The 53,937-nt window shown below is 60.8% G+C and carries 67 protein-coding genes, 1 tRNA gene and 1 pseudogene (2 of these 69 cut by a window edge); 35 read left to right on the plus strand and 34 right to left on the minus strand.

The genetic code is table 11. The features are described 5' to 3' along the window. From ACFSOZ_RS30510 to ACFSOZ_RS30520, 3 genes are all read right to left on the minus strand, one after another. A protein-coding gene (locus ACFSOZ_RS30510) for a MarC family protein (RefSeq protein ID WP_023670949.1) crosses the window boundary here: on the minus strand, window positions 1-86 show its beginning. It extends 544 nt beyond the left edge of the window; the window shows 86 of its 630 coding nt (coding positions 1-86); the start codon lies at window positions 84-86; the stop codon falls past the left edge of the window. A gap of 185 nt (window positions 87-271) precedes the next feature. Next, entirely contained in the window at window positions 272-649 is a 378-nt protein-coding gene (locus ACFSOZ_RS30515; RefSeq protein WP_379104233.1) for a VOC family protein, read from the minus strand. Window positions 650-681: 32 nt separating this feature from the next. After that, window positions 682-1,218 carry a hypothetical protein gene (locus tag ACFSOZ_RS30520; RefSeq protein WP_379104235.1) on the minus strand — a complete coding sequence of 179 codons (537 nt, stop codon included), beginning with the start codon at window positions 1,216-1,218 and terminating at the stop codon, window positions 682-684. Window positions 1,219-1,303: 85 nt separating this feature from the next. Between ACFSOZ_RS30520 and ACFSOZ_RS30525 the strand changes: the two genes are divergently transcribed. Then, window positions 1,304-2,155, plus strand: coding sequence for a helix-turn-helix transcriptional regulator (locus tag ACFSOZ_RS30525; RefSeq protein ID WP_379104237.1), 852 nt, complete (start codon window positions 1,304-1,306; stop codon window positions 2,153-2,155). A 334-nt stretch (window positions 2,156-2,489) separates the two neighbouring features. Continuing rightward, the gene (gyrA, locus tag ACFSOZ_RS30530; RefSeq protein WP_379104239.1) at window positions 2,490-5,288 is read left to right on the plus strand and encodes a DNA gyrase subunit A; all 2,799 of its coding nucleotides are present in this window, start codon (window positions 2,490-2,492) and stop codon (window positions 5,286-5,288) included. Between the two features lie 66 nt (window positions 5,289-5,354). Here gyrA and ACFSOZ_RS30535 read toward each other — a convergent pair whose 3' ends face one another. Beyond that, complete coding sequence (locus ACFSOZ_RS30535) at window positions 5,355-5,507, minus strand: hypothetical protein (protein WP_379104241.1); 153 nt, start codon at window positions 5,505-5,507, stop codon at window positions 5,355-5,357. 194 nt (window positions 5,508-5,701) lie between these two features. Between ACFSOZ_RS30535 and coaD the strand changes: the two genes are divergently transcribed. The 7 genes from coaD (at window position 5,702) to tgt (ending at window position 10,281) form a co-directional block, all read left to right on the plus strand. After that, a complete protein-coding gene (gene coaD, locus ACFSOZ_RS30540) occupies window positions 5,702-6,202 on the plus strand; it encodes a pantetheine-phosphate adenylyltransferase (RefSeq protein WP_379104243.1) in 501 nt (166 codons plus the stop codon). A 112-nt stretch (window positions 6,203-6,314) separates the two neighbouring features. Then, the gene (locus tag ACFSOZ_RS30545) at window positions 6,315-6,809 is read left to right on the plus strand and encodes a peptidylprolyl isomerase (protein ID WP_379104561.1); all 495 of its coding nucleotides are present in this window, start codon (window positions 6,315-6,317) and stop codon (window positions 6,807-6,809) included. Between the two features lie 27 nt (window positions 6,810-6,836). Further along, the gene (locus tag ACFSOZ_RS30550; RefSeq protein ID WP_195174493.1) at window positions 6,837-7,349 is read left to right on the plus strand and encodes a peptidylprolyl isomerase; all 513 of its coding nucleotides are present in this window, start codon (window positions 6,837-6,839) and stop codon (window positions 7,347-7,349) included. A 12-nt stretch (window positions 7,350-7,361) separates the two neighbouring features. Continuing rightward, on the plus strand, window positions 7,362-7,811 hold the full coding sequence (locus ACFSOZ_RS30555) for a DMT family transporter (RefSeq protein WP_379104245.1): 450 nt from the start codon (window positions 7,362-7,364) through the stop codon (window positions 7,809-7,811). After that, complete coding sequence (gene queA, locus ACFSOZ_RS30560; RefSeq protein WP_379104247.1) at window positions 7,811-8,899, plus strand: tRNA preQ1(34) S-adenosylmethionine ribosyltransferase-isomerase QueA; 1,089 nt, start codon at window positions 7,811-7,813, stop codon at window positions 8,897-8,899. The genes ACFSOZ_RS30555 and queA overlap by 1 nt, the downstream gene beginning before the upstream one ends. Beyond that, a complete protein-coding gene (locus ACFSOZ_RS30565; RefSeq protein ID WP_379104249.1) occupies window positions 8,889-9,158 on the plus strand; it encodes a hypothetical protein in 270 nt (89 codons plus the stop codon). Before queA ends, ACFSOZ_RS30565 begins: the two co-directional genes overlap by 11 nt. Next, window positions 9,151-10,281, plus strand: a complete 1,131-nt coding sequence (gene tgt / locus ACFSOZ_RS30570; protein ID WP_379104251.1) for a tRNA guanosine(34) transglycosylase Tgt — start codon at window positions 9,151-9,153, stop codon at window positions 10,279-10,281. Before ACFSOZ_RS30565 ends, tgt begins: the two co-directional genes overlap by 8 nt. Before the next feature lie 3 nt (window positions 10,282-10,284). Here tgt and ACFSOZ_RS30575 read toward each other — a convergent pair whose 3' ends face one another. After that, entirely contained in the window at window positions 10,285-10,704 is a 420-nt protein-coding gene (locus ACFSOZ_RS30575; RefSeq protein ID WP_379104253.1) for a DUF4864 domain-containing protein, read from the minus strand. Between the two features lie 273 nt (window positions 10,705-10,977). Between ACFSOZ_RS30575 and ACFSOZ_RS30580 the strand changes: the two genes are divergently transcribed. The 17 genes and pseudogenes from ACFSOZ_RS30580 to ACFSOZ_RS30660 all read left to right on the plus strand — a co-directional run bounded on the left by ACFSOZ_RS30580 (window position 10,978) and on the right by ACFSOZ_RS30660 (window position 28,189). Further along, entirely contained in the window at window positions 10,978-11,214 is a 237-nt protein-coding gene (locus ACFSOZ_RS30580; protein WP_010909609.1) for an Lrp/AsnC family transcriptional regulator, read from the plus strand. Between the two features lie 294 nt (window positions 11,215-11,508). After that, entirely contained in the window at window positions 11,509-12,921 is a 1,413-nt protein-coding gene (locus ACFSOZ_RS30585) for a circularly permuted type 2 ATP-grasp protein (protein WP_167392123.1), read from the plus strand. Between the two features lie 21 nt (window positions 12,922-12,942). Beyond that, on the plus strand, window positions 12,943-13,884 hold the full coding sequence (locus tag ACFSOZ_RS30590; RefSeq protein WP_379104255.1) for an alpha-E domain-containing protein: 942 nt from the start codon (window positions 12,943-12,945) through the stop codon (window positions 13,882-13,884). Window positions 13,885-13,969: 85 nt separating this feature from the next. Continuing rightward, window positions 13,970-14,764: a transglutaminase family protein gene (locus ACFSOZ_RS30595; RefSeq protein WP_379104257.1), complete on the plus strand. Its 795-nt coding sequence runs from the start codon at window positions 13,970-13,972 to the stop codon at window positions 14,762-14,764. A 130-nt stretch (window positions 14,765-14,894) separates the two neighbouring features. Then, the gene (locus ACFSOZ_RS30600) at window positions 14,895-15,626 is read left to right on the plus strand and encodes a proteasome-type protease (protein ID WP_111546470.1); all 732 of its coding nucleotides are present in this window, start codon (window positions 14,895-14,897) and stop codon (window positions 15,624-15,626) included. A gap of 110 nt (window positions 15,627-15,736) precedes the next feature. Continuing rightward, window positions 15,737-17,149, plus strand: coding sequence for a pyridoxal phosphate-dependent decarboxylase family protein (locus ACFSOZ_RS30605; protein ID WP_379104563.1), 1,413 nt, complete (start codon window positions 15,737-15,739; stop codon window positions 17,147-17,149). Window positions 17,150-17,275: 126 nt separating this feature from the next. Then, the gene (locus tag ACFSOZ_RS30610; RefSeq protein WP_379104259.1) at window positions 17,276-18,043 is read left to right on the plus strand and encodes a DeoR/GlpR family DNA-binding transcription regulator; all 768 of its coding nucleotides are present in this window, start codon (window positions 17,276-17,278) and stop codon (window positions 18,041-18,043) included. Window positions 18,044-18,168: 125 nt separating this feature from the next. Then, on the plus strand, window positions 18,169-19,695 hold the full coding sequence (glpD, locus tag ACFSOZ_RS30615) for a glycerol-3-phosphate dehydrogenase (RefSeq protein WP_379104261.1): 1,527 nt from the start codon (window positions 18,169-18,171) through the stop codon (window positions 19,693-19,695). A gap of 40 nt (window positions 19,696-19,735) precedes the next feature. Beyond that, window positions 19,736-20,815 carry an ABC transporter ATP-binding protein gene (locus ACFSOZ_RS30620; protein WP_379104263.1) on the plus strand — a complete coding sequence of 360 codons (1,080 nt, stop codon included), beginning with the start codon at window positions 19,736-19,738 and terminating at the stop codon, window positions 20,813-20,815. 9 nt (window positions 20,816-20,824) lie between these two features. Next, window positions 20,825-21,892 (plus strand): ABC transporter ATP-binding protein, encoded by a 1,068-nt coding sequence (locus ACFSOZ_RS30625; RefSeq protein ID WP_379104265.1) that lies wholly within the window; start codon window positions 20,825-20,827, stop codon window positions 21,890-21,892. Then, the gene (locus ACFSOZ_RS30630) at window positions 21,893-22,759 is read left to right on the plus strand and encodes a carbohydrate ABC transporter permease (protein ID WP_379104267.1); all 867 of its coding nucleotides are present in this window, start codon (window positions 21,893-21,895) and stop codon (window positions 22,757-22,759) included. 1 nt (window position 22,760) lies between these two features. Then, window positions 22,761-23,684: a carbohydrate ABC transporter permease gene (locus ACFSOZ_RS30635; protein ID WP_379104269.1), complete on the plus strand. Its 924-nt coding sequence runs from the start codon at window positions 22,761-22,763 to the stop codon at window positions 23,682-23,684. Continuing rightward, window positions 23,684-24,019: a hypothetical protein gene (locus ACFSOZ_RS30640; protein WP_379104271.1), complete on the plus strand. Its 336-nt coding sequence runs from the start codon at window positions 23,684-23,686 to the stop codon at window positions 24,017-24,019. Before ACFSOZ_RS30635 ends, ACFSOZ_RS30640 begins: the two co-directional genes overlap by 1 nt. Beyond that, the gene (locus ACFSOZ_RS30645) at window positions 24,016-24,297 is read left to right on the plus strand and encodes a DUF2160 domain-containing protein (RefSeq protein ID WP_379104273.1); all 282 of its coding nucleotides are present in this window, start codon (window positions 24,016-24,018) and stop codon (window positions 24,295-24,297) included. The genes ACFSOZ_RS30640 and ACFSOZ_RS30645 overlap by 4 nt, the downstream gene beginning before the upstream one ends. Window positions 24,298-24,374: 77 nt before the next feature. Beyond that, window positions 24,375-26,099 carry an ABC transporter substrate-binding protein gene (locus ACFSOZ_RS30650; protein WP_379104275.1) on the plus strand — a complete coding sequence of 575 codons (1,725 nt, stop codon included), beginning with the start codon at window positions 24,375-24,377 and terminating at the stop codon, window positions 26,097-26,099. 93 nt (window positions 26,100-26,192) lie between these two features. After that, window positions 26,193-27,686, plus strand: coding sequence for a glycerol kinase GlpK (glpK, locus tag ACFSOZ_RS30655; protein ID WP_379104277.1), 1,494 nt, complete (start codon window positions 26,193-26,195; stop codon window positions 27,684-27,686). Between the two features lie 27 nt (window positions 27,687-27,713). Beyond that, window positions 27,714-28,189 (plus strand): annotated as a pseudogene (locus ACFSOZ_RS30660) (DUF6882 domain-containing protein). Between the two features lie 92 nt (window positions 28,190-28,281). Here ACFSOZ_RS30660 and ACFSOZ_RS30665 read toward each other — a convergent pair. Further along, a complete protein-coding gene (locus ACFSOZ_RS30665) occupies window positions 28,282-28,767 on the minus strand; it encodes a BA14K family protein (protein ID WP_379104279.1) in 486 nt (161 codons plus the stop codon). A gap of 302 nt (window positions 28,768-29,069) precedes the next feature. On the opposite strand from ACFSOZ_RS30665, the gene ACFSOZ_RS30670 reads away from it, so the two are divergent. Next, window positions 29,070-29,145 (plus strand) — tRNA-Lys (locus tag ACFSOZ_RS30670). A 178-nt stretch (window positions 29,146-29,323) separates the two neighbouring features. Further along, the gene (locus ACFSOZ_RS30675; protein WP_379104281.1) at window positions 29,324-29,713 is read left to right on the plus strand and encodes a Rap1a/Tai family immunity protein; all 390 of its coding nucleotides are present in this window, start codon (window positions 29,324-29,326) and stop codon (window positions 29,711-29,713) included. A 334-nt stretch (window positions 29,714-30,047) separates the two neighbouring features. Here ACFSOZ_RS30675 and ACFSOZ_RS30680 read toward each other — a convergent pair whose 3' ends face one another. From ACFSOZ_RS30680 to ACFSOZ_RS30690, 3 genes are read right to left on the minus strand one after another with little or no spacing between them, the layout of a single operon-like run. Continuing rightward, complete coding sequence (locus tag ACFSOZ_RS30680) at window positions 30,048-30,281, minus strand: hypothetical protein (RefSeq protein ID WP_379104283.1); 234 nt, start codon at window positions 30,279-30,281, stop codon at window positions 30,048-30,050. After that, entirely contained in the window at window positions 30,278-30,739 is a 462-nt protein-coding gene (locus ACFSOZ_RS30685; protein WP_379104285.1) for a hypothetical protein, read from the minus strand. Before ACFSOZ_RS30685 ends, ACFSOZ_RS30680 begins: the two co-directional genes overlap by 4 nt. Beyond that, entirely contained in the window at window positions 30,736-31,191 is a 456-nt protein-coding gene (locus tag ACFSOZ_RS30690; RefSeq protein ID WP_379104287.1) for a hypothetical protein, read from the minus strand. Before ACFSOZ_RS30690 ends, ACFSOZ_RS30685 begins: the two co-directional genes overlap by 4 nt. 356 nt (window positions 31,192-31,547) lie before the next feature. Here ACFSOZ_RS30690 and ACFSOZ_RS30695 point away from each other — a divergent pair, with 356 nt between their 5' ends. Further along, window positions 31,548-31,775 carry a helix-turn-helix domain-containing protein gene (locus ACFSOZ_RS30695; protein WP_379104289.1) on the plus strand — a complete coding sequence of 76 codons (228 nt, stop codon included), beginning with the start codon at window positions 31,548-31,550 and terminating at the stop codon, window positions 31,773-31,775. Between the two features lie 736 nt (window positions 31,776-32,511). Here ACFSOZ_RS30695 and ACFSOZ_RS30700 read toward each other — a convergent pair. Further along, window positions 32,512-32,772: an HNH endonuclease gene (locus tag ACFSOZ_RS30700; RefSeq protein ID WP_379104291.1), complete on the minus strand. Its 261-nt coding sequence runs from the start codon at window positions 32,770-32,772 to the stop codon at window positions 32,512-32,514. A 341-nt stretch (window positions 32,773-33,113) separates the two neighbouring features. Here ACFSOZ_RS30700 and ACFSOZ_RS30705 point away from each other — a divergent pair, with 341 nt between their 5' ends. Beyond that, window positions 33,114-33,437, plus strand: a complete 324-nt coding sequence (locus ACFSOZ_RS30705) for a hypothetical protein (RefSeq protein WP_379104293.1) — start codon at window positions 33,114-33,116, stop codon at window positions 33,435-33,437. A gap of 27 nt (window positions 33,438-33,464) precedes the next feature. Beyond that, window positions 33,465-33,710 (plus strand): hypothetical protein, encoded by a 246-nt coding sequence (locus ACFSOZ_RS30710; RefSeq protein ID WP_379104295.1) that lies wholly within the window; start codon window positions 33,465-33,467, stop codon window positions 33,708-33,710. Window positions 33,711-34,030: 320 nt separating this feature from the next. Here the strand turns inward: ACFSOZ_RS30710 and ACFSOZ_RS30715 are convergent, their stop codons facing one another. Further along, window positions 34,031-34,225 carry a hypothetical protein gene (locus ACFSOZ_RS30715; RefSeq protein ID WP_379104298.1) on the minus strand — a complete coding sequence of 65 codons (195 nt, stop codon included), beginning with the start codon at window positions 34,223-34,225 and terminating at the stop codon, window positions 34,031-34,033. Between the two features lie 488 nt (window positions 34,226-34,713). On the opposite strand from ACFSOZ_RS30715, the gene ACFSOZ_RS30720 reads away from it, so the two are divergent. Next, complete coding sequence (locus ACFSOZ_RS30720; protein WP_379104300.1) at window positions 34,714-34,932, plus strand: hypothetical protein; 219 nt, start codon at window positions 34,714-34,716, stop codon at window positions 34,930-34,932. 138 nt (window positions 34,933-35,070) lie between these two features. Here the strand turns inward: ACFSOZ_RS30720 and ACFSOZ_RS30725 are convergent, their stop codons facing one another. Continuing rightward, window positions 35,071-35,670: a c-type cytochrome gene (locus ACFSOZ_RS30725; protein WP_379104302.1), complete on the minus strand. Its 600-nt coding sequence runs from the start codon at window positions 35,668-35,670 to the stop codon at window positions 35,071-35,073. Window positions 35,671-35,832: 162 nt separating this feature from the next. Between ACFSOZ_RS30725 and ACFSOZ_RS30730 the strand changes: the two genes are divergently transcribed. Then, window positions 35,833-36,018 carry a hypothetical protein gene (locus tag ACFSOZ_RS30730; protein ID WP_379104304.1) on the plus strand — a complete coding sequence of 62 codons (186 nt, stop codon included), beginning with the start codon at window positions 35,833-35,835 and terminating at the stop codon, window positions 36,016-36,018. A gap of 21 nt (window positions 36,019-36,039) precedes the next feature. Next, entirely contained in the window at window positions 36,040-36,237 is a 198-nt protein-coding gene (locus ACFSOZ_RS30735) for a hypothetical protein (protein WP_379104305.1), read from the plus strand. On the opposite strand, the gene ACFSOZ_RS30740 is transcribed toward ACFSOZ_RS30735, so the two are convergent. The 14 genes from ACFSOZ_RS30740 to ACFSOZ_RS30805 all read right to left on the minus strand — a co-directional run bounded on the left by ACFSOZ_RS30740 (window position 36,234) and on the right by ACFSOZ_RS30805 (window position 45,416). Then, window positions 36,234-36,437: a hypothetical protein gene (locus tag ACFSOZ_RS30740; RefSeq protein WP_379104307.1), complete on the minus strand. Its 204-nt coding sequence runs from the start codon at window positions 36,435-36,437 to the stop codon at window positions 36,234-36,236. The genes ACFSOZ_RS30735 and ACFSOZ_RS30740 overlap by 4 nt on opposite strands. A 279-nt stretch (window positions 36,438-36,716) precedes the next feature. After that, the gene (locus ACFSOZ_RS30745) at window positions 36,717-37,493 is read right to left on the minus strand and encodes a hypothetical protein (RefSeq protein WP_379104309.1); all 777 of its coding nucleotides are present in this window, start codon (window positions 37,491-37,493) and stop codon (window positions 36,717-36,719) included. Window positions 37,494-37,683: 190 nt separating this feature from the next. Further along, window positions 37,684-37,980, minus strand: a complete 297-nt coding sequence (locus ACFSOZ_RS30750) for a hypothetical protein (protein WP_379099947.1) — start codon at window positions 37,978-37,980, stop codon at window positions 37,684-37,686. Between the two features lie 104 nt (window positions 37,981-38,084). Beyond that, complete coding sequence (locus tag ACFSOZ_RS30755; RefSeq protein ID WP_379099950.1) at window positions 38,085-38,378, minus strand: hypothetical protein; 294 nt, start codon at window positions 38,376-38,378, stop codon at window positions 38,085-38,087. Window positions 38,379-38,457: 79 nt separating this feature from the next. Further along, window positions 38,458-39,096 (minus strand): ATP-dependent Clp protease proteolytic subunit, encoded by a 639-nt coding sequence (locus tag ACFSOZ_RS30760; protein ID WP_379104312.1) that lies wholly within the window; start codon window positions 39,094-39,096, stop codon window positions 38,458-38,460. Beyond that, complete coding sequence (locus ACFSOZ_RS30765) at window positions 39,093-39,350, minus strand: hypothetical protein (protein ID WP_379104314.1); 258 nt, start codon at window positions 39,348-39,350, stop codon at window positions 39,093-39,095. The genes ACFSOZ_RS30760 and ACFSOZ_RS30765 overlap by 4 nt, the downstream gene beginning before the upstream one ends. 304 nt (window positions 39,351-39,654) lie before the next feature. Then, complete coding sequence (locus ACFSOZ_RS30770) at window positions 39,655-40,176, minus strand: hypothetical protein (protein WP_379104316.1); 522 nt, start codon at window positions 40,174-40,176, stop codon at window positions 39,655-39,657. Next, entirely contained in the window at window positions 40,145-40,489 is a 345-nt protein-coding gene (locus ACFSOZ_RS30775; RefSeq protein WP_379104318.1) for a hypothetical protein, read from the minus strand. The genes ACFSOZ_RS30770 and ACFSOZ_RS30775 overlap by 32 nt, the downstream gene beginning before the upstream one ends. 538 nt (window positions 40,490-41,027) lie before the next feature. Beyond that, complete coding sequence (locus ACFSOZ_RS30780) at window positions 41,028-42,260, minus strand: AAA family ATPase (protein ID WP_379104320.1); 1,233 nt, start codon at window positions 42,258-42,260, stop codon at window positions 41,028-41,030. Next, a complete protein-coding gene (locus tag ACFSOZ_RS30785; protein WP_379104322.1) occupies window positions 42,257-42,763 on the minus strand; it encodes a hypothetical protein in 507 nt (168 codons plus the stop codon). The genes ACFSOZ_RS30780 and ACFSOZ_RS30785 overlap by 4 nt, the downstream gene beginning before the upstream one ends. After that, the gene (locus ACFSOZ_RS30790) at window positions 42,760-42,957 is read right to left on the minus strand and encodes a hypothetical protein (RefSeq protein WP_379104325.1); all 198 of its coding nucleotides are present in this window, start codon (window positions 42,955-42,957) and stop codon (window positions 42,760-42,762) included. The genes ACFSOZ_RS30785 and ACFSOZ_RS30790 overlap by 4 nt, the downstream gene beginning before the upstream one ends. A 1-nt stretch (window position 42,958) precedes the next feature. Further along, window positions 42,959-43,147 carry a hypothetical protein gene (locus ACFSOZ_RS30795; protein WP_379104327.1) on the minus strand — a complete coding sequence of 63 codons (189 nt, stop codon included), beginning with the start codon at window positions 43,145-43,147 and terminating at the stop codon, window positions 42,959-42,961. Between the two features lie 395 nt (window positions 43,148-43,542). Further along, a complete protein-coding gene (locus ACFSOZ_RS30800) occupies window positions 43,543-44,067 on the minus strand; it encodes a hypothetical protein (protein ID WP_379104329.1) in 525 nt (174 codons plus the stop codon). Window positions 44,068-44,183: 116 nt separating this feature from the next. Next, a complete protein-coding gene (locus tag ACFSOZ_RS30805) occupies window positions 44,184-45,416 on the minus strand; it encodes a tyrosine-type recombinase/integrase (RefSeq protein WP_379104331.1) in 1,233 nt (410 codons plus the stop codon). Between the two features lie 575 nt (window positions 45,417-45,991). On the opposite strand from ACFSOZ_RS30805, the gene ACFSOZ_RS30810 reads away from it, so the two are divergent. Next, a complete protein-coding gene (locus ACFSOZ_RS30810; protein ID WP_379104333.1) occupies window positions 45,992-46,402 on the plus strand; it encodes a hypothetical protein in 411 nt (136 codons plus the stop codon). Window positions 46,403-47,111: 709 nt separating this feature from the next. On the opposite strand, the gene ACFSOZ_RS30815 is transcribed toward ACFSOZ_RS30810, so the two are convergent. From ACFSOZ_RS30815 to ACFSOZ_RS30850, 8 genes are all read right to left on the minus strand, one after another. Then, window positions 47,112-47,540, minus strand: a complete 429-nt coding sequence (locus tag ACFSOZ_RS30815; RefSeq protein WP_379104334.1) for an FkbM family methyltransferase — start codon at window positions 47,538-47,540, stop codon at window positions 47,112-47,114. 21 nt (window positions 47,541-47,561) lie between these two features. Then, window positions 47,562-48,322 (minus strand): IS5 family transposase gene (locus ACFSOZ_RS30820; protein ID WP_379104336.1). Its coding sequence is split into 2 segments (ribosomal slippage): window positions 47,562-47,989 and window positions 47,989-48,322, totalling 762 coding nucleotides; the frame shifts between segments, so codons are not numbered across the junction. A gap of 28 nt (window positions 48,323-48,350) precedes the next feature. Then, a complete protein-coding gene (locus tag ACFSOZ_RS30825; protein ID WP_379104338.1) occupies window positions 48,351-48,803 on the minus strand; it encodes a class I SAM-dependent methyltransferase in 453 nt (150 codons plus the stop codon). A gap of 366 nt (window positions 48,804-49,169) precedes the next feature. Next, a complete protein-coding gene (locus ACFSOZ_RS30830; protein ID WP_379104340.1) occupies window positions 49,170-50,228 on the minus strand; it encodes an ABC transporter ATP-binding protein in 1,059 nt (352 codons plus the stop codon). 39 nt (window positions 50,229-50,267) lie between these two features. After that, complete coding sequence (locus tag ACFSOZ_RS30835; RefSeq protein ID WP_056587473.1) at window positions 50,268-51,089, minus strand: carbohydrate ABC transporter permease; 822 nt, start codon at window positions 51,087-51,089, stop codon at window positions 50,268-50,270. Then, the gene (locus tag ACFSOZ_RS30840) at window positions 51,090-52,028 is read right to left on the minus strand and encodes a carbohydrate ABC transporter permease (RefSeq protein ID WP_379104342.1); all 939 of its coding nucleotides are present in this window, start codon (window positions 52,026-52,028) and stop codon (window positions 51,090-51,092) included. It abuts the gene before it with no gap. Then, a complete protein-coding gene (locus ACFSOZ_RS30845) occupies window positions 52,028-53,365 on the minus strand; it encodes an ABC transporter substrate-binding protein (RefSeq protein ID WP_379104344.1) in 1,338 nt (445 codons plus the stop codon). Before ACFSOZ_RS30845 ends, ACFSOZ_RS30840 begins: the two co-directional genes overlap by 1 nt. Window positions 53,366-53,427: 62 nt before the next feature. Then, on the minus strand, window positions 53,428-53,937 hold the 3' portion of the coding sequence (locus ACFSOZ_RS30850; protein ID WP_379104346.1) for a GntR family transcriptional regulator. The gene runs 150 nt beyond the window's last position; only the last 510 of its 660 coding nucleotides appear in the window; its start codon lies off the right edge, out of view; its stop codon occupies window positions 53,428-53,430.

Raw genomic sequence — 53,937 nt, forward strand, 5'->3', positions numbered from 1 at the left:
GCGAGGAACAGCGGCGCCAGGCCAGGCGGATCGATGGTCACGAGAATGGTGACGAAGGCGTTGAACAGGCTGTCGAAGCTCGGCATCTCTGACCCCTCCCGCCGGGCCGTGCCCGCACCAGGATATTGGTAGAGCAAAGCCCGGTCGGTGGGAACTGTCAGCGGGACGAAACCGGAGACTTCGGCAACCCTTTGTCTTGACGCAATTCCCTGAGGAAAAGCGCTAAGCGCTTTTCCCGGGAAAACCGTTTCACACTTTTCCTGGAACTGCTTTAGCCGGCAGCGCCGCAATAGGCCTCGATGCGATAGCCGTCCGGATCGACGACAAAGGCGGCATAGTAGTTTTCGCCATAGTCGGCGCGCAGGCCGGGCGCGCCATTGTCGCTGCCGCCTTCGCGCAAGGCTCCGGCATGGAAGGCATCGACGCTGCCCCGCGTCGGTGCGGCAAAGCAGAAATGCAGGCCAGACTTTTCGTCTGATGGCACCGGTCGCGGCGCCTCGTTGACCCACAACGCGACGCCTTGCGCGCCATAACCCAACGAGCCCGGTGACTGGCTGAGACAGGTATAGCCGAGCGGCGTCAGCGCGGCATCGTAGAAGCGCCTGGAAGCGGCGGCGTCGTGAACACCGATCGAGATATGGTCGAACATGGTTTTCTCCATTGTTGCAATGTCTTGTCGCGTCAGATTGTTGCCATTCGGCACGCCAGGAATTCGACTTCCAGCCGCCATGTCGCGCCATTGTCGTGCGAGCGCTCGCCGAGCCAGCGGAAGGAATTCTCGGTGATCCGCGAAAAGCTCCAGCGCACCGAAGTGCCGGTGCCATCGGCGCCCACCTGCACGATGGTGTCGCCTTCGGCGCGGCCGAGCTGGCGGCTGTAATACTGGTTGCGGGGGTCGCTCCAGAAGATGTGCCAGGCATCCGCGGCGGGGTCGTAGAGGCGCAATGTCGTGCCGTAGAACGTCCATTTGCTTAGGGAAGGCGAGGGGCCGGCGTCGCGTGCGGGCAGGATCCACACATCCTGGATCGCCCGGCCTTCCAGCACCCAGCCGAAATGCACCTCGCCACGTCCGGTCAGCACCGTGCCATCCTCGAGATGGCGCGAGGCGTTAAACGTCCAGGCGCCGACGAAGCGGCCGTAAAGGTTCAGTTTTTCGGCAAGGCCGTCGACTGGTCCGAGACTGTGCAAGGCTTCGGCAAACGAGGATTGGTCGAACATGGTTCCGGTCTTTCTTGTCAGGAGACCGGGAGGAGTAGGCAGTGATGGGGTTCTGGGCTTGGGAAAAATTGCTATATTTCGAGTCATGACAGCGACCACGCACACTCTCGCATCCGGGGCCGGCTGGCACGTGGCGGATGTGATCTGCACGGCCAGCGCCGGTGACCGGCCGTTCGAGGAAGCACATCGGGATTTCTGTGTCGCCGCGGTCACCAGCGGCACGTTCCGCTATCGCGCCCAGCAAGGCACGGCGATGCTGGCGCCTGGCGCGCTCCTGCTCGGCAACCCCGGCACGTGCTACGAATGCGGGCACGAGCACGGCAGCGGCGACCGTTGCCTCTCGTTCCATTTCGGGCCGGCCTACATGGAACGCATCGTGGCTGGTGTGCCAGGCGCCAGGAAGCTGGCCTTCGAGGTGCCGCGCCTGCCGCCTTTGCCGGCCTTGGCGTGCTTGCTCGCCGAGGCCGAAACCGCTCGCGAGATGGCCGACATCGACGCCTTCGAGGAACTCGGGCTGCGCATTGCGGGTGCGGTGGCCACAGCCTCTGGCTCCACACCTGTCAAATGCGCGCCAAGCCGTCGCGATCAGAAACGGGTTGCCGAGGCAGTGCGGCGGATCGAACTCGATGCCGACGGACCGATTTCGCTTTCGGCGCTTGCCGATGAGACGGCGACCAGCCCCTATCATTTCCTGCGCATTTTCCGGCAGGTCGCGGGCATGACACCCTACCAGTTCCTGCTCAAGACCCGGCTGCACCGGGCGGCGGTGCGGCTGCGCATGTCAGACGAAGCGGTCTCGGCGATCGCCTTCGACGCCGGCTTCAACGATTTGTCGACGTTCAATCGTCGGTTTCGGCGCGTCATGGGTGAGACGCCGGGCCAGTATCGCTCCCGCCGAGCGGCCGCCCGCAAAGGCTCGCAGCACAAGGTGCGTTGAGATTCGCCATAGGTTCGGGAATGGCGATCGCAGCCAGTGTCACGCCCGCGATCAGATCGCCATTGAGATCCCGGGACCGCCAACCGCTCAACGCTCGCAAAGGCAGCCACGGTGTCCAATTCATCGCGCTCGTGGCTTTCGCTTGGGGAAAACGGTTCATTGCAGGCTTTTGCCCTGTGGTGGCGAAAACCGCCTTGGCCATATCGTCGCAATCAGTGGTATCCATTTGAAATTACCATCAAAAATGGCACTGGAAAAGTGCTGCGGACGTTGGAGTTTCGAGCTTGCTTCCTATATAAGCAGCAAGTGATTCCTGATTAGATTGTGATCCGATTTGACCGACCAAAAGACACCGCGCGGCGCCGACGGCGGCCCCACCGGCATCGAACCGATATCGATCGTCGAGGAGATGCAGCGCTCCTATCTCGATTACGCCATGAGCGTGATCGTCAGCCGTGCGCTGCCGGACGTGCGCGACGGCCTGAAGCCAGTGCATCGCCGCATTCTCTTCGCCTCGCATGAGAGCGGTTACCACTGGAACCGCAAATATGTGAAATCGGCACGCCCGGTCGCCGACGTGATGGGTAAATATCACCCGCATGGCGACGCCTCCATCTATGACGCCTTGGTGCGCATGGCGCAGGACTGGTCGCTGCGCGTGCCGCTGATCGACGGGCAAGGCAATTTCGGCTCGATCGACGGCGATCCGCCGGCGGCGATGCGCTATACGGAATCGCGGCTGACCAAGGTCGCGCACGAACTGCTGGAAGACATCGACAAGGACACCGTCGATTTCCAGGACACCTATGACGCATCCGGCAGCGAGCCCAAGGTTCTGCCGGCACGCTTCCCCAATCTGCTAGTCAACGGCTCCGGCGGCATCGCCGTCGGCATGGCGACCAACATCCCACCGCATAATCTCGGCGAAGTCTGCAACGGCGCGATTGCCATCATCGACAATCCGGCGATCGACCTGCCGGCGCTGATGGAAATCATTCCGGGCCCGGATTTCCCGACCGGCGGCATCGTGCTTGGCCGCTCTGGCATCTACAGCGCCTATTCGACCGGTCGCGGCTCCATCGTCATGCGCGGCAAAGTCAACATCGAGGCGCGCGGCAACGACCGTGAATCGATCATCATCACCGAGGTTCCCTACCAGGTGAACAAGTCGTCGATGATCGAGAAGATGGCCGAACTGGTGCGCGACAAGCGCATCGAGGGCATTTCCGACATCCGCGACGAGAGCGATCGCCAAGGTTACCGCGTCGTCATCGAGCTCAAGCGCGACGCCGTCGCCGACGTCATCCTCAACCAACTTTACCGTTTCACGCCGCTGCAGACCTCCTTCGGCGCCAATATGGTGGCGCTGAATGGCGGCAAGCCGGAACTGCTGACGCTGACCGACATGCTGCGGGCGTTCGTCGCTTTCCGCGAGGAAGTGATCACAAGGCGGACGAAATTCCTGCTGCGCAAGGCGCGCGACCGCGCCCATGTGCTGGTCGGTCTCGCTATCGCCGTCGCCAACATCGATGAAGTGATCAAGCTGATCCGCACCGCGCCGGATCCGCAGACGGCGCGCGAGCAGTTGATGGAACGGCGCTGGCCGTCCGGCGACGTCGAATCGCTGATCCTGTTGATCGACGATCCGCGCCATCGCATCAACGCGGACGGCACCTACAACCTCTCCGAGGAGCAGGCGCGCGCCATCCTCGAGCTGCGCCTGCAGCGCCTGACGGCGCTTGGCCGCGACGAGATCGCCGACGAATTGAACACGATCGGCGCCGAAATCATTGATTATCTGGACATTTTGTCGTCCCGCGCGCGCGTCCAGCAGATCGTCAAGGACGAACTCGCCGCCGTGCGCGACGAGTTCGGCACGCCTCGCCGCACCGAGCTCACGGACGGTGGCGCGGACATGGAAGACGAGGATCTGATCCAGCGCGAGGACATGGTCGTGACGGTGAGCCATTCCGGCTACATCAAGCGCGTGCCGCTGTCGCTCTACCGGGCGCAGCGCCGCGGCGGCAAGGGCCGCTCCGGCATGTCGACCAAGGAAGAGGATTTCGTCACCCGGCTGTTTGTGGCCAACACCCACACGCCGGTGCTGTTCTTCTCCTCGCGTGGCATCGTCTACAAGGAGAAGGTCTGGCGGCTGCCGATCGGAAACCCGCAGTCGCGCGGCAAGGCGCTGATCAACATGCTGCCGCTGGAGCAGGGCGAGCGTATTACCACCATCATGCCGCTGCCCGAGGACGAGACCAGTTGGGGCGAGCTCGACGTGATGTTCGCCACCACGCGCGGCACCGTGCGCCGCAACAAGCTTTCCGACTTCGTCCAGGTCAACCGCAACGGCAAGATCGCCATGAAGCTGGAGGAGGAGGGCGACGAGATCCTCGGCGTCGAGACCTGCACCGACAATGGCGACGTGCTCCTGACCGCCAGTTCCGGCCAGTGCATCCGCTTTTCAGTCGGCGACGTGCGCGTCTTCCAGAGCCGCAACTCGGTCGGCGTGCGTGGCATTGCCATGGCCGAGACAGACCGGGTGATTTCCATGGCGGTGATCGAGAATGTCGATGCGCCGCCGGCCGAGCGCGCCGCCTATCTGAAGCGGGCGGCGGCCGAACGGCGCCTTGCCGCCGGCATCGCCGCCGGCGAAGAGGAAGAGATCGCGCTGACCAACGAAGAGGTCGGCGAGGAGACGGAGCTTTCCGACGAACGCTACGAGTTCCTCAAGCAGCACGAACAGTACGTGCTGACGGTGACCGAGTATGGCTATGGCAAGCGCTCGTCGTCCTATGATTTCCGGCTGACCGGACGCGGCGGTAAGGGCATCCGTGCCACCGACGTGTCGAAGGTGGCCGAGATCGGCAGGCTGGTGGCGACCTTCCCGGTCGGCAATGACGACCAGATCATGCTGGTGTCGGATGGTGGCACCGTCATCCGGGTGCCGGTCAACGGTATCCGCTTCGCCAGCCGCGCCACCAAGGGCGTGACCATCTTCAATACGGCTGAAGGCGAAAAGGTGGTTTCGGTCGAGCGGATTTCCGAACCGCAGGCGGACGAGGAAATCGAAGACAGCGCCGGTGCCGAGATCGATCCGGCGGCGGATGCCGGCCCGGATGGTGCTGAGTAGGTCCGGCACCACGTTGACATAGCAACGCCGGCCCATCGGCCGGCGCGGCAGCACGCTCAGGCAATCTTAGTAGTGGCGATACGGCTTGCGGGGGCCGAAGCCTTCGAAGCGTTTGGTGTTGGCCCTGACGCGGACGCGTTCAGCTTCCTGATGCAGCCCGAATACAGTGGCGATCAGCATGGCGACGGTCATTGCGGTGGCGAGCATGTAGATCAGCATGTGCGTGTTCTCCTGCGCCTAACAACGGATAGATGGGAATTTGGTTTCATCTTATTAAGGTGCAACCTAGTGAACGCTGCGTGAAGGCTTCGTGATCAGCGTGTTCATCTGTCGTTCATGCGCCGGAAAAGGTTCACGCCCCGCTCACCAATCGGATTTGCCTTTGCGAGAGAGGCTCGCTAGAAGCACCAGCCATGACTGAACGCATCGCCCTCTATGCCGGCTCCTTCGACCCGCTGACCAACGGCCATCTCGATGTGCTGAAGGCGTCGCTGGCCGTGGCCGACATCGTCTATGCGGCGATCGGCATCCATCCGGGCAAGCAGCCGCTGTTTTCCTTTGAGGAACGGGTGGCGCTGATCGAGACCGCCACGAAAGCGGAATTCGGCCGTGACGGTACCCGCATCAAGGTCGTCGCCTTCGACGGGCTGGTCATCGACGCGGCCAGGAAGCAGGGCGCCTCGATCATGATCCGCGGCCTGCGCGACGGCACCGACCTCGACTACGAGATGCAGATGGCTGGCATGAACGAGACCATGGCGCCTGAACTGCAGACGGTCTTTCTGCCCGCCAGCCCGTCCGTGCGCACCATTACCGCCACACTTGTCCGCCAGATTGCCTCGATGGGAGGCGACATCCGCCCCTTCGTGCCGGCGGCGGTTGCCGGTGCGCTCACCGCCAAATTCGCTAAATAAAGACTCCGGAGAAAAACCCATGCAGCTGAAAAAGCTTGCCTCGCTCCTCATTGTGCTTGCCGGTCTTGTGACCGCATCGGTCTCGGCCTTCGCTGCCGATCCGGAAAACACCATGATCATCACGCTGAAGGATGGCGACGTCACCATCGCACTTCGGCCCGATCTCGCGCCCAAGAACGTCGCGCAGATCAAGAAGCTTGTGCGCCAGGGCGCCTATGACAACGTCGCCTTCCACCGCGTCATCGACGGCTTCATGGCGCAGACCGGCGACGTCAAGTTCGGCAACATTAAGAAGGGTTTTAGCGCCGAGGCCGTCGGAACCGGCGGTTCCGATCAGCCCGACCTGCCGGCCGAATTCTCGCAGACCGAGCACTACAAGCGCGGCGTGGTCGGCATGGCCCGCTCGCAGGACCCCAACTCCGCCAATTCGCAGTTCTTCATCATGTTCGCGCCGGCACCTCCACTCGATGGCCAGTACACCATCGTCGGCAACGTCGTCAGCGGCATGGAGCTGGTGGATCACATCAAGAAGGGCGACGAAGCGGACAATGGCACGGTCACCGATCCCGACCGGATGATCAAAGTGCGCATCGCCGCCGACAAATAACTCTGTTTTCTCAAAAGGATATCTGACATGGCCGAGATCAAGGACCGCGAAAACGCGCTCATCATGGAAACGACCAAGGGCAAGGTCGTCATCGAACTTTTCCCCGACCTGGCGCCCGGCCATGTCGCCCGCATCAAGGAACTGGCGCGCGAAGGCGCCTATGACGGCGTGGTCTTCCACCGCGTCATCGAGGGCTTCATGGCGCAGACCGGCGACGTCAAGTTCGGCAATTCGAGCAAGCCTTCCTTCGCACCGTCGCGCGCCGGCATGGGCGGTTCCGAGAAGCCGGATCTGAAGGCCGAATTCTCCAACGCCAATCATGGCCGCGGCACCTGCTCCATGGCCCGTTCGCAGAACCCGAACTCGGCCAATTCGCAGTTCTTCATCTGCTTCGACGATGCCGCTTTCCTCAACCGCCAGTATACGGTCTGGGGCCAGGTCATCGAAGGCATGGACAATGTCGACAAGATCAAGCGCGGCGAGCCGGTGCCGGACCCCGACAAGATCGTGTCGCTGAAGGTCGCGGCCGACGTCAAGTAAGGTAAAACGACAATGATGGGCGTCGTCTGGTCGCTTCTCGGCATCCTGTCCGGCGCCTTCATTGCCATTCAGGCGCCGATCAATTCGCAGCTGGCGCGCGGCCTGGGTCTGCCGGTCGCGGCGGCTGCGTTTTCGTTCCTGTCGGGCGCCGTCGTGCTCGGCATCATCTCAGTCACGGTGCGGAATCTGCAAGGCATCACGCTCGATTGGAAGGCGCCGGCGCCTTGGCTGTTCGTCGCCGGCGGCATGCTCGGCGGCTTCTATGTCACGCTGTCGACAATCCTCACGCCGCGCATCGGCGCCGCCGCCCTGATGGCATTTCTGGTGGCCGGGCAGTTGCTGGCCGGCATGCTCATCGATCGGGTCGGCTTCCTCGGCGTCGCGGTGCGTGAAATCTCGCTCGGCCGCGTCGCCGGCGCGGTGCTGCTGCTGGCCGGAGCGCTGCTCGTCCGGCTCTACTGATGCGCGTCGATCTTTTTGACTTCGACCTGCCGGAGGAGCGCATCGCGCTTCGCCCGGCAGAGCCGCGCGACACCGCCAAGATGCTGGTGGTCAAGCCCGGCGAAGGGCTCGACGACCGGACGGTTGGCGACCTGCCGTCGCTGCTGAGGGCAGGCGATGTGCTGGTGTTCAACGACACCAAGGTCATTCCGGCGCAGCTCAAAGGCATCAGGCGGCGCGGCGAGGCACAGGCTCAGGTCGAAGCCACGCTGCATATGCGCATGGCGCCGGACCGCTGGCTGGCCTTCATGCGGCCGGGCAAGCGCATTGCCGCCGGCGACCGCATCCATTTCGGCCACGACGGCAATTCCTGTTTCCTCGGCCAGCTTGACGCCACCGTGATCGAGAAGGGCGAGGGCGGCGAGGCGCTGCTCGGCTTCGACCTGTCGGGACCCTTTCTGGACGAGGCGCTGCATGCGGTCGGCCACATTCCGCTGCCGCCCTATATCGCCTCGAAGCGCGATGACGACGAACGCGACCGGGCCGATTACCAGACCATCTATGCAAGGGAGGAAGGCGCCGTTGCGGCACCCACGGCGGGCCTGCATTTCACGCCTGAGCTTTTTGCGGCACTCGACGCCAAGGGTGTCGAGCGCCGCTTCGTCACGCTGCATGTCGGCGCCGGCACGTTCCTGCCGGTGAAGGCAGATGACACCGCAGACCACAAGATGCATGCCGAGACCGGTTCGGTCAGCGAGGCCACCGCCGACGCGCTCAATGCTGCCAGGGCGAGAGGCGGGCGTATCGTCGCCGTCGGCACGACATCGCTGCGCCTGCTGGAGAGTGCCGCGCTGGCAGATGGCACGCTCGCCGCGTGGTCCGGTCCGACCGACATCTTCATCACGCCCGGCTACCGCTTTCGCACCGCCGACATGCTGATGACCAATTTCCACCTGCCGCGCTCGACCCTGTTTATGCTGGTTTCGGCCTTCAGTGGCCTCGACACGATGCGTGCTGCCTATGCGCATGCCATCGAGAACCATTACAGGTTCTACTCCTATGGCGACGCAAGCCTGCTTTATCGGGCGGAGATGAGCGATGGACGATGATCTGCAAGCCTTTGATCGCGAAAGCCTGATCGCGGAAGTGAAAAAATTGCGCGCCGGCATTCGCCGGCATCGTGACGCCACCGGCCATGACCTCTGCTGGCATCATCCGGACCTGTGGGACCTGTTGCCGGAAAAGACCGAGCCATCGATCGCCGTACCGCCCTGGCCCAGATTCATGCGCGGCTGCATCCAATACCGCCAGTCGCTCGACAACCAGGCCCCTGGCGCCCCGGTTCACGACAAGGAATTCAATGGCTAAGCCGTTCAGCTTCAAGGTTCTGGCGACCGACGGCAAGGCGCGGCGCGGCGTGATCGACATGCCGCGCGGCGAAATTCGCACGCCGGCCTTCATGCCGGTCGGCACCGGCGGCACGGTCAAGGCCATGTACATGGATCAGGTGCGCGGCGTCGGCGCCGACATCATCCTTGGCAACACCTATCATCTGATGCTGCGGCCCGGCGCCGAGCGCGTGGCGCGGCTCGGCGGGCTGCACGAATTCGCCCGCTGGCCGCATCCGATCCTGACCGACAGTGGCGGTTTTCAGGTGATGTCACTGTCGAAACTGAGGAAGTTGACCGAAAAGGGCGTCACCTTCCGCTCGCACATCGACGGCGCCGCCTACGAAATGTCGCCGGAACGCTCGATCGAGATCCAGGGGTTGCTGGATTCCGATATCCAGATGCAGCTCGACGAGTGCACGGCGCTGCCGGCCGAGATGAAGGAGATCGAGCGCGCCATGGAGCTGTCGCTTCGCTGGGCCGAGCGTTGCAAGACGGCGTTCGGCGACCAGCCGGGCAAGGCGATGTTCGGCATCGTGCAGGGCGGCGACAATGCAGAGCTCAGGGTGCGTTCGGCGCAAGCGCTGAGCGCGATGGAACTGAAGGGCTACGCAGTTGGCGGCCTGGCCGTCGGCGAACCGCAGGCGGTGATGCTCGAGATGCTCGACATCACCTGTCCGGAACTGCCGGCGGACAAGCCGCGCTATCTCATGGGCGTCGGCACGCCGGACGATATCCTGAAATCGGTGGCGCGCGGCATCGACATGTTCGACTGCGTGATGCCAACGCGGGCCGGCCGGCACGGCCTTGCCTATACCAGGCGTGGCAAGGTCAATTTGCGAAACGCCCGCCATGCCGACGATCCGCGCCCGCTTGACGAGGAAAGCGATTGCCCGGCGGCACGGGACTACTCACGCGCCTATCTGCATCATCTGGTGCGCTCGCAAGAGGCGCTCGGCGCCATGCTCCTGACCTGGAACAACCTTTCCTACTATCAAAAGCTGATGCAGGACATCCGCGCTGCGATCGAGGCCAAGGCCTTCGAGGCACGCGCGGCCGAGATCACTGAAGGCTGGGCAAGGGGCGATATCCCCGTCGTATGACGCTCAAGTGCTGAGCGAAGTCGAGGCGCGCAGGCTGCAGCCGGTGATCTGGAAGGTGCCATCGGGCTGTTGCTGCAGCGTGTAGACCGCCTCGTAGTCCTTGCCGTCGGGGCCGACGATCAGCACCTGCTGGACGATCGAGGTCGGGCTTGTCTCCTCGACCTTGCCGAAGGAGTAGGTCTGCGGCTTGCGCACCGGCGGATAGCCGTTGGTCACCATGTTCATGAAGGTGTCGACTGTCGGGAAGATCTGCTTCACGTTGGGTGCGGCGAAGCTGTAGGCGGTGGCGCCGTCATTGGCGATGAAGGCTTTTAACTGGCCGTCGATGGCGGCTTGCGCCGCCTTGACCTCGGCATCGCCGGCAAACGCCGGAGTGGCCAGGATGAGCGGAACGAACGCGAATGCGAAAAACATGCGGCGCATGGCCTGTCTCCGTTGTCCCTCGAAGGCTGCCTCTCCAAAAAGACGTTCACGAGGCATCCTAACATACGCTTGGCGGCGCTTCACGGTTTCAGCGATGGCGAATATTCGTCTCGCCTCGATGGATTCCGAGCATCGCGCAGCATGTCGGTGGCGGAGCTGCGGGAAGCCGTAGCCCAGGACCGGGCTGGCCGAGCATTCATTCCAACGCTTGAAAGCCCGCCTCCAGTCTGCCAGAAGGGCCGCTTGGACTTGGACGTTTAGCGGGACGAAGCCATGAAGGCGTTTTTCGTGCAGATCAAATGCGAGCTCGGCAAATCCTACGAGGTTGCCAGCGCGCTTGCCGACGCCGAGATCGCCTCGGAGATCTACTCCACCGCCGGCAATTACGATCTGCTCGCCAAATTCTATGTCGACGACGAGGAAGATGTCGGCCATTTCGTCAACGAAAAGGTGCAGATTCTTCCCGGCATCAAGGACACCTTCACCGTCGTCACGTTCCGCGCCTTCTAGAGCCCGTTCCATCCCGACAGAATCGGGATGGGGCTCTATCTCTTTGTTTGAGCACGATCTCTGGACAAACGGTTTCCGTTTGACCGAGAAATCCGGACCCCATTTTTCGGGATCATGCTCCAGCCGCTGAACGCACCTGCCCGGGCACAAGGCAAAGCCTGACCAAGGTCATATTTCTGCTGCCTCAATTTTGGGCAGCCGCAACATACTGATCGTCCTTATCCCTCAAATCACCGATTGCGCTTGATTTTCTCCGACGACGCCAGTGAAATGGCGTCACAGGGGAGTATGCGATTGGCAGCGTTCGATGAAATGCTTCCGGAAGTCTCCGGATTGAGAAGACCGTATTCGGCTTATGATCGCTGGCTGAAGGAGCAGGATCCGGCCAGGCTTACCGAGAAGATGCAGGACGCCGAACGCGTCTTCCGCAAGACCGGCATCACCTTCGCCGTCTATGGCGAGCAGGAAGCCTCCGAACGGCTGATCCCGTTCGACATCGTTCCCCGCATCATCTCGGGCAATGAATGGCGGCGCCTCACGCAAGGCATCGAGCAGCGCGTGCAGGCGCTGAACGCCTTCCTCGACGATATCTACCATCGCCAGGAGATCCTGCGGGCAGGGCGCGTTCCCAGGGAATTGATCGCCAAGAACGAGGCGTTTCTGCCGGAAATGATTGGGGTCAGGCCGCCGGCCGGCGTCTACACCCACATCATTGGCGTCGACATCGTCCGCATCAGCGAGGACGAATTCTATGTGCTGGAGGACAATGCGCGCACGCCTTCCGGTGTCTCCTACATGCTGGAGAACCGTGAAACGATGATGCAGCTGTTCCCCGAGCTGTTCCAGAAGATCAAGGTGCGGCCGGTGGAGAACTATCCGCAGCTCCTGCGGCAGTCGCTGGCGGCAGTGCGGCCGCAAAGCACCAAGGGCACGCCGACCATTGCCGTGCTTACGCCCGGCAGTTTCAACTCGGCCTATTTCGAACACGCCTTCCTTGCCGACCAGATGGGCGTGCAACTGGTTGAGGGCCAGGATCTGCGCGTTGTCGACGGCCATGTCGCGATGCGCACGACGGAAGGCTACAAGCAGATCGATGTGCTTTACCGCCGCGTCGATGATTCTTTCCTCGACCCGCTCACCTTCCGGCCGGATTCGGCGCTCGGCATACCTGGTATCATGGATGTCTACCGCGCCGGCAACATCACCATCGCCAATGCGCCGGGCACCGGCATCGCCGACGACAAGGCGATCTATTCCTACATGCCCGAGATCGTCGAATTCTACACCGGCCGCAAGGCGATCCTCGGCAACATCCCGACCTGGCGCTGCTCGGAGCCGGACAGCCTGAAATACGTGCTCGAGCATATCGACGAGCTGGTGATCAAGGAGGTCCACGGTTCCGGCGGCTACGGCATGCTGGTCGGACCCGCCGCGACAAAGAAGGAATGCGAGGATTTTTCCAAGAAACTTGCGGCAAAACCGTCGAACTACATCGCCCAGCCGACGCTGGCGCTGTCGACTTGCCCGATCCTGACCGACAAGGGCCTGGCGCCGCGCCACGTCGATCTGCGGCCCTATGTGCTGGTTTCCGACCGTATCCAGATCGTGCCCGGCGGGCTGACGCGCGTCGCGCTCAAGGAGGGTTCGCTGGTCGTCAATTCCTCGCAGGGCGGCGGCACCAAGGATACGTGGGTGCTGGATGATTGATTTTCACTTGAAGGGTTTTGGATGCTTTTAGGCCGCACCGCCAACGGGCTTTACTGGATGAACCGCTACATCGAGCGGGCTGAAAACATGGCGCGCCTTGTTGATGCCGGCCTGCGCATGGCGCTGACCCGCACCCAGAGCGCCTCGGAGGAATGGAATTCGGTGCTGCTCAGCGCCGGCTCAGACGTCGCCTTCACGCAGAAATACCAGGACTATACCGCAGCCAATGTCGCCGACTTCCTGTTGCGCGACACGTCGAACCCGTCGAGCACGATGGCGGCGATCGAGACGGCCCGCAACAATGCCCGCATGGTGCGCACCGCGCTGACGCGTGAGACCTGGGAAAGCATCAACGAAGCCTGGATGTCGCTGAAGCGGATGCTGGCAAGGCCGATCGACGAACGCGACCTGCCGAGCGTGCTCGATGCGATCAAGCGCGAGACGGCGCTGATCCGCGGCTCGTTCTACGGCACAATGCTGCGCAACGAGATCTTCGACTTCTCGCAGCTCGGCACCTATGTCGAGCGCGCCGACAACACAGCGCGCATTCTCGACGTGAAATACTACGTGCTGTTGCCGTCGATCTCCTGGGTCGGCTCGACGCTCGACAATTATCAGTGGGAATCGATCCTGCGCTCGGTGTCGGCGCACCGTTCCTATCGCTGGGTTTACGAGGCCGACTACAAGCCGACCAACATTGCTGACTATCTGATCCTCAATGTCCGCATGCCGCGTTCGCTGACCTTCTGCTATCGCTTCCTGGCCGAGCATCTGAAATTCCTCGGCGATGACTATGGCGAACGCCATGCCTGCCATGCGACAGCCGACAAGACGCAAGCCATGCTGCGAGCCGGGTCGATCAAAGACATATTCGACGCCGGCTTGCATGAATTCCTGGCCAATTTCATTCGTGAGAACACCAGACTAGGCGACGAGATCGCACAAGATTACCGGTTCAATTGAGCATGATCCCGAACCGAAGGACCGCGATAGCGAAAAGTGGGAAGCGGTTTCCGGACGAGATCGTGCTCACAAACGGAAAAAAAGCATGCGGCTGAAGATCACCCACCGGACCGAATACCGCTACGATGCACCGGTGCACTACCTGCTGCAGCGGCTGCGGCTGCTTCCGGTCAGCGGATCGACGCAGACCGTTCTGTCCTGGGCGCTGGCCATTGAAGGCGCGCGCGAAGAGGTTCGCTTTGTCGACCATTTCGGCAACGACACACGGCTGTTGAGCGTCGAGGGGGAGCGCGATTTCATCACGGTGGAAGCGGCGGGCGAAGTGGTGACGCGCGACACCGCAGGCGTCTCCGGACCACACCAGGGCTTTACACCGCTGTGGCTGTACAGCCATGAAACGCCGTTGACGGCTATCGGCGATGGTATCCGCGAACTCGCCGCATCGGTCGGCAAGGGCACGGACATCGAGCGGCTGCATCGGTTGATGGCGATGATCGGCGAGCGCGTCACTTACACGCCCGGCACCACCAATGCCGCGACACCGGCAGAGGAAGCGTTGGCGCTCAAGACCGGTGTATGCCAGGATCACACCCATATCTTTGCCGCCGCGGCGCGCGCCATGGGCTTTCCGGCCCGCTATGTCAGCGGCTATCTGATGCTGGATTCGACCATCGAGCAGGCCGCGAGCCATGCCTGGGTCGAAGCGCATGTTGCGGGTCTAGGCTGGGTTGCTTTCGATGCTGCTAACGGCATTTCGCCCGATGAGCGCTATGTAAAGGTAGCAACCGGCCGCGACTACCGCGACGCCACGCCGGTGTCGGGAATTCGGCTGGGACAGGCGGAAGAACAGCTTTCGGTCACCGTCACGGTGGAGCAGTAATCCCCCAAGATGCCGCCGGAACAATTCCAGGAAAAGCGCGTAGCGCTTTCCCTAGGGAATTGCATCAAAACAAGGAAATAGAGCGGTTCGGCGTTTCCGCGAAACGATGAATCGCTCTAGAAGAGATTCCATGACATATTGCGTCGGCCTTAAGATCGATCGCGGGCTCGTGTTCATGTCGGACACGCGCACCAATGCGGGCATGGATTCGATTTCCACCTTCCGCAAGATGCATGTCTGGGAGCAGCCGGGCGAGCGCGTCATCGTTCTGATGTCGGCCGGTAACCTGGCGACGACGCAGGCTGTGGTCAGCCTGCTCGATGAGCGCACCAAGGCAATTGCCGACCGTCACGCCACGCTGCTGGAGACACCGTCGATGTATCAGACGGTGCGGCTCGTCGGCGATACGGTCAAGGAGGTCATCGCCAGCTCGTCGCCTGCCGGCGAGAAGGCAGATTCCTACTTCAACGCCTCCTTCATCCTCGGCGGCCAGATCAAGGGCAGCGAGCCGCGCCTGTTCATGATCTATCCCGAAGGCAACTTCATCGAATCGACCGATGACACGCCGTTCTTCCAGATCGGCGAGACCAAATATGGCAAGCCGATCATCATCCGCGCCTACGAAAAGACGATGAGTCTCGCCGAGACGGTGAAGCTGCTCCTGGTGTCGTTCGATTCAACACTGAAGTCGAACCTGTCGGTCGGCTTGCCGCTCGACCTGCTCTTCCTGGAGAAGGATGCTTTCAAGGTCGGGCTGAAGAAACGGATCGGCCAGGACGACCAGTACTACCGCACGATCTCGGATGGCTGGTCGAGTGCGCTGAAGACAGCGTTTGCCAGCCTGCCCGATTTCCCGGGGTAGGGTGCGCGGCATTCGCCGGCACTTGCACATAATTCACATGTTAAATAATATCGGATATCAAAGAGCCAGCCGTCACGGGCTGCGGCGAAAAATCCTGTCGGGAGGACATGATGGACAACGATGATTTCCGGCAATGGTCGCGACGCGCCGCCGACTGGGGCGCCGATTACCGCAGCACGCTGCGCGACCGCCCGGTGCGGCCATTGGTCGAGCCGGGCGACATCTTCAGGAGCATAGAAGCTTCGCCGCCCGAAGACGCCGAACCGATGGACAGGATTTTCGCCGATTTCGAAGAGAAGATTCTGCCGGGCATGACGCATTGGCAGCATCCGCGCTTCTTCGCCTATTTCCCGGCCAATGCGGCGCCGGTCTCGGTGGTGGCGGAATATCTGGTCTCAGCGATGGCAGCGCAGTGCATGCTTTGGCAGACATCGCCGGCGGCGACGGAGCTCGAAACGCGCACCGTCGACTGGATGCGCCAGGCGCTCGGCCTGCCGGAAGGTTTCTCGGGCGTTATCCAGGATTCGGCCTCGTCGGCGACGCTGGCCGCGGTGCTGACCATGCGCGAGCGGGCGCTCGACTGGCGAGGCAACAGGCAGGGCCTGGCAGGACAGGCGCGGTTGCGCATCTATTCCTCCGACCAGGTGCACACTTCGATCGACCGGGCAATCTGGGTCTCGGGCATCGGCGAGGACAATCTTGTGCGCATTCCGGTCGGCGGTCGTTTTCGCGCCATGGACACGGCAGCGCTCGAGGCGGCAATCGTTGCTGACCGGGAAGCCGGCATGCTGCCGGCCGGCATCATTGCTTGCGTCGGCGGCACCAGCACGGGCGGCACCGACGACATCGCCGCGGTTGCCGAGGTGGCGCGGCGGCATGGCCTCTATCTTCACGTCGATGCGGCCTGGGCCGGATCGGCGATGATTTGCCCCGAATATCGCCATTTCTGGTCGGGTGTCGAAGCAGCCGATTCTGTCGTCTTCAACCCGCACAAATGGCTGGGTGCGCAGTTCGATTGCTCGATCCAGTTCCTGCGCGATCCCGAAAGCCATGTACGGACGCTGGCCATCAAGCCGGACTATCTGAAAACTCACGGCCATGACGGCATCATCAACTATTCCGAATGGTCGGTGCCGCTCGGCAGGCGGTTCCGTGCGCTGAAATTGTGGTTCCTGCTGCGCGCTCATGGGCTGGAAAGCCTGCGCACGATGATCCGCAACCATGTCGCCTGGAGCGAAGGCCTTGCCGTGCGGCTGGCAAATGAGCCGGGTTTCGAGATCGTCAGCGAACCGATGCTCTCGCTGTTTTCCTTCCGGCACAGGGCCGCAACCGGCGCCGATGCGGACGAGCACAATCTGCGGCTTGTCAATGCGATCAACGACGACGGCCGCATCTACCTGACGCAGACGAGGGTCGATGGACGTGTGGCAATCCGCTTCCAGGTCGGACAGTTCGAGGCGACAGCCGGCGATGTCGATGCTGCCTTCTCCGTCATCACCCACATTGCTCGCGGCCTGGCCTGATCGGCCCAGCCGGGAGTGCGCTGGCATTTGCCTTTGCAATCATGTTGGTTTCATTAGCCGGCTCATGCCTTTTCATTGGTTTCGTTTTCGACTATAGACAAGAAAAACGAAAACGGGAGGTTGCCAATGTATCTGTCGCCCCGCCATGCCGAAATCATCCAGATGGCCAAGGATCATGGTCGCGTGCTGGTCGACGATCTGGCCACCCACTTCAATGTGACGCCGCAGACCATACGCAAGGACCTCAACGACCTGTGCGATCAGCGGCTGCTTTCGCGCGTCCATGGCGGTGCATTGTTCCCGTCCGGCATCGAGAACATGGAGTATGAGGCCAGACGCAAGATCGCCGCCGACGAGAAGGAAGCGATCGGCCAGGCGGCAGCCAGGCTGATCCCCGACAATGCCTCGCTGTTCATCAACATCGGCACCACGACGGAGGCGGTCAGCAAGGCATTGCTGGATCACAACGGGCTTATGGTCATCACCAATAACATCAATGTTGCCAATAGGATGCGCATATATCCTTCGATCGAGGTCGTGATCGCGGGTGGGGTTGTGCGCGGTTCCGATGGCGGCGTCGTCGGTGAAGCGGCGGTCGATTTCATCCGGCAGTTCAAGGTCGACTATGCCGTGATCGGCGCCTCGGCCATCGACCATGACGGCGCCTTGCTCGACTTCGATTTCCGCGAGGTCAAGGTGGCGCAGGCGATCATCGCCAATGCAAGGCATGTCATCCTGGTTTCCGACCAGACCAAATTCGAGCGAACCGCACCGGTGCGCATCGGCCACCTGTCGCAGGTCAACACCTTCATTACCGACCGCTGCGACATCCCCTCGGTGCGCAAGATCTGCCAGGAGGCCGAGGTTCAGCTGATTGAAACATCGCTCGGCTGACACCGTTCACGGCCTTCTCACGGGTTTGTGATATTTCGTTTGACATTCGTTCTCATTTCGAAATAATTCCGACACGGTTTCGTAAAAACCAAAAATGGTGCAATGCGAAATCGTTGGAGGAATTTGTGGAAGCATCTCCGATCCGTGACATTTTCGTCATAGGTGGCGGCATCAACGGGTGCGGCATTGCCCGCGATGCCGTCGGGCGTGGCTTTTCCGTCTTTCTCGCCGAGATGAACGATCTCGCCAGCGGGACCTCCTCAGGCTCGACCAAACTGATCCATGGCGGCCTCCGCTATCTCGAATTCTACGAATTCCGCCTGGTGCGCGAGGCGCTGATGGAGCGCGAGGTTCTGTGGAAGAACGCGCCGCATATCATCTGGCCGATGCGCTTCGTGTTGCCCTATGCCAAGGGCCTGCGTCCGGCCTGGCTGATCAGGCTCGGCCTTTTTCTCTACGACCACATTGGCGGGCGCAAATTGCTTCCGGCGACCAGGACGCTGGACATGGCCAATGATCCGGCCGGCAAGCCTTTGAAGCCGCTGTTCAAAAAAGCCTTCGAATATTCGGATGGCTGGGTCAACGATGCCCGGTTGGTGGCGCTGAATGCGCGCGATGCCGCTGATCGCGGCGCAACGGTCCGCACCCGCACGAAAGTGGTCGGCGCGCGCCGCGAAAACGGGTTGTGGACGGTCAAGATCGAGAACCTGCAAACCGGCGAGACCGAAGAGATCAAGGCAAGGCTGCTGGTCAACGCAGCCGGACCGTGGGTCGATCACGTGCTTTCCGGCGTCGTCGGCCTCAACGACGTGCACAATGTCCGCCTCGTACAGGGCAGCCACATCGTCATCTCCAAGAAGTTTGACGATCCGCGCGCCTATTTCTTCCAGAACAAGGATGGCCGCATCATCTTCGCCATTCCCTACGAGGAAGAGTTCACGCTGATCGGCACCACTGACCAGGATTATCCCGGCGACCCGCATGACGTGAAAATCAGCGACACCGAGATCGACTACCTTTGTGCCGCGGCAAGCGAATATTTCGCGCAGCCGGTCAAGCGCTCGGACATTGTATGGACCTATTCGGCTGTCCGTCCGCTCTATGACGACGGCGCCTCCAAGGCGCAGGAAGCGACGCGCGACTATGTGATCAAGGCCGATGGTGGCGAGGGCGCTGCGCCGGTCGTCAATGCTTTCGGTGGCAAGATCACCACCTATCGCCGGCTGTCGGAATCGATGCTGGAAAAGATCGAGGGCTTTCTCGGCAAGCGCGGCAAACCGTGGACGGCAAACGCCCCGCTGCCGGGCGGAGATTTCCCGGCCACCGGTTTCGATGCGCAGGTGGCGAAGCTGAAGTCGGCCTACCCGTTCCTCGACGCACGCCTGGCCCGCAGGCTGACCCGGCTTTACGGGACGCGTGCGCAGGTTCTGCTGGGCCTGGCCAAATCGAATGCCGATCTCGGCCGCAATTTCGGTGCCGATCTCTACGAGGCCGAGATACGCTACCTCGTTGAAAACGAATGGGCCGTCACCGCCGAGGATGTGCTATGGCGCAGGACCAAGCGCGGCCTGCATCTTGGCCGTGAGCAGGTGGCATCGCTCGATGAATTCATGCGCGGCATAAGCCGGCGACATGTCGCGGCTGCCGAATGAAGAGGTTTGAGCTGATGCAGAAAGCCTGGGAGGAGGCGTCATGCTGGAACTGAGAAACGTCACCAAGTCGGTCGGTGCGGCGGAGCATATCCGCGACGTGTCACTAACGCTTCAGCACGGCTCGCTCAACGTCCTGCTCGGGCCCACACTTTCCGGCAAGACCAGCCTGATGCGACTGATGGCCGGCCTCGATGTGCCGACCTCCGGCTCGGTCTGGTTCGACGGCCAGAATGTCACCGGCGTGCCGGTGCAGAAGCGCAAGATCGCCATGGTTTACCAGCAGTTCATCAACTATCCGGCGATGACCGTTTACGAGAACATCGCCTCGCCGCTGCGGGTGGCCGGCACCGATCAGGCCAAGATCGACAAGGAAGTGCGCAACGCCGCGGCCCTTCTCAAGCTGACGCCCTATCTCGACCGTACGCCGCTCAGCCTGTCGGGCGGGCAGCAGCAGCGGACGGCATTGGCGCGCGCCATCGTCAAGAATGCCAGCCTCGTGCTGCTCGACGAGCCGCTCGCCAATCTCGACTACAAATTGCGCGAGGAACTGCGCGCCGAGCTGCCTAAGATCTTCGCCGCCGCCGGCACCATCTTCGTCTATGCCACGACCGAGCCGCACGAAGCGCTGCTGCTCGGCGGCAATACGGCGACACTTTCTGAAGGACGCATCACCCAGTTCGGCCCGACCATCGACGTGTTCCGCAAGCCGGCCGATCTGGTGACGGCGAGGACCTTCGCCGATCCGCCTCTCAACACCATCGTGCTCGCCAAGAAGGGCCCGGATTTCCTGCTCGACGGCGGCGTGAAACTGCCGGTGCCGGCCGAGCTCTCCGGTATTGCCGATGCGAGCTACACGATCGGCTTCCAGCCGCATCATCTGTCGCTCGAGCGGCCCAATGCCTTGGCCGTGCCGGTACGGGCGAAGGTCACGATCACCGAAATCACCGGGTCGGAGAGCTTCATTCATCTCGACTTCGCCGACGTGCGCTGGGTCATGCTGACCCACGGCATCCGCCATTTCGAGCCCGACGAGGTGGTCGAGGTTTTCATCGATCCGCGCCACATCATGGTTTTCGACGAGCACGGCCGCGCCGTCGGCGCGCCGAAGCTGGCGGCATAGGAGGGCGATATGGCGCGCATCGACGTCAATCATGTCAGGCATTCCTATCTGCCGAACCCGCGGAAGGATGCCGATTTCGCCCTACGCGAAGTGCATCATACTTTCGAGGACGGCGGCGCCTATGCGCTGCTCGGACCTTCCGGTTGCGGCAAGACCACGCTGCTCAACATCATTTCGGGCCTGCTTCATCCCTCACATGGACAGTTGCTGTTCAATGGCAGGGACGTGACCAATTTGTCGACGCAGGAGCGCAACATCGCGCAGGTGTTCCAGTTCCCGGTGATCTACGACACCATGACCGTCTACGACAATCTGGCCTTCCCGCTGCGCAACCGCGGCGTGCCGGAAGCCGATGTCGACCGCAAGGTGCGCGAGACGCTGGAAATGATCGACCTGGCGTCCTGGGCAAAGAAGAAGGCGAGGGGGCTGACGGCCGACCAGAAGCAGAAGATTTCGCTCGGCCGCGGACTGGTGCGCTCCGACGTCAACGCCATCCTGTTCGACGAACCGCTGACCGTCATCGACCCGCACATGAAGTGGGTCCTGCGCTCGCAGCTGAAGCAGCTGCACCGCCGCTTCGGCTACACCATGGTCTATGTCACGCACGACCAGACCGAGGCGCTGACCTTCGCCGATCAGGTTGTGGTGATGTATGATGGCGGCATCGTGCAGATCGGCACGCCGGCGGAACTGTTCGAGCGGCCACGCCACACTTTTGTCGGCTATTTCATCGGCTCGCCCGGCATGAACGTCATGCCGGTGGCAATCGATGGCAAGATGGCGACGCTCGGCTCGCAGCGGATCGAACTGCCGGGCGCGCCGAAGGCCGGCAGTGGCGCCATCGAGCTTGGCATCCGTCCCGAATATGTCCGGCTCGGCCGCGACGGCATGGCCGTGCAGGTCAGCAAGGTCGAGGATCTCGGCCGCCACAAGGTGGTGCGCGCCAAGCTCGAAGGCCGCGACATCGTTGCCGTGATCGGTGAGGACGAAACCGTGCCCGCTGAACCAAGGGTGCGGTTCGACCCGGCCGGCATCAACATCTATGCCGATTCCTGGCGTGTCGAGATGGAGGCCTAGATGGAGAAGACCTGGAACAACAAGGCCTGGTTCATGGTGCTGCCGGTTCTCCTGCTGGTGGCGTTCTCGGCGGTGATCCCACTGATGACGGTGGTCAACTACTCGGTACAAGACACGTTCGGAAACAACGTCTTCTTCTGGAACGGCTCGGACTGGTACACCGAAATCCTGGAGTCGGAACGCTTCTGGCTGTCAATGGTCCGCAACCTGATCTTTTCCGCAATCATCCTCGCCATCGAGATTCCGCTCGGCATCTTCATCGCTCTCAACATGCCCAAGAAAGGCTGGGGCGTGCCGGTCTGCCTGGTGTTGATGGCTCTGCCGCTGCTGATCCCGTGGAACGTCGTCGGCACGATCTGGCAGGTATTCGGCCGCATCGACATTGGTCTGCTCGGCTACACGCTGTCGGCGCTGGGCTTCGACTACAACTACGTCAACGATCCGACCGACGCCTGGGTGACGGTGATCCTGATGGACGTATGGCACTGGACAAGCCTCGTCGTTCTGCTCTGCTATGCCGGCCTCGTCTCCATACCGGATGCTTACTATCAAGCCGCCAAGATTGATGGCGCGTCGCGCTGGGCGATTTTCCGCTACATCCAACTGCCGAAGATGAACCGCGTGCTTGTGATTGCTGTGCTGCTGCGCTTCATGGACAGCTTCATGATCTACACCGAGCCGTTCGTCGTAACCGGCGGAGGCCCCGGCAATTCGACGACGTTCCTGTCGATAGACCTGGTCAAGATTGCCATTGGCCAGTTCGACCTCGGGCCGGCAGCCGCCATGTCGATCATCTACTTCCTGATCATCCTTTTGCTGTCGTGGGTGTTCTACACCGTCATGACCAACGTCGATGCGGAGCGCTGAAATGAGCGGCGCCAATGAAGGAACGACGAGGCAGGACCGAGTGCGTGAGACGGCGGTTTCGGACGGGCTCACCAGCACCTTGTCGCAGGACCAGCTTGCGCGGCTGATGCGCCGGCGCGGCGAAGAATCCCGATTCTGGTGGTTGGTGCCAACGATCTACATCATCTTTCTGATGCTGCCGATCTACTGGCTGGTCAATATGAGCTTCAAGACCAATCAGGAGATACTGGGCGCCTTTTCGCTGTGGCCGAAGAGCCCGACCATCGCCAACTACATAGTGATCTTCACAGACCCGTCCTGGTACAAGGGCTACATCAATTCGATCATCTATGTCGTCATGAACATGGTGATCTCGGTTTCGGTGGCGCTGCCGGCGGCCTACGCTTTCTCGCGCTACCGGTTCCTCGGCGACAAGCACCTCTTCTTCTGGCTCCTGACCAACCGCATGGCGCCGCCGGCGGTGTTCGCGCTGCCGTTCTTCCAGCTCTATTCGGCCTTCGGCCTGATCGACACGCACATCGCGGTGGCATTGGCGCACTGCCTGTTCAACGTGCCGCTGGCGGTCTGGATCCTCGAAGGTTTCATGTCCGGCGTGCCCAAGGAGATCGACGAGACGGCCTATATCGATGGCTATTCCTTTCCGCGCTTCTTCCTCAGGATATTCATGCCGCTGATCGCAAGCGGCGTCGGCGTGGCCTGCTTCTTCTGCTTCATGTTCTCATGGGTCGAGCTGCTGATCGCGCGCACCTTGACCACGACCGCCGCCAAGCCGATCGCGGCGATCATGACGCGCACGGTCTCGGCCTCCGGGCTCGACTGGGGCGTGCTCGCCGCCGCCGGCGTGCTCACCATCCTTCCAGGCGCGCTCGTGATCTGGTTCGTCCGCAATTACATCGCCAAGGGCTTTGCCCTGGGGAGGGTATGATGGTGGAAGCGGATATCAAGATCTCAGAACTGCGCCACCTGACCAACAGCCTATTCGATAGTCTGGAAGGTCAAGGCGTTGACAGCATCCATGTGAGACAAAGTCAGTACTGGAAGGTCTATTTTGCTGACGCGTTCGAACTCGGACCTCCGGCGTTAGTGATGGGCGACGTGTACGACGATCTCAACGATGTGCGGGCAGAGGTCAAAGGCCCCAACGACGACACCACCCTATGGCACGCGTTTATGCATCTCTCCGGCTTGATCAATATTGTCGCCTACGCCGCCGAAAACGGTGACCTGGCGAAGCGAGTGGCGATGGAGAAACACCTATGAATCTCACCTGGATGGCATGGACGCTGCCAACGGCGCTGTTTTTCAGTACGATCCTGGTGCTGCTCTGCGGCATGGCGGTCTGGGAATACGCCTCGCCCGGCGGCAACCCCCGGGTCGGCGTCCTGCGCTTCGAGACGACGCGCGGCGACCGCCTCTTTGTTTCGCTGCTCGGCAGCGCCTTTATCCATCTCGCTTGGCTGGGTCTTGTCGGACCCAACCTGTGGTGGGCTCTCGCTCTCTCCGTAGTCTACGCCGTCGGCGTGTTCCGCTACGTATAGAGGGGGAAACTGTTGGAGCGGCCGCGTGCCGACGCCGCTCCAGTTCGTACTTGAAACTGAAAAGTGGAGGAAACGAAATGCGAAGGCAATTTTTAACATCAACGACTGCGCTTGTCCTGCTCTGGGGAGCAGGCCAGGCCTACGCCGGAATGGATGAAGCCAAGACCTTCCTCGATACCGAGATCAAGGACTTGTCGACGCTCGATCGCGGCGCCCAGGAAGCCGAGATGCAGTGGTTCGTCGATGCCGCGAAGCCTTTCGCCGGCATGGACATCAAGGTGGTCTCCGAGACCATCGATACGCATAGCTATGAGTCCAAGGTTTTGGCGCCCGCCTTCACCGCGATCACCGGCATCAAGATCACCCACGATCTGATCGGCGAAGGCGATGTCGTCGAAAAGCTGCAGACGCAGATGCAGTCGGGCGAGAATATCTACGACGCCTACGTCAACGACTCCGATCTGATCGGCACCCACTGGCGCTACCAGCAGGCGCGCAGCCTGACCGACTGGATGGCGGGCGAGGGCAAGGACGTCACCAACCCGAACCTCGACCTCGCCGACTTCATCGGCACCAAGTTCACGACCGCGCCTGACGGCAAGCTCTACCAGCTGCCCGACCAGCAGTTCGCGAACCTCTACTGGTTCCGCTACGACTGGTTCAACGACGAGAAGAACAAGGCCGACTTCAAGGCCAAGTACGGCTACGACCTCGGCGTTCCGGTCAACTGGTCGGCCTATGAGGACATCGCCGAGTTCTTCACCGGCCGTGAGATCGACGGCAAGAAGGTCTATGGCCACATGGACTACGGCAAGAAGGATCCGTCGCTCGGTTGGCGGTTCACCGATGCCTGGCTATCCATGGCCGGCAATGGCGACAAGGGCCTGCCGAACGGTCTTCCGGTCGACGAATGGGGCATCAAGGTCAACGAGAAGTCGCAGCCCGTCGGTTCGTGCGTCGCGCGCGGCGGCGACACCAACGGCCCGGCAGCCGTGTATTCGATCCAGAAGTACCTGGATTGGTTGAAGGCCTATGCGCCGCCGGAAGCCCAGGGCATGACGTTCGGCGAATCCGGCCCCGTCCCGTCGCAGGGCATGGTCGCGCAGCAGATGTTCACCTACACTGCCTTCACCGCCTCCTTCGTCAAGGAAGGGCTGCCGGTCGTCAACGCGGACGGCACCCCGAAATGGCGCTTTGCTCCCTCGCCGCATGGCGTCTACTGGAAGGACGGCATGAAGCTCGGCTACCAGGACGTGGGTTCATGGACGCTTCTCAAGTCCACGCCTGACGATCGCGCCAAGGCCGCCTGGCTCTATGCGCAGTTCGTCGTGTCGAAGACGGTCGACGTGAAGAAGAGCCATGTCGGCTTGACGCTGATCCGCGAGTCGACGATCCAGGACAAGAGCTTCACGGAACGCGCTCCGAAGCTCGGCGGCCTGATCGAGTTCTACCGCTCGCCGGCGCGTGTTCAGTGGTCGCCGACCGGCACCAACGTGCCTGACTATCCGAAGCTGGCACAGCTCTGGTGGCAGGCGATCGGCGATGCGTCGTCGGGTGCCAAGACGGCGCAGGAGGCGATGGACTCGCTTTGCTCCGAGCAGGAAAAGGTCATGGAACGCCTGGAAAAGGCCGGCATCCAGGGCGATATCGGCCCGAAGATGGCCGAAGAGCATGATCTCGCCTACTGGAACGCCGACGCGGTCAAGAACGGCCATCTCGCACCTCAGCTGAAGATCGAGAACGAGAAGGAAAAGCCGATCACCATCAACTACGATGAACTGGTGAAGAGCTGGCAGAAGTAAGACTGTCCTATGCGGGCATTCGCGCCCGTGTGACATTGGGGGAGGCGGCATGTTGCCGTCTCCCCTGTTTGTATCAAGGCGGAGGACGTGGGAATGAGCGGTTTTGTGCTGGCAATCGACCAGGGAACGACATCCACCCGGGCGATCCTGTTCGACGGCCAGATGAAGGTTGTCGGCAGCGGGCAGAAGGAATTCACGCAGCACTATCCGGCCTCCGGCTGGGTCGAGCATGATCCCGAGGATATCTGGGCGAGCGTCGTATCGACCGTGAAGGCGGCGCTGAAGCAGGCTGGCCGACATGCTTCCGAGGTGGCCGCGCTCGGCATCACCAACCAGCGCGAAACCGTCGTCATCTGGGACAGGGCGACCGGCAAGCCCATCCACAATGCCATCGTCTGGCAGGACCGGCGCACCGCGCCGCTGTGCCAGAAGCTGAAGAAGCAAGGGCTGGAGAAGAAATTCACGAAAAAAACCGGCCTGCTGCTCGATCCCTATTTTTCCGGCACCAAGATCGCCTGGATGTTGGACAAGGTGAAAGGTGCGAGAAAACGCGCCGAGAAGGGCGAATTGCTGGCCGGCACCATCGACAGTTTTTTGATCTGGCGGCTGACCGGCGGCAAGGTCCATGCCACCGACGCCACCAACGCCTCGCGCACGCTGGTCTACAACATCGCTGAGAATGCCTGGGACGATGAGCTGCTGGCTATCCTCAAAATCCCGGCCAAAATGCTTCCTGGGGTAAAAGACTGCGCCGATGACTTTGGAATCACGGAGAAAAATCTCTTTGGCGCCGAGATAAGAATCCTCGGCGTTGCCGGCGACCAGCACGCCGCGACCATCGGCCAGGCCTGCTTTGAGCCAGGCATGATGAAGTCGACCTACGGCACCGGCTGTTTTGCGCTGCTTAACACCGGCAGCGACCTGGTGCGCTCGAAGAACCGGTTGCTGACCACCATTGCCTATCGGCTGGATGGCAAGACGACCTATGCGCTGGAGGGCTCGATCTTCATCGCCGGGGCTGCCGTGCAATGGCTGCGCGATGGCATCAAGGTGATCGGCAAGGCCGAGCAGAGCGGCAAATTGGCGGCCGAGGCTGATCCAACGCAGAATGTTTATCTCGTGCCGGCCTTTGTCGGACTCGGTGCACCGCATTGGGATGCCGAAGCCCGCGGCGCCATTTTCGGCCTGACGCGCAATTCCGGACCGGCCGAGTTCGCACGCGCCGCTCTGGAATCCGTCGCCTACCAGACGCGCGACCTGCTCGAAGCCATGCGCAAGGACTGGAAGGGTGCTTCGGCCAAGACCGTACTCAGAGTCGATGGCGGCATGGTGGCGTCGGACTGGACCATGCAGCGCCTGGCCGACATCCTCGATGCGCCGGTCGACCGTCCGACTATTCTGGAGACGACGGCGCTCGGCGCCGCATGGCTGGCCGGCTCGAAGGCAGGCGTCTGGCCGGATGCCAAGAAGTTTGCGAAAAGCTGGGCGCTCGAGCGGCGCTTCCAGCCGGATATGGAGAGCTCCATGCGCTCCGCCAAACTGGCAGGCTGGCGCGATGCTGTGCGCAGGACTCTGAGTGTGCAATAGGCAGCTACATCAGACAGGGCGAGGGGAATGAAACCAGACTGGTATCCTGCTTGGCGCGACGAAGCTCTCGAGCAGCTGAATGCCAGGAATGACCGCTTGCAGAAGGAATTCCGCCTCGGCAGCTGGTCACGCTATGACTATGACATGACGACCGGAAAGCTCCTGTTCTCCAAGGACGGGCGATCAAGGTGATCGCAGAGATCCAGATCGCCGGCTCCACGAGCGCCAGGGCAGACAACTGGCTCTGGGCCTGGGCAAATCTAGATTTACCCGACGAACTCCTCAGCGACTCCAAGCTGGCTCGATCCTTCGGCGAGAAGAACAGCATTGACGAGCTGGCTCAGGCTTACGTGACGGATGCGAACAGTGATCTAGAAGCGCTCGGTTGGGAATTGACCGGTGCAACGGTTCGAATTTGCGATGCCCTTGGAGCGTACCGATCACCGCGTGGTGAAGGCGGTGCGCTTTATCTCATCATCAAGAGCGTCAGCTGGGCAGGCTGACGCTGGCTCGCCATGACTGAAAAGAGAAAGGCCCGCGCCACTCTGGCGCAGGCCTACTCAACATCTGTGAGCTACTTGTATTCATGCGCGGATCAATAGGGGGAACGGCATTCCCGACGCGGGCCGTAATTCGGCTGGAACGTGTTGTCCGAAGAGCGGTAGCTGCGATAGTGGTCATAGCACCACTGCACATGCGAGTTGCCTTCGTAGACACGATTGTTCTCGCTGTTGATGATCGCGCCGGTGATCAGGGCGCCCGTCGCGAAGGCAGCCAGCGGGAACCAGTTGTCGCCATGGCGACGATAGCCGCGATGGTACTCACGATAGCCGCGATGACCATTCCAGTAGGCGCCGCCGTCATTGTTTCGGGCAAAGTTACGACGAACGCCGAAGTTGCGGTTGCCATGGCGGTTATGGCGCCATTTGAAATCACCGTTGCGGGCTTCGACGTTCAGGATATTGGATGAGGCCTCCGGTGCCTGCGGCACGAACATCTGAGCGGCATTGGCCGGAATCGCGGCCGCTACAAACGAAACGGACAAAGTGGCCGCCAGCATACCCGACATGATCTTGTTCACAATCTTCTCCTTGAAAGGGTGGTTGACGTCCCTTGTGGTTGGAGAACGGGCGAGCCGGGCGATTGTTCCGGGCAAAAATATCAAGTTGCTGATTTGTAATATTTCTTTGGCCTGGCAATGGCACCAGGGATCGTTCGTTTGGCGGCTCTGGACGGACCTCGATGTCCTGGTCGAACTGCCTGGCAGGCGACATGGCATTGTCGGGACAAGCTTGGCTTGCCGATGTTCTTTTTCCGGTTGACCGGTCGAGGCACTCTCCCTATGTTCCGCGCAATTTCGAGGGCGGCGTTTAGAGCCCGCGGGAGCGCGTAGCTCAGCCGGTAGAGCAACTGACTTTTAATCAGTAGGTCATGGGTTCGAATCCCATCGCGCTCACCAAAATCAAAGCAAAATCAGACACTTGCAAGAGGTGGGGGCGGTTCTGTGCGCAAGTGAAAATCTGTGTCCGCACTATGTCCGCAAAAATCAAGCCCGGATGGTGATCCACGGTCAGTCTTATTGATTTCCTAAAGCTTCGTGCCACACTCGGGATGTCGACCACGCTTGGAGAAGGACCTTGCGACGATCAAATGCAAGCGCGACCGCGATTTTGATTGGCCTGGCTTTGGTCGTCGATTCGACCGGTGCCCATGCCGGCGCCTTTGTCGATGGCAATGGGATGAATGAGTACTGCACGAGTCGAGGCGAGGGCGGCAGATTGGTCGCCCGCGGCTATGCCATGGCGGCCGCTGATGAGCAGGGCGCCGGAGTGGCGGCCATCGGTGCCGCGACCGGAAACCCGTTAACGGCGAAACGGTTGGTTTGTGTGCCGAACGGTGTGACAGACAAACAGGCCGAAGACGTGCTCTGCAATTATCTGGCTACGCATCCCGAAAGCCGGCAACGGAATGCCTTCACGCTCGCAATTGTGGCCCTATGGGAGGCGTGGCCCTGCTCGAAAAGGTAGCCTCGGCTGGGGTCTCGCCCGCGTGGATGGCTTCTGCGATCGTCTTGGTGGACATGGCGCGGCCTCCAGATTGAACGGTGCCGCAGCCCGAATATGGGTGCTGTTGGGCAAGAAAAAAGGCCCGCCACCCAGGGAGCAGGCAGCGGGCGCTAATTCGGGAGGAGTGTCGGGCGCGTCCCCTTTGCCCGTGAACAAAGGTACGCCTCGCTTAGTTGGATAATAAGCTCGCGCCGGTTGCAGCTCTGGATATTCGAGTTGCGTGACTTTTCCGCCACAAACATGAAAAGGCCCAGAAGCCGAAGCCGCCGGGCCAATGTCGTCAACCAGTTTCCGGTTAATTCTCGGATGCCAACCCCGCCTTATTCAGCCCTTCGCGCAGCGGCTTGAGAATGTCTTGCGCGTAGATGAGGACATAGGCGATTGACGCCATTTCATCCTTTGACACGTTGGAGGGATCTGCTTCGAAGGCGTTGATGGCGAGCCGTGCGACGCGGATAAGATCGAGGGCATGGTCCATTACGTCCACGCCTTCGTTGCCCGGATACTGCTTGGAGAGGATGTGCCTCATAGCGTCACCAGCACTTCCTGCGACTTGATGTCATCGCCCCACATGACGGTTTCGGGATCGTGTTCTGCCTCAAAGTCAGCATCGGCTTCGCGTTCATGATCGCCGCGCGCACCGTCCGCCCAATGCTCTTGCGACTTGCCCGGCTCGGGCCGCAGGAAGCCGCTGCGAGGCAATGCGAGCCCACTGAGCGGGTCGATGTCGTACGAACGTGGATGACGCTCTGGCGCGCCCAGGGTCGGCTCCTCCGTGCCGTCGTCCTCGTCGTCGGCGTTGTCCAACTCGCGGTCATCGCCTCCATAGCCTCCTAGCGACGGCTCGTCGTCGGCGGTGTCTTCTAGGTCAACATCGTCGTCTACGATGTCGAGCAGTTCGATCAGCTTTTCGATCCTATCTTCGATCGAACGGCGCGTGGCCCCAATCGGGAAGTCTCCCGTATCAACCAGTTGGTCGAGGGTCATACCGCACCACCCTTCCCGACCAGCGACATGGACAGAAGCAGGGCGCGTACCTGTCCGCTGTCCAGATCACCAGCGTGCCAAGAGTGATATTTCTTAAGGTGGCGACCCTTCGCGGCAAGGTCGGCCGTCGACCGGGCGGGAAAACGGCAGACATCCCAGAGCGCTGAATATTCGCCGTCGTTGGCGTCTTCCCATTTCTGGTGTTCCTCGGCTGTCGCCTCACGGCCGAGGATGGCAGAGTCGGTGCAGGTGCAAACGCTTTTCCAATAAGCGTCGGCATCCCTGTGCGCCTTGATCACGGCGCGAAGTTCCGGCGAAGCCTTCTGGCGCTTGATCTCCGCCTCGTCGGCAGTTGCCGGCACCGGTGCGGACGAAGCCGCTACAGCGGCTCCTATGGCCGGCAGGGAGGCTATTGCGCCGAAAGCTGCGCGTCTGGTCATGGTGGTGGTCATTGGCCCATCTCCCGTTCGACATGCTCAAGAACACGCGCTCCAGCGTCATGGAGGGCATTGGAGAGGCGTAGGAGCCTCAAGGCGAGGTGGAGCCGCACAAGGCGCGTGCGGAGGCTCGCTGCGGCAAGCAGCAGGCATATGGCGGCGTAGGTCATGACGCCCTCCGCTGCACGATCAGGACTCGTCCGGAAAATCTTCCGATGAAAGCTATTTCCTCGGCAGCGGGCATAGCTTCGCCGGCTGCCGGAACAGTGCTGTTCGGCATTGGTGTTTTCTCCAAGTTGCGATAACTTTACACCAATGGTATAAGGCTATACCGCAATTCTAGTCAACACTTTTGATATAAGGTTGCATTTGTGACGCCATCCCAATGCCGCGCCGCTCGGGCACTTATCGCATGGTCGCAGGATCATCTCGCCACCTCGTCAAAGGTAGCAAAGGCCACGATCGCAAATTTCGAGGCGGGAAAGCGAGCGCCCTACGATCGAACGCTGCTCGATCTTCGTCAGGCCCTCGAAGCGGCTGGCGTCGAGTTCATCCCTGAAAATGGCGGCGGCGCCGGGGTGAGGCTGCGGAAGGGCTGAAATCGTCAAGCGCGCCTGGAATGTCAGAATGACTTAGGCGGCACGTACAGGCAGATCGTACTGTCAGGGTTGCCAGATGGGAATTGACGATGCCGGCCTACCGTTGATTTCTGGGCATGGCACCAGTGGAAACGCATGTCGTGTGACTGACGCACCCTGCCGTCCCCGTAAGGCAGCAACTCGCCGGACGGCACTTTGAAGCCCTTGCTTGTTTCGTGAACGGCGCCATCTGCAATCGGTTCGCAATGCTCGTCATGGCAGCACCGTTTTTCGTACCAGTCATTATCATGTGCCGATGCCAATGGCGTTCCGGAAGCGCAGGCTGCGGCGATGATAGCGCCCAACCCGAATGCGCCGCCGCAACCCCTCAATGGCCAGATCATGAATTACATTAGGCTTGTCTGATATGAACGCAAGCGCAGCTTGCAGCCGGGAGCGGCGCGTAGAGCCCCGCCAGCGCGCGTTTCCCTTCGCCGCTGTCCTACACCAAAGGCGTATTTGCGTTGCCGCTAATATTGGAACACCATCAGGCGGCTGGACGTGAACTCTCCGGCGGGAGGGACTTGGTTGCCGTTTTAGTCACCCATTGGAACGTGCCACCAGGGCAAGGCCCGGTTGCTGGTAAGCAACCACCACAGCCGGGCCGCCTCTTCAGGGGACGGTCGGTGTTGGCGTTGCCTCTCCGCCTATTAGGCTGACATCGCGGTGATCACCGCATTGAGCGACGTTATGTCGTTCAACGCCGCGTCCCAGCCTCTTTGCGCTGTTTGGCGGCATTCATCTGCCGACCCCGATTGTGGTTGCACCCATGGCAGGCGGCGGCCAGGTTAGACCGCTCGTTCGTGCCGCCATACATTTGGGCAGTCTTGTGTTCGAGTGTGACTCGCCTAGGTCCGGTTTCCTCGAACGGTCGCTTGCAATAGCAGCATATACCGCCTTGGATAACGCTCAGCTCGCTTCGGACCTTTTTGACTGATTTGTGATTCAGCTTCTTCATGGGGGTTGGTTCCCTCCTTTTTTTGCAAAGGGACCACGACCTCGGCGAAAGGTCAACCCAGGTCGATCAAGTACGGCGGCCACGCCAGCGCCAGCACGACGGCGCACGAGGCGATGAAGGCGAGCGCCGGCAACAGCCTATCGACTATTTGTCCGCTGGTGGCTTTACGGGGTGGTAACCCAAGTAATGAGGCCCTTCCAGGCTGACAAACGCCAACAAAAGTTGCCCGGCTATTAACCTTTTGGTAACGATTAACTTGCCGCGCCGTTCGGCAGGTGCTTGTATGCCTCGACGTGTGGGATAGCGGGGGCGCCATCTGCACGGATGGAGGGGGAAAACCCATGCGGTGGATTTCGACCGCGGCTATCATCATGATGGCCGCAACAGTCCTGTCCGGTTGCGAGACGACATCACCACAGGTGGCCGCGCTGCAGGATAACAATACCTGTCGGATGTACGGAATTGCGCCAGGCACGCAACTATTCATCACCTGCATGATGCAGCAATCTGGGCAACGTGAGCAGCGCAGGGTCGCCCAAAACCAGGCGATCGCAGCGGCATTCGTAGGCGCTGCGGTCGTGGGTGTCGCGGCAGCAGCGGCCAGCAGCGGCCCATACTATCGTCCATATTACCGCTGCGGCTACTATCGCTGCTGGTACTATTGAGCAAGCCGGGGTTTGAGGCAGACTGGTATGAAGAAACTGATGATCGCCTTGATTGCGCTGACGTGGGTGAACAGCGCCAAGGCAGACGGTGACACTGACGACTTCGCCATCATGGAACTAGTGGACGCGCTCAGCCCCAACGTCCACTACGTCATCATTGAGGACGATTTCGCGTCTCGAGCAGCCTGCGAGCGCAAGCTAAGCAAAATGAAGAAGAAGGGCCGAGAGCTGCGTTGCATGGAAGAGTACATGATTTCCGTGCCCTTGGATTGAGCCTAGCAGCCATCACGCGGCGCTCAGAACGACGCCGCCACGATCCCCGAATTGCCGTTGGTCGTCTGCTGCATCATCCCGGCCACCACGCGCGAGCGCCATCACGATCTGCGGTGAAGGCAAGAGCGGGCATCATGCGGCGGCGCTGGTGGTGAGGATGCGGAAGACTTAGGCCGAAATCCCGGCAACCTTTAGATGTGTTGCATGATCGCTGATATGCCCATAGGTTAATCAGTGCGGGAGGAAGGAATCAGAGCCCCACCGCAGGTGGCCGGTGTGGTCGCCCCCAAAAGCACCCCAACAACACCGGCCATTTCCCTTTACGAATTTCCTTCGTCAGGATCGGTCGCGTTTTCGTCGCGGCGGTCGATTTCGGCTACCTGTTGAATGAACAGCCTTGCGTGTTCGCCCCAATCGGCATCTTTGACGTTGTGTTCGCGGACAGACTTCGTGAATGCCTCGCGTAAAGCATCGAGATCGAAAAGCGAAAGACGTTGGCTGCCCTTACCGGCCATATACGGACGCATGCCCAGAAACCTACATTTTGATCGAACCAAACCCCTTGGAGCAGGTTAAAGCATCGCCACGGCGAACGTGACGACTGCTACCCATACGCCTAAGCTTCTCATGCTCGATCCCGCTACTTATGGCCGACACAATGCGAAGGCGGGCATTAGGTTCCACAGCGGACCCGCCAGCGCGCGTCTCCCCCCGCCGCTCTCCTACACCGCCGAAGCGCCTTGCGCGTCCTGGCGCCCGCCTGTGGCCAGCGCCACGATCGTTCGGCATTGCCCTTCGGGGAGCCCGCTTGCCATGCGACGGCCTTGGCGCGAAGATGCCCACCGCTTCGGAGGGCGAAGGGGAATGTTTCAACGATGGGCAATCGGCGTCATGCTTGCCGGCGCGACGGTCGGCAATGGGCACGCCATGGAGATTACACGCGAGCAGTGCGAGTTAATCCGTCAGCAATTGATAGCTAGCGCGACCGACTCGCAAAACTCACATGAAAGCGCTCAGAGACATCAACACCGCCGCGCTTGATCTGGCGCTTTTGAAATTCGAATTGGAGCAAGTCGGCGGCGACAAGGTGCGGCCGATTACCGACCGATTGCAGAAAAACCTCGATGCGATTTCGGCTGCCGCTGCGCATTCGGTAGAGGTAAAAAACATCGTTCCAGAGGGCGCTCTCGCGTTTATGCATGTCTGCGGACCGCCCTCCTAGGCCGTGAACCCATAAACGGCCAGAAATGACCGGCGCACGGATAGCTTAGGTGGGCAAAGAGGTGCCAATCGCGGTAACGCATTGATCGCTATTTCGGCGGCTCTATTTCGTGGATCGCCGACCCCGAACTACTGATCGTCAGAGGCCGGCAAGATAGTGAGCCATGGCAGCGATGTCGTCGGCCGACAAATTGCGCACCAAGGTCGTCATGCTGGCCTTGTCTGGGCGCTTGTTATCGTGAAAGTCGGAGAGGGTTTTGATCAGGTAGTCCAGCTTCTGATTTGCGACGCGCGGAGTGTTGGCGCGTCCGACGAAACCCTCCTGGTGGCACGAGGTGCAGGTCTTCAGGACGTCGAGCGCTTGGACGCGGGTAATGCTCGCTGCGTCGGCCGGGTCGCGGTAGGCGGGCCAGGGCAGTGCAGAGAAGTAGACCGCAAGCGCAACCATGTCGTGGTTAGAAAGATTCTTAGCGATCGGCCCCATGACGTTGCTGGTGCGCTTTCCCTTGCTAAATTCCTGCAAAACTATCAGCAAATTGATCTTGTGCTGGCCGGCGATGATCGGCACGTTCTGAACAACCGGGAGACCATCCGCACCGTGACAGGTCGCGCAAAGCTGGACCTTGTCGGCGATCTCCGGCGGGGGTGGCGCAGCATTGTTCTGTGCTCCAGCCGGCAGCGGACCGAGGGCCACGAGAGCGACGATGACGAACGGAGCGAGCGCGTTGCTGCAGGGCATGCGAGGCCCCCAGATCGGGACTTAAGCTAAAGTGTGATGCTGATTTTATCACGAGATGCAACCGTAGGCGAGCGGACTCCCTCGCCTCCATCCGACTTGGCTGCGTTTTTATGAGTTCACGCCCTAGGGCGGCTAACAGTTGGATGGCGAGGAAAGCACCAGATGAGCGTGCTCGACCAGCGCCTGCTTGTCGGCCGGAAGCTTGCGGAACTGCCGCACAGTCATGCCGCAGCCGAAAGCGAGTATGGCGACGCCGCGGTCTGCGCGCGTGACGCGCCAATTCCGGTAGTGTTGGCGAAAACGCCATCCTCGTTTGCTCGCCTAGGGGAAAGCGCTTATATACCCTGAGCGGAAGCTAAGAGATGTGTGATGTCCGATCGCGCTCGCAAACTGTTCGACAGCTACGTTGCTGAAAGTCTGAACCATCCCGACCTCACAGGTCTAAGCATGGGAAGCCATGTATTCAACCTTAGCTCGGCAGCGAGCGAGGCGCGCATTCCAGCATCCGAGATGATCGAAGAAGTTGGGCCGCTCTCCCAAGCCCTCCTGGCAGCCAGAACCTGCTAGGCGCTGAAGCGATGGTCCGATAGCGCCTGCTTCAGATCTTCGATGCCGGTCACTCCAGACATAAAAAGCGCCAGTAAACGACTAGCTATGCCCTCCCGATCCAGGCTATCCGCTTCAATGCCGGAGGATTGGCAATGCTCGTCAAGAATGGTTTTCAGCATCGCCAGTTGGTCTGAATCGACAACGCCGTTGTTATGCATGGTTTCCGCTCTCCCTCTAGCGCGAAGCGCGAACCTAGTTCGAGTCAAAAGCGCCTGCAAGAGTGTGTTGGAACCGTACAGAACGGCCACGCCAGCCCAGCACGACGGCGCGAGGCCAGGAAGGAAGTACGTATTTGCATTCCTGCTAATATAGGACATGATTACAGCCGCCGGGGAGGAATCACCGGCATGGCCCGGCTGCCGTCCCCCCGATGCCCCCGGCAGCCGGGCCGCCTCATTCCTCAGTGCAACAGCAGCGCGCCGTCGCCGGGTTGAGGCTCATGGTGGCGGCGGGCTGGATTTGTACGGGTGGGCTGCGTCGAGATTTGCCTGAAGCGCCCATCGAGCAGTTGCGGCCAGATAACCTTCGACGTTCTGCTGATTGGCGGTGGAAAGCTTGCCGTCGATCAAAAGACATTCGGCCAGCCACCCTTCCATGTATTTGAATATCGGAGTTCCTGCGGGGTCTCTGACAGACCGGCCAAATTTGGGAGATGAATCGAACCCTACGGTATTGGTCCCCGTCGAGAAGAACGGGGCCGCGACGCCGGCCGTGTAGACGCCACCATCGATGAAAATGCCATGATCAGAGGCCGCGCTATGAATGCTGATGATCCGCCAGGATGCCAATGATGGCGTCGGGTTGCCGGCGGTCTTCCTGACCGTTGTGCCAAATTCCGAGTAAATGACCCCGTCTGTATACGTCATGTGCCCACTGGAGCCGGTGCCGGTCACTGAGCCAAATCGATGAATGCCAGTATATTGGTCGGCGTTGGCGCCGCCAGCGCCAGCCGGGTCAGCGTTCTTTTTTATCACTAGGTACATCGAGCCGGACGACTTCCCGGAGAAGATGTTCGGCACATCGAAATATTGATTGGCAACCGGGGCGTTAAACCGAACGACGTTCTTGCCATTGAGATTGGCCGTCGCCAGCGTCGGACGAGACCCACTCGTCACTTGGGTCATATCGTTGCCGTTGCCGGACGAATCCGTAAAACCTGATTGAGGATCAGTATCAGACCCGGTTATCTCGTCGGCTTTGTACCAGCCCAGCAAGGCCGCCCCGAGAGATAGCGGGGACCATATCGACGCGGGCGCCGACGTTCGTGGTGACACAGATGGAAATGGAAAGGTCATGTGTGGGTTCCTGTCCAGCGGTTTGAAAAGGCAAATATCGCCGTCATAAGCGGCCACCAGGCGAGCGCCAGCACGGTTGCAGCGGCCACTGTGAAGGCGAGGAGCGGCATCAGCGGCCGCGCTCCAGCGGGACGTCACGAGGCACCCTGTCGAGCGCGCCGGGCGGGCGGCCTGGCTCAAGCGCACTGCCAAAATATGCCCGGTCGCGCCACTTGTTGCTCGCGAGCGAACTTGTGCATGCGGAGACGTAGGCGAGGTCGACCACAGGCCGTTTCTCTCGATCGTTGGCTGATTGTTCGAAAATGGCTTTGATTTTCGCCGCTGCAAGCAGTCTTGCTTCCGGCGCCCGCATCTTGGATGCGCTGACTTGCACCAGCCGGTCGACGCTTGTTTCCGCGAACACCATGTCGATCTCGCCGCGAACAACGGCAAGTCGCTTCTCGCTCTGTTGATCATGCAACGGCACGCCTCGATGCGTTCCGCAGATCGGAATTGCGTCGTCTTCCCGTCTCATTTCCTGCCCCCTTCAAGGATGCGCAGCGCGCGCCGGGAGACCGCGTCGAGTTCGGGCGCAGTGCCTTGTTCCGGCTGCTTGCCGAGGTGCGCCAACAAGCTTCTCGCCGCCGCTACTCGTGCTGATGCCGGCGCCGAACTGTCCGAGGCGATTTCGCGAAGAATTTGAAGCGGGTTGACGGCATCAACGTTCACCTTTGCCAAGGCTTTGGCGGATGCTGCTGCACGGTTTGGCCTGCCTCTTTTCGTCATGAATTTCACCGAGCCCTTGAATTTCTGGAGATCACTCAACGCGCGCGTGCACTCTCTCCGTGACCCCGGAGCGGTTGGGGCACCCAATGCCGGTAGGGATTTACCCGCCCCCTGGTGGTCATGGCTCGCTCCGTGTCGAAGCTTTGCAGGCGGCAAAGAAAGCCGGCGAGAAAAGGACCGTCGGTAACCCAATCACGGCACCACTTCTTATGACTGCCCTTGCTGCTTCCGGCCATGTCGATGAGCAACGTGAGGGATAGCCGGGCGCCGCATGGATGATGCCAAGGCTGATTGCCAAAGGGATCGGCGTAGGGCTTTCGGTCGCATCCTCGCGGGCGAGCGCTGCGCGGCTGGCACCAGTGCGCTCTGTCATCAAGTCCAAGATCTCATCGTCCAGTCGTTGGCACCGCGCCGCAGCTTCTGTGTAGCGCCGTGCAGTCCAGCGTCCGCTGGCCGTCGGGTTGATCGAGGTCGGATGCAGTATGATCTGCGAATTCGATTGAGCGCGCCGGAAGTCGGCCGCCATCAGAACGATCACAGCCGCGCTATCGCACTGTGCCAGCACTCTCGCTCGTTTGGTTTCGGCACGATGCTGCCGGATGGCGTGGTAGATCTTCTTGGCGTCGTCGATCGAGCCGCCGTGCGAATTGATCAGCAGGGAGAGACTGTTGGCAGCCGGGTCTCTTGCGAGATCTCTGCGCACCCGCTCGACCATGCTGGCATTCACTTCGCCATCGATATGAAGCAGCAGGCTCATCTGGCGCTCCTTCGATATGACCGGAACCGATAGCGCACCCCGTTGGCGTTAGCGTCGATCTCCAGGCTGATGTCGTCCGCGCCGTCTACAGCTGCGACGAGCGCTGCCGACAGGCCTGCGAGCGCAGTGCCTACCTGTTGTGGATTCTCGATTGGCAAGGTGCGCTCGACATCAACGACGGTCGGCGACTTTTGGCCCACGTGGATATCTGCAGCCACGACGACGGCCGATCTCATTGCGTTGGCCGTTGTCATGGCCGCCTCCCGATTGGTCTTGGCGCAAAGCCACCTGGCCACAACAGCCGTTCGAACTCTATGCGCGCCAACTCGACAGCAACGATCGCTTCGGCGGATTGCTGCGCACTCGTCATGGGCGGTGACGAGCGCGCAGCAGCCAAGCCGTTCGCCGGGTCATGTGTCTTAGCCGGCTCGCACTCAGGGCAATGACGACCTTGACCGGTAGCACTTGCGCCCGACGCGCGCCGGAGGTCGTCTATCTGCTGTTGGACGCGCCCTTTAGCCGCCCGCAATGATCCGCGCATCGGGTAAGGATTGCTCATCAGAACAGTGATCCGTTGTTGTTGAGAAGCTGGCGAACCGTCCGAAGCACTTGCGCCAACGGTAGCGAGGCCCTGACCGTCGACAGCGATTCGAGACCGTTCGCGTTCGAAGCCGCCAGCAGTTCGACGGCCGCAGAATTCAGCGCTTCCATCTCGTCGAGCAGGCGGTTCATCTCCTCGCGATATTCAGCGACTGCAGCGGCAGTTTCCGTCATGGCGCGCTTGCTAAATTCCTCGCGGCGGCGAGTGCGTTCCTCGAATGCCTTCCGAGCGGCACCACGTTCGAAGGCTTCCAGTTCGGCAGTCAAACTACTGAAGATGGCTTTGTTTGAGGCGCCGCCCGCGTTCGCGGCAGCGTGGATCTGTTCCCGCAGTTCGGCCCGCCTGGTGCGGACACGATCGACCTCGGATTCGGCCAACTTCAGCACGTTCGACTTGGCTGGCAGCTTCAGGGCTTCGCGAATGCTATCGGCCTTTGCTTCCGGGGTCTCACTCGTCATCGGGAACACTCTTGCGAGCATTGGTCGGTCTCCTCGTGGCCGGCGATCGGCTTCCATCGATGTTTACCGCTGTTTCGGCAGATCCGTCCGTCACGCGTGACGCCGCCATCGCTTCAGCGACGATCAGACGGAGCGCTTTGGCGAGGATGGGAAGATCCCATGCCCGCGTCTCGTCGGCCCAGCCGTGGTCGATCGCCCAACAGACAAACTCATCGGTCGCGATGAACGGCAACACGAACTCACCGCGCCTTTCACGCCGCCGACGTCGCCGCGACCGCTCAGCAGCGAGTTCACGCTTGCGCTCTTCGCTCGATATGGTGAGGCCGGATTTCATCAGAGGACAACCGGCCGGAGGGGGGCAATCGCATCGCTAAGCCGGGCGCCGCGCAGACCGCTGCGGGGCAGAGTTGTGCTAAACCGTAACAATTTCAGTTTTTCGAAGACTAATTCTGCGCGAAACAGCCCGGCGGTCGAAGGGCAAAGGCGCTTCCTTCCCCCCTGGGAACGCTTCAATTGCCATTTTTCACGCGGCCGAAGGGGGCCCCTTGTTTTTTGATCGCGATGCGAACGAAGGCCCGGAGCGGTCCAAGGGTCGGTCGCCGGTAGAGAGTTACCCTCCCCCGGAGGGGTGGGCGCCGACGTTTCCGTCTTGGCGGCATCAACCGACACCTTCCGGTCAGACCATTTCGGCCGACTATGGCAGCGGCTGCATGGTCGGGATTTTGCCCCACCTGAAATTCCCCTGCTTAATCTGCCCCGCCACACCCCCACACCCCTATAAGGGTGGTGGTGAGGCAGTGCATTTGCCACGATTGCCACACCTTGCCCCACTACTAGGTGAGGCAGTGAGGCAGATGACGGATGATCCCTCTTCATGCCGGGTCACCGCAGGCATAGTAGCGCCGCTCATTGCGCTTGCTGTCCAGACGGGTTTCGATCGTGATGGCGCCGGTGTCCTGCCATGTGAGCAGGATGCGCTTGATCTTCGCCCTGGCGGCCCTCTGCTGGCCTGTCCGCTCGTTTGCCTTCCTGCCGGCGCCGATATCAAGGTCCAGCACTGTGGCGACGGCAGAGCCGCCCCATTCCGGCGATTGCTCGCTTTCCCGGTAGTCGCCGCTTGCAAGAGTGGCCTGGACGCGGCGGAGATGATCGACGGTCACATCATCGAACGGATTCGGCGGGGTCCATTTGTCTACCGCCGCAACATTGTCGCCGTTGGCAAGCGGCACAGACACGAGTTGATACCAATCCCGCTTGTCGGCAGGCGGCGCCATGTTTTGTTTGTCGGCGAGCATGAAGAAAAAGCGCCTGGCCTCGTCGATGCCAAGCCGTGTAGCTTCCTCTTCAGACATGCGGTTGATGACGCGGACGGCACGGCAACCGTCTACAAAGGCACTTCCGCCGCGTGCGCTCTCTGCCGAGATGGTATCGCCATTGAGCTTGCGGGCATGGTGCACCAACTCGACGGAGCAGTTGCCACGTCCGGCGACGCGGCCCCACGCCTTGACTGCGGCATCTATCGCCGCGTTGTCGTTCTCCGGCAGGCCGTGGCTGCTGACGAAAGGGTCAACAATCAATACGTCGATGCCGTTGGCGACGATCTCGGCCACCAAGGCATCAATGACAGGTTCCAGAACAGTGATCGCATCCTTGACCTTCCTGGCGATCACCAGCGGCGTGTCGCGCCCCGAGTTGACGAACATGCGGCCGGCGAGGTCTTGCGGGTTGATCTCGTGATGCACGACCGACGCGGCAAAGCGTCGTTCAACCTCTTCGGTCGGATCTTCGAGGTTCCATATCCAGGCCTTGAGCGATGTGAGTTCGGGTTTGATCCCGAGCAGGTCGCGGCCTGTCACCATCGACAGGGCTTCGGTCTGCACCACGGACGTCTTGCCCATGCCGCCAGGCGCCACGGTGCCGGTGACATACCCTCGGATGTAGTGACCACCGAACAGCCAGCAGCGCGGAGGAATGTCGGCCGGCTCGCGCCATACGAAGGGATTTGCCTTCACCAGAAAGCCACCCTTGCGTGGCTTACCGTCGTAGTCGACGAAGCGCCACGGGTCGTTATCATACTTCTCAATCGGGATTGGTGCGCCCTTCATGCTGCAGCTCTCCCGTTAGTCTGCAGCACGTACAATTCGGGCAGTTGCGGCGGGTGCATGTGTCGCCGGTACAGGAACAGCACCTTTTCATCGACAGAGACGCGCGGCGCGCCCGCGAGTCGGTCGAAGGCCCGTGTCCAGTCGAGCACCACGCATCCATCACGCTTTGCGCGGAGCCAATCAAGGGGATCCGAAAAGATGTTGAGATGGCCGTCGAATGAGTACGTCGAAGCGTTCCAAATCGCATCCTGGCCAAGAGCGAAGGCGCGACCGTCCAGCGTGGCGAGCCGGTTTGAACGCGGATGCCAAAACACCTCGTCGTCAAGTTCCTCGAACACAAACCAAAACATCCCGTTTTCTTCAGGCTCGAATCTACCGTCTGGCGCGCGTTCACCTTGGGCGAGAAGCATGGCCGACGGATTGACCATCGCCGAAGTGGTGACGCCATTCTTCAGCAGCCAGTCGATGTGAACCTGGTGTGGGGTGTCGATGGTGCTGATCATGCGGCACCGCCGATCTGGCCAAAGGCGTGTTCTGCGATGGTACGCGCCAGCGACCACGAGACGTCGAACCGCCGATGGATGCGGCGCGCTTGAAGGAGGTGCGGAAAGTGGATATCTTCCGAAGTATCGATTTTGCCGGGAAGCATGTCGAACTTTTGGAAGCCGGTCGCCCAGCCCGCGACCGGTTTTTCCATTTTAGGAGGTCGCATCGGCGCCTCCCGACTTCGAAGCCCGGATGACGGCGATTGCCTCCAGGGGCTTCAGGCCGAACCGCTCGACCAGCAGCGGTACGATCGGCTTGTGGACGCGGACGTCGGCGTGGCGCTGGCGCCATTCGGCAACCGCATCGACCATCTCGGAGGTAGGCTGGAAGAAGGCGGTCATCAGAGCGCCCCCGCGACGACAAACAGCACGAAAACCATAGCTGTAGCGGTGCCAAAGACGGGGAGGAACATCACGCGGCCCTCCGGGGGTTCGGCCTAGTCATGCGACGAGCGAGCCATTCTTTGACGGTGGGCAGGTGATAGTATTTGCGGCCTGCGATCGTGACGCTAGGCAAGCCGTCGGGGAGGTTTTCGTAGCGCGCGACGGTGCGCTCGGAAGACTTCAATTCTCCGGCGAGGCCGGGGCGGTCAATGTACTCTGCCAGTAAGCCAGAGCCTTGCATGCTGCATCTCCTTTGTTGCCATCAAACGATGGCTGGTGGACGATGCAGGACTATTTATATCGACAAAGAAGGCCGGTCTTTTCCCGTTTGTAGGGCCGGTTTCAGGAATACTTCAGGTAGCACTGGCCACAAATCTAATCGGCACGGTTTCACTGGGTCGCAGGATCGATTTCGTCGGCGACTGGCGCGTCCGTCCCGTTTCTCCCAACACTCGAAATCGGTCGACCATCGCGAGGAACGACTGCAACTCGATCGGCAGGCAAGGTATCGCCACGCTGTGCCTTGGACCGAAGGTTATGTGCGCTGCCCAGTAAGGTGCCACGCATCGATATTGTTTCCAAATCGCATTGTCGATTGTCTTAACGGAAAGGCGTTGGCGGGACTTCACAAATTCGGCAGCGATCCGTTTCTTCGTGGCCGAAAGGTCGCCGGTCCCATTCTGCAGAACGGCCTCAAGGAGAATCTGCCCGGCAATCATCCCGCACTTGAAACCTTCTTTCATTTGGCTCTCGAAATCCTTCGGCTTCGCAACGGACCGGATCAGGTTGATCAGATCTCGGCGTTCGACCATCGATTGCGGCGAGGGAAAATTCAAAATCAGATCAAGATCGGTCCTCACTGCGGCAAGGGCTCGCATCCTGAGCGACTCGTCACCAGGCCATAACATCCTGGCACCGACGGTCGCGACGTCATGGGACCTCGGCGCGACGAGGCAGTCGGCCGGAAGATCGAGAGGTAGGGGCGATCCATTGATCATGGCTTGCTATCGGCGTGTAGCGGAACAACCTCCGCGCCGTTGCCCTTGGCCGTGACGATCGCGGCAGCGCGCTCCGTCGCCTGTCGCAAAGGATCATCCATCAGATGGGCGTAGCGCGCCGTAGTGGCGGGCTGTGAATGGCCGAGCAAGGCACCGATGATCGGCAGAGATAAGCCGGCGCTGGCCAGCACGGATGCGTAGGTGTGGCGCAGATCGTGAATGCGCGCGGATGGCTTCACCGCCACCTTGTCCTTGACGATCTCGCTTTCGACGATGCCAGCGGCAACGCACGCATCCCGCCACTCGTTTTTGATCTCGACGCGGTGATCGGAGCCACGGCCGGGGAACACATAGACCGCATCGTCCTTGGCCTTTTCCCGAAGCGCGGTGAGCAGCACGCGGGCAGGGGCCGACAATGGCACCCTGTGCATGGTCTTCTGCTTTGTCGTGGCGCCTGGCTTTGTCCAGACGCCGCTGGCGAGGTCAATCTGTTCCCACTTGGCCGCTTGAACCTCGCCACGGCGCGCGCCAGTGAGCAGCAGGAGCCGGAAGATATTGGCCGCCTGTTGGTCCTCCAGCCTGGTCAGCGCCTCGGTGAGCTTCAAGAGTTCGGCCGGGGACAGATAGCGGTGGCGCTTCTGCTCGTCGTTGCGCTCAATGCCCTTGGCTGGATTGTCGGTTCGCCACCGCCATTTGATGGCGAGGCCAAACATCTTCGAAAGCACAGCCACCGTCCTGTTCGCCAGATAGGGAGCCGTCTTCGAAATCTTGCGGTGCAGGCCGTCAATGTCGGTAAACTCGACGTCGGCCACTTTCTTGTTTCTGAGGGCCGGCAAGACATGGTTCTTGATCAGGGCCTTGTAGTCGCGAGCGGTCGAATCCCGTTTCTTGGTGAGGTGTTCCTTTTCAAAGCGGTCACAGAGATCGGCGACGGTCTTTGCCTCCCGAGCGGCCGAAACCTCGCCCATAGGGTCGGCCCCGACGTCAATCTGCTTTTTTAGGCTCTTCGCCTCTTCACGGGCAGGACCGGTTTTCCAATCGGGTCGGGAGCCGATCGTATATCGCCGCTCCAGGCCGCTCCGGGTGCGGTAATTCAGGATGAACGAGCGTGCGCCGCCAGCGGTGACGCGGATGCCGAAGCCCTTCACGTCGTCGTCATAGGTGATCTTGTTGCCGGTAGACGGAAGGGGCAGTTTGTCGACGATGGTATCGGTGAGTTTCAGAGACATGTCCGGTTCTCGTGTCCGCACTGTGTCCGTCCAATAAACGGACGTTCATATGCGGGCATTGTCGCATAGTGTCATGATTTGTCAAAACATGTCACTTACGAATCAACAACTTAATGAGCGGACACGACAAATTCTGAACGAAAGCAATGGCTTGGCAAAACGGCTCGGAATGAACTTTTAATCAGTAGGTCATGGGTTCGAATCCCATCGCGCTCACCAAATAATCAAGCAAAACCAATCGGATAATATTTCGGGTATTAAACTGGTGAGGCGGTCAGTTTGCTCCGGCTAACTGGCGGCTAACAAAAAAGCCCGCCACCGTCAGGCAGCGGGCCGTTTCGCCAAAGAACCGGTGGTTAGAATTTCTTGTCGCCGTTTGGTGCGCGGCAGACTCTCGCACGTTGCATGGCCGGTTCCTCCTATCTTGAAGGATCGCCGCTGTCCCGTTCCCGGTCTTTGATTTGGATTGCATTTCTATTTTAGGAAACCCTAATATCGCTCCGACGATGTCCGATGAGAATCATTGACGCATAGCAAAGCGACATTGAAATCAGGATTTTTGGGAGGGAAGTGTCGTGCCTAAGGTTTCGGATCTCTTTTTTAAAACGGCTGTCGTGTGGTTCATCCTGGGGATCGGCGCCGGCTTGCAAATGGCCATCTCCGGCGATCATGGTTCCTTCCCGGCCCATGCTCACATCAATCTGCTCGGATGGGTCACCAGTGCAATATTCGGCGGGTACTACGCGCTTAACCCGGCCAAGGCAGAGCGGAAAATCGCAATGATCCACTACGGCCTCTATAACGTCGGATTGGTGATCATGCTGCCGGCGCTGTATCTCATGCTGCATGAAGGCTATACAGCGCTTGAGCCTGTCGTCGCTGCCGGCTCGCTTATGGTGGCTGCTGCTGTGCTGATATTTGCCTTGGTGGTTTTCTCAAGCGCAGGCGTACGCTCGGCGTCTGCGCTATCGGCAGCTACGCGCTGACTAGGCGAGGCTCGAATGAAAAGCCGCCGTACCGTGAGGCAGCGGGCCACTGGGTCGGCTTTGGACCCGGTAGTGCGGGTCGGCGATAAACCCACGCCGTTAGGTGCGCTCCTCGCTCAAGGTTTCTTCCGGCATATCGCCGACGTCTTGTAGGTGGTGGCCGACCTGTCGGTCATGTCTGCCTCTGGTTAGTGTTAAAGAAGCCCGCGCCTCTGGCGGAGAACGCGGGCCGATCGGAGGTCCGATCTTCGGCAGGTGATGGGGGGCATCGCCTACCGCCAGGCAGAAACAATCAGAGGTCTCTTATATTCCGCTGGCGTCTGCTATTCATCGTCGTTCGAAAGTCGGCTTCCAGTCGCGATTGCGCTTCGCTTGGATGCCCTGGTAATCGGGTATGACTGCAAAGAACACTGGCCTGCGCTTGCGGCCGGCTGCCTTGCAATCCGAGTATCCGAACGGGCCGACCCGATCCCAGTGCATCGAACCATGATCGGCGCCGAGCCGTTCTACCAGAGCCTGGATATTCGAGCTTTGTCATTTTGCAGCACGCCGGGTGCCCGAATGGACATACATCGTTTCGCGGGCGGCCAGAGTGTCGGCCAGGGTCTTTGGGGCATGGCGATCTCCGTTGAAAGGGGTCGCCGCAGAAGGATTATATTCCTGATCTCGATGACGCTGGCAAGCAAATCTAATTCTGCGCAAAACGCTCCTATTGCGCTGACTTGGCTGTCCTTCGTCCTGGCGTTCGCCGTGAAACCGCTTCAGGTGCTAGAAGTTCCGACGATATGAATATCAGGTTCTCGCCGTTCACCAGGCTGTCGATGCTCCTTCCGCCAAACAACGAGTACACGAAAGTGAGGCAGCCTCGGCCGGGAAACATAAAGTCGTGCGGTTCGACGATAATGCACGGCACATCCTTGAGGACCTTGCCGCAGTCACGCGTTGCCTCCAGTTCCGCGCCTTCAATGTCCATTTTCAGCATCAACAATTTTGTCCTGGGCAATTTGGCAAGAAGGCTCCGCAAGGTGACCGACGGAACACCTCGCCCGTCTGATACGGCCCGTGCCCACGAAGGGCGCTCGCTGTTGGCAAGTGCAACCTCACCGTCGTGGCTCCAGAGTGCGCCGTAGACAGGCATGATCTGCTCTAGGCTCAGGACTCATTGATTGATCCAGAAGATGACTGTGGCTGCGATGCAGATGGCAGACATGAAGGTGTGCGCACAGCGGTCATAGCGAGTGTGGATGCGCCGCCAATCCTTGAGCCTGCCGAACATGTTCTCGATCTTGTGGCGCTGTCGATAGAGTGCGGCGTCGTGCGGGATCGGCACCTTTCGATTGACCTTTGACGGGATGCAGGCGGCGATCTTGCGTTCAGCAAGGGCGGCGCGGAACCAGTCGGCGTCATACCCCCTGTCTGCGAGCAAGGCTTTGGCCCTGGGCAAAGCGTCGATCATGAGGGCAGCGCCTTTGTAGTCGCTCATCTGCCCCTCACTCAGCAGCATCACCAGCGGTCTGCCTTTGCCGTCGCAGACGGCGTGTAGCTTCGAGTTCAGGCCGCCTTTGGTGCGTCCGATACGTCGGGGAACAGCCCCTTTTTGAGCAGGCTTGCTGCCGTCCGGTGGGCTTTCAGGTGGGTCGCATCGATCATCAGTTGGTCGGGTTTCCCGCCCTTCGCCGCGAGCGCCGCGAAAATCTTGTTGAATACGCCCAGCCTGCTCCAGCGAATGAAGCGATTGTAGATCGTTTTGGGTGGGCCATATTGCGCAGGCGCATCGCGCCACCGCAGGCCATTCCTGATCACAAAAATGATGCCGCTGATGATCCGACGATCATCAACACGAGGCACTCCGTGCGACAACGGGAAATACGGCTCGATGCGGCGCATCTGCGCTTCCGACAGCCAGATCAAATCACTCATGACAGCGTCTCCTTGCGCCGCCATTGAATCAACCGATCGCTATCTCCGCAAGCAATTTAATAGGTCCTGAGCCTAGACCGTCGCAGTTCGATATCAGCACTTCATAAGCTTGGCGGTCCGGCTCGATAGCTATCACTATGGCATCAGGATACTGGTCTCTAAGGAAAATCGGCGAGTAGCCAACATTCGCGCCCGCATCCACGACAACGGGTATGAACCCCCTTTGCCTCCATGCTGTCGCGAGCCGGTTAAGCGCGCTTTGGCCTGCTTTTCCGATTTCATATTCGCAATGCCCAAAAACCTGGGAGATGACAAACAAGTCGCTGTCGGTAGGCCTGATCAGCAATTCATGATTGCCACAGCGAACTTTCATCGCCGATCCGATTCCCAGGGCGCGGCGAAGCAGTACCGAGACTGATTTCTTCCACCCGATGGCGCGCACGAGGCCATCGATATGATAGAGCTTTGAGTAGTAGCTCAATTCTTAATCCTAACGCCGAGGGGCGCAGCAACGGCCGGTAGCGGGTATTTATGCGCTATTGCTAATATAATGGAAACACATCCAATTGGACGAAGCGGTCGCCGTCGGCCGCGATTCAATTAGCATGCGCTAAAGGAGCGCATGGGGCTTGGATGGACATTGATGTCTCTCTCGAGGAAGCGTGTTTAGCTGATAGCCGCAATGGCTACAGTGGTGCAGGTGCCGACCAGCATCGCGGCATAAAGTGCGTGCATAGTGATGAAAGCCTTAGGTGTGCGGTTTTCCAGGGTCTTTTAATCAGTAGATCATGGTTCGAACCCATCGTGCTCACCATTGTTTCGGGTTTATTCAAGCCCGTGGCCAATCCTACAGTCGCCTACCGGTTTTGGCGTCGAATAGATGAGCGCAGGCGCGGTCGATCTCGATGCGCACCTGCTCGCCCTGCTTCAGCACAAGCCGCTCGCGGAAAAGGCAGGAGATCTCTTCGCCACCACAATCCACCTTGGCAAAGATTTCCGAACCCGTCGCTTCCAGAAGCGTGATCTTGCCTGGGATGCCCTGGGCCGTCGCACGGATATGTTCCGGGCGGATACCGTAGACCAGGTCGCCCCCTGAAGCATGCGCCGGGTGGATGCCTTCCGGTAAAGGCAGCGTCAGTCCGCTGGTGCTGCGGAACACGCCTTCCTCGATACGGCCGGCAATGAAGTTCATGGCGGGCGAGCCGATGAAGCCGGCAACGAAGAGATTGGCCGGGTGGTCGTAAAGGTCGAGCGGCGCGCCGATCTGCTCGACAAGACCGTCGTGCAGCACGACGATCTTGTCGGCCATGGTCATGGCCTCGATCTGGTCATGCGTGACATAGATGGTGGTGGTGCCCAGCGGCTGGTGCAGCGCCTTGATTTCACCGCGCATCTGGACGCGCAATTTGGCGTCGAGATTGGACAGCGGTTCATCGAACAGAAAAACCTGCGGGTCGCGCACGATCGCACGGCCCATGGCGACGCGCTGGCGCTGGCCGCCGGAAAGCTGGCGAGGGTAGCGGTCAAGCAGCTTGTCCAGGCCGAGAATGCCGGCGGCCCTGCCGACGCGGCTGGCGGTGTCGGCCGGATCGGCTTTCTTGATCTTCAGGGCAAAGCCCATATTGTCGGCCACCGTCATATGCGGATAGAGCGCGTAGTTCTGGAACACCATGGCGATGTTCCGGTCCCGTGCCCGCAGATTGTTGACGATGCGGTCGCCAATGGCGATTTTGCCGCCCGAGATCGTTTCAAGTCCGGCGATCATGCGCAGCAGCGTCGACTTTCCGCAGCCCGACGGGCCGACCAGGATGACGAACTCGCCATCTGCGATATCGACGCTGACGTCGTGAATGATCTTGCTGGCTCCGAAGGCCTTCTGCACGTTGTTGATTGTGACCGATGCCATTGGGGTTTCCTCGAAAAGAGTGTGATGTCGGACCGTGCCTCAGCCGCCCTTGACGGCGCCGGCGGTCAGTCCCGCGACGATCTGCCTTTGTGCGAACATGGTCAGAACCAGCACCGGCAACGTCACCACAAGTGCCGCGGCGGCGAGCGGCCCCCAGCTCACCTGCTCGTAGGAGAGCATGTTGTAGACGGCGACCGGCAGCGTGCGCGTCTCACGGCTGGCGAGCACCACGCCGAAGACGAAATTGTTCCATGAGAAGATGACCGACAGGATGAAGGCGACGACGATCCCCGGCTTGGCGATGGGCAACGCGACCAGCCGGAACACCTGCCAGGAGCTGGCGCCATCGATGTTGGCCGCCTCTTCCAGCTCCATAGGCGTGGTCTCGAAATAGCCTATCATCACCCAGACCACGATTGGCACGGTCACCACCAGATGGATGATGATCTGCGGCCATAGCGTGCCGAGAATCCCGACCCATTGGAACAGCAGGAACAGCGGGATGAGATAGGAAAGTCCCGGTGTCATGCGGGCGATCATGATGACGACCGCCGACCGTTCGGCCTTGAGCCGTGCGATGCCATAGCCGGCCGGCACACCGATCAGCAGCGCCAGCAGCGTCGCCGTGCCTGTCACCAGAACTGAATTCCAGAGATAGAGCAGGAAATTGTTCTCCTCGAAAACCTTTGCATAGTTCGACCAGGCGAGGTGTTCGGGGATCAGGATCGGCGGATAGGCGCCGTTGTCGATCTCGAATTTCAGCGACAGCGAGATCATCCAGAGGAAGAACAGGATCGCCGGCGAGACAAAGACCAGAGCCGCGAAAAACAGCCCGATCTGGTTGAGCAGCCGTGAACTCATCTATTTGCCCTCCACGCCGATCCACTGGGAGCGCTGGCGCAACATCAGCAGGATGAAGGACAGGGCGATGATGACGATGAAGAAAACCACAGCCATGGCCGAGCCATAGCCGATGTCGTAGTAGGAGAAGGCGGTGTTGTAGAGGTAGATATTGATCGTCTCCGAGGCCGTGCCTGGGCCGCCCTGGGTCATGGCGTAGATAATGTCGAAGCTCTTCAGCGCATCGATGGTGCGGATTATGACCGCGATCATCAGGAACGGCGCGATCATCGGCAGTGTGAGGTAGCGGAATTGCTGCCAGGCATTGGCGCCGTCGATTTCGGCGCTCTCGAACGGCTCGCGCGGCACGGACGCCAGGCCGCCCAGCACGATCAGCATCACCAGCGGCGTCCACTGCCACGTCTCGACCGCAACCAGCGAAGGGATGACCGTGTTGGCGTTGAAGATCCATTCCTGCGGCGGGATGCCGACCAGCGACAGAAGGTAGTTGAGGACGCCGAGCTGGGGATGGAACATCATCGTCCAGACCAGCGCCACGGCGACCGGCGTTGCCATCATCGGCATCACGAAGACGCCGCGCAACAGGCCGCGCAGCGGGAACCTGGCGTCGAAGATCAGGGCGGCGACGGTGCCGAGGATCATCGGCGCGGCAACCGAGAGGAAGGTGTAGGTCAAGGTATGAAAAAGCGATTCCCAGAAGCGTTGGTCGACAGCCAGCCGCAGATAATTCTCCATCCCGGCAAAGCTTCGCGACTGGCCGAGCGTCCAGCGGTTGACGCTCATCCACAGTGTGAAGGCCCAGGGAAAGACGATCACGGCGCCGACGACGATGAGCGCCGGAATGACGAAGGGCCAATAGTTGGGAGCCAGCCGGATCGCCTGGCTCCCTTCGATGGCTTGCGTCGTCACCCCGGTGCGTTCTGGGGTGGTGGCGGACATCAGCCTTGCTCGCTCCTGTCGAGGACCGGCTGGAATTGTTCGGTGGCTTTCTTCAGCTCTTGTGCCGGATCAGCACCGGCGATCATGTTGGTCAGAGCGACACCATAGATGTCACGGAACTCGGTGACCGGGATGATGACCGGCAGCGACAGCCGGCTGACATTGCCGGAGCCGACCACCGCATCGAGCCAGCTTGCCGGCATGGTGACGCCTTCGCGTACCTTTGGATCTTCAAGCACCGATTTGCGGAACGGTACGCCGGCGCCTGCCTGCAGCAAGCGTGCGCCCATGGCCGGCGACACTGCCCACTGACAGAACAGATAGGCGGCCTCCTTCTTCTCGCTGGCGGCCGTCACGCCGATGCCGTCGCCAAAGGTGCCCGCGGCGTGCGCCTTGGGCCCCTTGGGCATGACGCCGTAGCCGACCTTGCCGACCACCCGCGACTTTTCCGGATTTTCCATCGGCGGGGCAAAGCCCACGCCGTCGAACCACATGCCGATCTTGCCTTGCAGGAAGGCGGACTGCGCTTCGGCCCAATTGAAGCCGGTGACGCCTGGAGGCGCGGACTTGGTCATCAGCCGCTGGTAGAGGCCGGCGGCCTCGATCGCCTCGGGCGATTCCGTGCGCAGCTTGCCCTGGCCGTCGAGTGGCGTCATGTCGTAGCCGAGCATGAGTGACGTCCACACCGGCGTGTTGGCGTTCTTGATGCCGCGGGCGACGAAACCGTAGGTGTTGGTCGAGGGGTCCGTCAGCGCTTCGGCGGCGGCCACCAACTGCTCGAACGTCTCCGGATATTTCAGGCCCTTGGCCTCGAACAGCTCCTTGTTCCAGTAGAGGATCCAGTAATCGACCGAGAAAGGCAGCGAGCGCAGCACGCCCTTGCCGTCCTTGGCGAACAGCATGCCGGCATCGGCGAAATCGCTTTCGACCAGCCCCGGATCGGTCAGCGTGGGGTCGGCGAGATAGCCGGCGATGTCGGCCAGCCAGCCGCCTTTTTCGAACTGCCGCTTCTGGACGTGGTAGCTCAGATGCACGACGTCGAAGCTCGGCTTGCCGGAGCTCAGCTCGATCACCGTCTTCTGGCGCTGCTGCTGTTCGGGCGTTGCCTCGGCATTGACCTTGATCCCAGTCAGTTCCTCGAACTCGGCGAGATATTTTATAAGGGTGTCACTGCGGGGGCTTTTGACCAGATTGACGTCGAGTGTCGTACCGGCAAAGCGTTTCCAGTCGACACCGGCGGCAAAGCCCGGGCGAACGCCTGCAAGTCCGGCGGCGGCAAGTGCCGCGGTTCCCTGGAGGAGTTGCCTCCTGGTTGGGTTGAACAGATTGGACGACATTTCTTCCTCCCGGTTGCTGTCGTTGTGGATTGCGCCGCGACCGCGGCGCGGCTCATGCTTCCTCAGATTTGCAGCGCCAGCCGGCGCGCCTTGTCGATATGCAGGCTGATCGCCTCGACCGCTTTCTGCGGCTCGCGGCTCTCCATGGCTTCGATGACCGCGAGGTGCTCGCGCATGACCGGCACGACGCGCCCGTCGATGCGGAAGCGCTCCTGATGGATCAGCCGGATCTTCACCGAGTTGACCAGATAGGCCTTGGCGATGATCTCGTTGCCCAGCGCATCGATGAAGGTGTCGTGCATCGCCCAGTCGATGTTCTGGGCCCTGGCTTCCATTTCGGGCGTCGGCGCCTGCGACAGGGCTTGCGCGAGCATCTCCTCATGCTCGCGCCGCAGGCGAGCAAGTTCGTCATCGGAAGCGCTGGCGGTGAACAGCGCCACCGCTTCGCGCTCCATGAACAGGCGGAACTGAAAAGCCTCGCGGATCAGGCTGATGTCGATATGGGCGATCTGCATGCCGCGCTGCGGGATCGTCGTCAGAAGTCCTTCGGCCTCGAGACGCGGCACGATTTC

This window comes from Mesorhizobium newzealandense, assembly GCF_042682145.1.
GTDB classification, from domain to species: domain Bacteria; phylum Pseudomonadota; class Alphaproteobacteria; order Rhizobiales; family Rhizobiaceae; genus Mesorhizobium; species Mesorhizobium newzealandense.

Coding starts and splice junctions, on each gene's coding strand:
- ACFSOZ_RS30735 (WP_379104305.1), top strand. CDS start 36,040: ATGTCCGATCGCGCTCGCAAACTGTTCGACAGCTACGTTGCTGAAAGT.
- ACFSOZ_RS30645 (WP_379104273.1), top strand. CDS start 24,016: ATGAATCTCACCTGGATGGCATGGACGCTGCCAACGGCGCTGTTTTTC.
- ACFSOZ_RS30790 (WP_379104325.1), bottom strand. CDS start 42,957: ATGGAAAAACCGGTCGCGGGCTGGGCGACCGGCTTCCAAAAGTTCGAC.
- tgt (WP_379104251.1), top strand. CDS start 9,151: ATGGCTAAGCCGTTCAGCTTCAAGGTTCTGGCGACCGACGGCAAGGCG.
- ACFSOZ_RS30710 (WP_379104295.1), top strand. CDS start 33,465: ATGAAGAAACTGATGATCGCCTTGATTGCGCTGACGTGGGTGAACAGC.
- ACFSOZ_RS30685 (WP_379104285.1), bottom strand. CDS start 30,739: ATGACCCTCGACCAACTGGTTGATACGGGAGACTTCCCGATTGGGGCC.
- ACFSOZ_RS30525 (WP_379104237.1), top strand. CDS start 1,304: ATGACAGCGACCACGCACACTCTCGCATCCGGGGCCGGCTGGCACGTG.
- ACFSOZ_RS30805 (WP_379104331.1), bottom strand. CDS start 45,416: ATGTCTCTGAAACTCACCGATACCATCGTCGACAAACTGCCCCTTCCG.
- ACFSOZ_RS30600 (WP_111546470.1), top strand. CDS start 14,895: ATGACATATTGCGTCGGCCTTAAGATCGATCGCGGGCTCGTGTTCATG.
- ACFSOZ_RS30830 (WP_379104340.1), bottom strand. CDS start 50,228: ATGGCATCGGTCACAATCAACAACGTGCAGAAGGCCTTCGGAGCCAGC.
- ACFSOZ_RS30535 (WP_379104241.1), bottom strand. CDS start 5,507: ATGCTGATCTACATGCTCGCCACCGCAATGACCGTCGCCATGCTGATC.
- ACFSOZ_RS30700 (WP_379104291.1), bottom strand. CDS start 32,772: ATGAAGAAGCTGAATCACAAATCAGTCAAAAAGGTCCGAAGCGAGCTG.
- ACFSOZ_RS30625 (WP_379104265.1), top strand. CDS start 20,825: ATGGCGCGCATCGACGTCAATCATGTCAGGCATTCCTATCTGCCGAAC.
- ACFSOZ_RS30840 (WP_379104342.1), bottom strand. CDS start 52,028: ATGTCCGCCACCACCCCAGAACGCACCGGGGTGACGACGCAAGCCATC.
- ACFSOZ_RS30715 (WP_379104298.1), bottom strand. CDS start 34,225: ATGGCCGGTAAGGGCAGCCAACGTCTTTCGCTTTTCGATCTCGATGCT.
- ACFSOZ_RS30690 (WP_379104287.1), bottom strand. CDS start 31,191: ATGACCACCACCATGACCAGACGCGCAGCTTTCGGCGCAATAGCCTCC.
- ACFSOZ_RS30590 (WP_379104255.1), top strand. CDS start 12,943: ATGCTTTTAGGCCGCACCGCCAACGGGCTTTACTGGATGAACCGCTAC.
- ACFSOZ_RS30720 (WP_379104300.1), top strand. CDS start 34,714: ATGAAAGCGCTCAGAGACATCAACACCGCCGCGCTTGATCTGGCGCTT.
- ACFSOZ_RS30725 (WP_379104302.1), bottom strand. CDS start 35,670: ATGCCCTGCAGCAACGCGCTCGCTCCGTTCGTCATCGTCGCTCTCGTG.
- ACFSOZ_RS30550 (WP_195174493.1), top strand. CDS start 6,837: ATGGCCGAGATCAAGGACCGCGAAAACGCGCTCATCATGGAAACGACC.
- ACFSOZ_RS30595 (WP_379104257.1), top strand. CDS start 13,970: ATGCGGCTGAAGATCACCCACCGGACCGAATACCGCTACGATGCACCG.
- ACFSOZ_RS30780 (WP_379104320.1), bottom strand. CDS start 42,260: ATGAAGGGCGCACCAATCCCGATTGAGAAGTATGATAACGACCCGTGG.
- queA (WP_379104247.1), top strand. CDS start 7,811: ATGCGCGTCGATCTTTTTGACTTCGACCTGCCGGAGGAGCGCATCGCG.
- ACFSOZ_RS30630 (WP_379104267.1), top strand. CDS start 21,893: ATGGAGAAGACCTGGAACAACAAGGCCTGGTTCATGGTGCTGCCGGTT.
- ACFSOZ_RS30610 (WP_379104259.1), top strand. CDS start 17,276: ATGTATCTGTCGCCCCGCCATGCCGAAATCATCCAGATGGCCAAGGAT.
- glpK (WP_379104277.1), top strand. CDS start 26,193: ATGAGCGGTTTTGTGCTGGCAATCGACCAGGGAACGACATCCACCCGG.
- ACFSOZ_RS30845 (WP_379104344.1), bottom strand. CDS start 53,365: ATGTCGTCCAATCTGTTCAACCCAACCAGGAGGCAACTCCTCCAGGGA.
- ACFSOZ_RS30800 (WP_379104329.1), bottom strand. CDS start 44,067: ATGCGAGCCCTTGCCGCAGTGAGGACCGATCTTGATCTGATTTTGAAT.
- ACFSOZ_RS30605 (WP_379104563.1), top strand. CDS start 15,737: ATGGACAACGATGATTTCCGGCAATGGTCGCGACGCGCCGCCGACTGG.
- ACFSOZ_RS30815 (WP_379104334.1), bottom strand. CDS start 47,540: ATGCCTGTCTACGGCGCACTCTGGAGCCACGACGGTGAGGTTGCACTT.
- ACFSOZ_RS30765 (WP_379104314.1), bottom strand. CDS start 39,350: ATGACAACGGCCAACGCAATGAGATCGGCCGTCGTCGTGGCTGCAGAT.
- ACFSOZ_RS30555 (WP_379104245.1), top strand. CDS start 7,362: ATGATGGGCGTCGTCTGGTCGCTTCTCGGCATCCTGTCCGGCGCCTTC.
- ACFSOZ_RS30565 (WP_379104249.1), top strand. CDS start 8,889: ATGGACGATGATCTGCAAGCCTTTGATCGCGAAAGCCTGATCGCGGAA.
- ACFSOZ_RS30775 (WP_379104318.1), bottom strand. CDS start 40,489: ATGAAATCCGGCCTCACCATATCGAGCGAAGAGCGCAAGCGTGAACTC.
- ACFSOZ_RS30520 (WP_379104235.1), bottom strand. CDS start 1,218: ATGTTCGACCAATCCTCGTTTGCCGAAGCCTTGCACAGTCTCGGACCA.
- ACFSOZ_RS30795 (WP_379104327.1), bottom strand. CDS start 43,147: ATGACCGCCTTCTTCCAGCCTACCTCCGAGATGGTCGATGCGGTTGCC.
- ACFSOZ_RS30835 (WP_056587473.1), bottom strand. CDS start 51,089: ATGAGTTCACGGCTGCTCAACCAGATCGGGCTGTTTTTCGCGGCTCTG.
- ACFSOZ_RS30770 (WP_379104316.1), bottom strand. CDS start 40,176: ATGCTCGCAAGAGTGTTCCCGATGACGAGTGAGACCCCGGAAGCAAAG.
- coaD (WP_379104243.1), top strand. CDS start 5,702: ATGACTGAACGCATCGCCCTCTATGCCGGCTCCTTCGACCCGCTGACC.
- ACFSOZ_RS30515 (WP_379104233.1), bottom strand. CDS start 649: ATGTTCGACCATATCTCGATCGGTGTTCACGACGCCGCCGCTTCCAGG.
- ACFSOZ_RS30705 (WP_379104293.1), top strand. CDS start 33,114: ATGCGGTGGATTTCGACCGCGGCTATCATCATGATGGCCGCAACAGTC.
- ACFSOZ_RS30640 (WP_379104271.1), top strand. CDS start 23,684: ATGGTGGAAGCGGATATCAAGATCTCAGAACTGCGCCACCTGACCAAC.
- ACFSOZ_RS30740 (WP_379104307.1), bottom strand. CDS start 36,437: ATGCATAACAACGGCGTTGTCGATTCAGACCAACTGGCGATGCTGAAA.
- ACFSOZ_RS30680 (WP_379104283.1), bottom strand. CDS start 30,281: ATGAGGCACATCCTCTCCAAGCAGTATCCGGGCAACGAAGGCGTGGAC.
- ACFSOZ_RS30730 (WP_379104304.1), top strand. CDS start 35,833: ATGAGCGTGCTCGACCAGCGCCTGCTTGTCGGCCGGAAGCTTGCGGAA.
- ACFSOZ_RS30575 (WP_379104253.1), bottom strand. CDS start 10,704: ATGCGCCGCATGTTTTTCGCATTCGCGTTCGTTCCGCTCATCCTGGCC.
- ACFSOZ_RS30750 (WP_379099947.1), bottom strand. CDS start 37,980: ATGGTGTTCGCGGAAACAAGCGTCGACCGGCTGGTGCAAGTCAGCGCA.
- ACFSOZ_RS30760 (WP_379104312.1), bottom strand. CDS start 39,096: ATGAGCCTGCTGCTTCATATCGATGGCGAAGTGAATGCCAGCATGGTC.
- ACFSOZ_RS30650 (WP_379104275.1), top strand. CDS start 24,375: ATGCGAAGGCAATTTTTAACATCAACGACTGCGCTTGTCCTGCTCTGG.
- ACFSOZ_RS30580 (WP_010909609.1), top strand. CDS start 10,978: ATGAAGGCGTTTTTCGTGCAGATCAAATGCGAGCTCGGCAAATCCTAC.
- ACFSOZ_RS30785 (WP_379104322.1), bottom strand. CDS start 42,763: ATGATCAGCACCATCGACACCCCACACCAGGTTCACATCGACTGGCTG.
- ACFSOZ_RS30635 (WP_379104269.1), top strand. CDS start 22,761: ATGAGCGGCGCCAATGAAGGAACGACGAGGCAGGACCGAGTGCGTGAG.
- ACFSOZ_RS30545 (WP_379104561.1), top strand. CDS start 6,315: ATGATCATCACGCTGAAGGATGGCGACGTCACCATCGCACTTCGGCCC.
- ACFSOZ_RS30620 (WP_379104263.1), top strand. CDS start 19,736: ATGCTGGAACTGAGAAACGTCACCAAGTCGGTCGGTGCGGCGGAGCAT.